This is a genomic window from Salinivibrio sp. EAGSL, from assembly GCF_013366455.1.
In the GTDB taxonomy this organism is placed as follows: domain Bacteria; phylum Pseudomonadota; class Gammaproteobacteria; order Enterobacterales; family Vibrionaceae; genus Salinivibrio; species Salinivibrio costicola.
The window spans coordinates 57672-115342 of record NZ_JABWMG010000006.1; the positions used below are offsets into that span (position 1 = coordinate 57672).

At 47.5% G+C, this 57671-nt stretch carries 49 protein-coding genes, 1 tRNA gene and 2 pseudogenes (2 of these 52 cut by a window edge); 25 read left to right on the forward strand and 27 right to left on the reverse strand.

Annotated features, from left to right (window positions below):
- Positions 1 to 1023: the 3' portion of a transporter substrate-binding domain-containing protein gene (locus HLG76_RS05080; RefSeq protein WP_175993213.1), read on the forward strand. Its footprint begins 402 nt before the window's first position; the window shows 1023 of its 1425 coding nt (coding positions 403-1425); its start codon lies off the left edge, out of view; its stop codon occupies positions 1021 to 1023.
- Between the two features lie 4 nt (positions 1024 to 1027).
- On the opposite strand, the gene HLG76_RS05085 is transcribed toward HLG76_RS05080, so the two are convergent.
- The 5 genes from HLG76_RS05085 to HLG76_RS05105 all read right to left on the reverse strand — a co-directional run bounded on the left by HLG76_RS05085 (position 1028) and on the right by HLG76_RS05105 (position 5347).
- Positions 1028 to 1255 (reverse strand): DUF2798 domain-containing protein, encoded by a 228-nt coding sequence (locus tag HLG76_RS05085; protein ID WP_021022980.1) that lies wholly within the window; start codon positions 1253 to 1255, stop codon positions 1028 to 1030.
- 179 nt (positions 1256 to 1434) lie between these two features.
- Entirely contained in the window at positions 1435 to 2571 is a 1137-nt protein-coding gene (locus HLG76_RS05090) for a M20 family metallopeptidase (protein WP_077677504.1), read from the reverse strand.
- 8 nt (positions 2572 to 2579) lie between these two features.
- On the reverse strand, positions 2580 to 3047 hold the full coding sequence (locus HLG76_RS05095) for a YjiG family protein (RefSeq protein WP_021022978.1): 468 nt from the start codon (positions 3045 to 3047) through the stop codon (positions 2580 to 2582).
- The gene (locus HLG76_RS05100) at positions 3044 to 3781 is read right to left on the reverse strand and encodes a nucleoside recognition domain-containing protein (protein ID WP_021022977.1); all 738 of its coding nucleotides are present in this window, start codon (positions 3779 to 3781) and stop codon (positions 3044 to 3046) included. Before HLG76_RS05100 ends, HLG76_RS05095 begins: the two co-directional genes overlap by 4 nt.
- A gap of 318 nt (positions 3782 to 4099) precedes the next feature.
- Complete coding sequence (locus HLG76_RS05105) at positions 4100 to 5347, reverse strand: aromatic amino acid transport family protein (RefSeq protein ID WP_021022976.1); 1248 nt, start codon at positions 5345 to 5347, stop codon at positions 4100 to 4102.
- Positions 5348 to 5790: 443 nt separating this feature from the next.
- Between HLG76_RS05105 and rihA the strand changes: the two genes are divergently transcribed.
- Positions 5791 to 6726: a pyrimidine-specific ribonucleoside hydrolase RihA gene (gene rihA, locus HLG76_RS05110; RefSeq protein WP_021022974.1), complete on the forward strand. Its 936-nt coding sequence runs from the start codon at positions 5791 to 5793 to the stop codon at positions 6724 to 6726.
- A gap of 135 nt (positions 6727 to 6861) precedes the next feature.
- Here rihA and HLG76_RS05115 read toward each other — a convergent pair whose 3' ends face one another.
- The 5 genes from HLG76_RS05115 to HLG76_RS05135 form a co-directional block, all read right to left on the reverse strand.
- The gene (locus HLG76_RS05115) at positions 6862 to 8445 is read right to left on the reverse strand and encodes a S8 family peptidase (protein WP_175993214.1); all 1584 of its coding nucleotides are present in this window, start codon (positions 8443 to 8445) and stop codon (positions 6862 to 6864) included.
- Between the two features lie 369 nt (positions 8446 to 8814).
- Positions 8815 to 9318, reverse strand: coding sequence for a hypothetical protein (locus HLG76_RS05120; RefSeq protein ID WP_077457301.1), 504 nt, complete (start codon positions 9316 to 9318; stop codon positions 8815 to 8817).
- A gap of 125 nt (positions 9319 to 9443) precedes the next feature.
- Positions 9444 to 9785: a hypothetical protein gene (locus tag HLG76_RS05125; RefSeq protein WP_077677521.1), complete on the reverse strand. Its 342-nt coding sequence runs from the start codon at positions 9783 to 9785 to the stop codon at positions 9444 to 9446.
- Between the two features lie 11 nt (positions 9786 to 9796).
- Positions 9797 to 11116 carry an NAD(P)/FAD-dependent oxidoreductase gene (locus HLG76_RS05130; RefSeq protein ID WP_175993215.1) on the reverse strand — a complete coding sequence of 440 codons (1320 nt, stop codon included), beginning with the start codon at positions 11114 to 11116 and terminating at the stop codon, positions 9797 to 9799.
- 112 nt (positions 11117 to 11228) lie between these two features.
- Positions 11229 to 12665, reverse strand: a complete 1437-nt coding sequence (locus tag HLG76_RS05135; RefSeq protein WP_175993216.1) for a coniferyl aldehyde dehydrogenase — start codon at positions 12663 to 12665, stop codon at positions 11229 to 11231.
- A 341-nt stretch (positions 12666 to 13006) separates the two neighbouring features.
- Between HLG76_RS05135 and HLG76_RS05140 the strand changes: the two genes are divergently transcribed.
- The 4 genes from HLG76_RS05140 to HLG76_RS05155 all read left to right on the forward strand — a co-directional run bounded on the left by HLG76_RS05140 (position 13007) and on the right by HLG76_RS05155 (position 17192).
- Entirely contained in the window at positions 13007 to 13348 is a 342-nt protein-coding gene (locus HLG76_RS05140; protein WP_077460894.1) for a (2Fe-2S)-binding protein, read from the forward strand.
- Positions 13341 to 14720, forward strand: coding sequence for an NAD(P)/FAD-dependent oxidoreductase (locus HLG76_RS05145; RefSeq protein ID WP_175993217.1), 1380 nt, complete (start codon positions 13341 to 13343; stop codon positions 14718 to 14720). Before HLG76_RS05140 ends, HLG76_RS05145 begins: the two co-directional genes overlap by 8 nt.
- Positions 14717 to 15973, forward strand: a complete 1257-nt coding sequence (locus HLG76_RS05150) for an FAD-binding oxidoreductase (protein WP_077660890.1) — start codon at positions 14717 to 14719, stop codon at positions 15971 to 15973. The genes HLG76_RS05145 and HLG76_RS05150 overlap by 4 nt, the downstream gene beginning before the upstream one ends.
- A gap of 223 nt (positions 15974 to 16196) precedes the next feature.
- The gene (locus HLG76_RS05155) at positions 16197 to 17192 is read left to right on the forward strand and encodes a chemotaxis protein (protein ID WP_021022971.1); all 996 of its coding nucleotides are present in this window, start codon (positions 16197 to 16199) and stop codon (positions 17190 to 17192) included.
- A 120-nt stretch (positions 17193 to 17312) separates the two neighbouring features.
- On the opposite strand, the gene HLG76_RS05160 is transcribed toward HLG76_RS05155, so the two are convergent.
- Positions 17313 to 18701, reverse strand: coding sequence for a sodium:alanine symporter family protein (locus tag HLG76_RS05160; RefSeq protein WP_198533656.1), 1389 nt, complete (start codon positions 18699 to 18701; stop codon positions 17313 to 17315).
- 405 nt (positions 18702 to 19106) lie between these two features.
- Between HLG76_RS05160 and HLG76_RS05165 the strand changes: the two genes are divergently transcribed.
- Positions 19107 to 20093, forward strand: coding sequence for a rhodanese-related sulfurtransferase (locus HLG76_RS05165; protein WP_077457313.1), 987 nt, complete (start codon positions 19107 to 19109; stop codon positions 20091 to 20093).
- Between the two features lie 113 nt (positions 20094 to 20206).
- Here the strand turns inward: HLG76_RS05165 and HLG76_RS05170 are convergent, their stop codons facing one another.
- Positions 20207 to 21538, reverse strand: a complete 1332-nt coding sequence (locus tag HLG76_RS05170) for a sigma-54-dependent Fis family transcriptional regulator (protein WP_175993218.1) — start codon at positions 21536 to 21538, stop codon at positions 20207 to 20209.
- Between the two features lie 234 nt (positions 21539 to 21772).
- On the opposite strand from HLG76_RS05170, the gene HLG76_RS05175 reads away from it, so the two are divergent.
- The 3 genes from HLG76_RS05175 to HLG76_RS05185 all read left to right on the forward strand — a co-directional run bounded on the left by HLG76_RS05175 (position 21773) and on the right by HLG76_RS05185 (position 23663).
- A complete protein-coding gene (locus HLG76_RS05175) occupies positions 21773 to 22351 on the forward strand; it encodes a BON domain-containing protein (RefSeq protein WP_077679582.1) in 579 nt (192 codons plus the stop codon).
- 32 nt (positions 22352 to 22383) lie between these two features.
- Positions 22384 to 22665 (forward strand): hypothetical protein, encoded by a 282-nt coding sequence (locus tag HLG76_RS05180; protein WP_077457317.1) that lies wholly within the window; start codon positions 22384 to 22386, stop codon positions 22663 to 22665.
- 146 nt (positions 22666 to 22811) lie between these two features.
- On the forward strand, positions 22812 to 23663 hold the full coding sequence (locus tag HLG76_RS05185; RefSeq protein ID WP_175993219.1) for a DMT family transporter: 852 nt from the start codon (positions 22812 to 22814) through the stop codon (positions 23661 to 23663).
- 100 nt (positions 23664 to 23763) lie between these two features.
- Here the strand turns inward: HLG76_RS05185 and glpD are convergent, their stop codons facing one another.
- The 4 genes from glpD to HLG76_RS05205 form a co-directional block, all read right to left on the reverse strand.
- Positions 23764 to 25305: a glycerol-3-phosphate dehydrogenase gene (glpD, locus tag HLG76_RS05190; RefSeq protein WP_077679584.1), complete on the reverse strand. Its 1542-nt coding sequence runs from the start codon at positions 25303 to 25305 to the stop codon at positions 23764 to 23766.
- Positions 25306 to 25600: 295 nt separating this feature from the next.
- Positions 25601 to 27124, reverse strand: a complete 1524-nt coding sequence (glpK, locus tag HLG76_RS05195) for a glycerol kinase GlpK (protein WP_077460889.1) — start codon at positions 27122 to 27124, stop codon at positions 25601 to 25603.
- Between the two features lie 63 nt (positions 27125 to 27187).
- Positions 27188 to 28057, reverse strand: coding sequence for an MIP/aquaporin family protein (locus tag HLG76_RS05200; protein WP_025744339.1), 870 nt, complete (start codon positions 28055 to 28057; stop codon positions 27188 to 27190).
- Positions 28058 to 28343: 286 nt separating this feature from the next.
- Positions 28344 to 29048 (reverse strand): riboflavin synthase, encoded by a 705-nt coding sequence (locus tag HLG76_RS05205; protein ID WP_025744340.1) that lies wholly within the window; start codon positions 29046 to 29048, stop codon positions 28344 to 28346.
- Between the two features lie 153 nt (positions 29049 to 29201).
- On the opposite strand from HLG76_RS05205, the gene HLG76_RS05210 reads away from it, so the two are divergent.
- Together HLG76_RS05210 and HLG76_RS05215 are read left to right on the forward strand one after the other, a co-directional pair.
- Complete coding sequence (locus tag HLG76_RS05210; RefSeq protein ID WP_175993220.1) at positions 29202 to 31376, forward strand: TonB-dependent receptor; 2175 nt, start codon at positions 29202 to 29204, stop codon at positions 31374 to 31376.
- 168 nt (positions 31377 to 31544) lie between these two features.
- Entirely contained in the window at positions 31545 to 32558 is a 1014-nt protein-coding gene (locus HLG76_RS05215; protein ID WP_077774100.1) for a 2-hydroxyacid dehydrogenase, read from the forward strand.
- Between the two features lie 63 nt (positions 32559 to 32621).
- Here the strand turns inward: HLG76_RS05215 and yiaY are convergent, their stop codons facing one another.
- On the reverse strand, positions 32622 to 33770 hold the full coding sequence (yiaY, locus tag HLG76_RS05220; protein WP_077668979.1) for an L-threonine dehydrogenase: 1149 nt from the start codon (positions 33768 to 33770) through the stop codon (positions 32622 to 32624).
- Between the two features lie 283 nt (positions 33771 to 34053).
- Between yiaY and HLG76_RS05225 the strand changes: the two genes are divergently transcribed.
- The gene (locus tag HLG76_RS05225) at positions 34054 to 34692 is read left to right on the forward strand and encodes an OmpA family protein (RefSeq protein ID WP_025744343.1); all 639 of its coding nucleotides are present in this window, start codon (positions 34054 to 34056) and stop codon (positions 34690 to 34692) included.
- 82 nt (positions 34693 to 34774) lie between these two features.
- Here HLG76_RS05225 and HLG76_RS05230 read toward each other — a convergent pair whose 3' ends face one another.
- The gene (locus HLG76_RS05230) at positions 34775 to 36331 is read right to left on the reverse strand and encodes a cryptochrome/photolyase family protein (RefSeq protein WP_368656344.1); all 1557 of its coding nucleotides are present in this window, start codon (positions 36329 to 36331) and stop codon (positions 34775 to 34777) included.
- Positions 36332 to 36527: 196 nt separating this feature from the next.
- Here HLG76_RS05230 and HLG76_RS05235 point away from each other — a divergent pair, with 196 nt between their 5' ends.
- Both HLG76_RS05235 and HLG76_RS05240 read left to right on the forward strand, forming a co-directional pair.
- The gene (locus tag HLG76_RS05235) at positions 36528 to 37064 is read left to right on the forward strand and encodes a hypothetical protein (protein ID WP_077460883.1); all 537 of its coding nucleotides are present in this window, start codon (positions 36528 to 36530) and stop codon (positions 37062 to 37064) included.
- A gap of 87 nt (positions 37065 to 37151) precedes the next feature.
- Entirely contained in the window at positions 37152 to 37814 is a 663-nt protein-coding gene (locus HLG76_RS05240) for a glutathione S-transferase (RefSeq protein WP_077460882.1), read from the forward strand.
- 23 nt (positions 37815 to 37837) lie between these two features.
- Here the strand turns inward: HLG76_RS05240 and HLG76_RS05245 are convergent, their stop codons facing one another.
- Entirely contained in the window at positions 37838 to 38518 is a 681-nt protein-coding gene (locus HLG76_RS05245; RefSeq protein ID WP_175993222.1) for a glutathione S-transferase family protein, read from the reverse strand.
- Between the two features lie 338 nt (positions 38519 to 38856).
- Here HLG76_RS05245 and HLG76_RS05250 point away from each other — a divergent pair, with 338 nt between their 5' ends.
- Positions 38857 to 40464: an ABC transporter substrate-binding protein gene (locus tag HLG76_RS05250; RefSeq protein ID WP_077605502.1), complete on the forward strand. Its 1608-nt coding sequence runs from the start codon at positions 38857 to 38859 to the stop codon at positions 40462 to 40464.
- 103 nt (positions 40465 to 40567) lie between these two features.
- Here the strand turns inward: HLG76_RS05250 and HLG76_RS05255 are convergent.
- Positions 40568 to 40643: transfer RNA gene (locus tag HLG76_RS05255), tRNA-Asn, on the reverse strand.
- A 356-nt stretch (positions 40644 to 40999) separates the two neighbouring features.
- Between HLG76_RS05255 and HLG76_RS14920 the strand changes: the two are divergent.
- The 3 genes and pseudogenes from HLG76_RS14920 to HLG76_RS05275 all read left to right on the forward strand — a co-directional run.
- Positions 41000 to 42068: pseudogene (locus tag HLG76_RS14920) on the forward strand (alkaline phosphatase family protein); the annotation flags it as partial.
- 103 nt (positions 42069 to 42171) lie between these two features.
- Positions 42172 to 42411, forward strand: coding sequence for a YdcH family protein (locus HLG76_RS05270; protein ID WP_025744348.1), 240 nt, complete (start codon positions 42172 to 42174; stop codon positions 42409 to 42411).
- 13 nt (positions 42412 to 42424) lie between these two features.
- Entirely contained in the window at positions 42425 to 43546 is a 1122-nt protein-coding gene (locus HLG76_RS05275) for a PQQ-dependent sugar dehydrogenase (protein WP_175993225.1), read from the forward strand.
- Between the two features lie 103 nt (positions 43547 to 43649).
- Here HLG76_RS05275 and HLG76_RS05280 read toward each other — a convergent pair whose 3' ends face one another.
- Complete coding sequence (locus tag HLG76_RS05280) at positions 43650 to 44489, reverse strand: 2OG-Fe(II) oxygenase family protein (protein WP_077460876.1); 840 nt, start codon at positions 44487 to 44489, stop codon at positions 43650 to 43652.
- Positions 44490 to 44680: 191 nt separating this feature from the next.
- On the opposite strand from HLG76_RS05280, the gene HLG76_RS05285 reads away from it, so the two are divergent.
- On the forward strand, positions 44681 to 45061 hold the full coding sequence (locus HLG76_RS05285; protein WP_077460875.1) for a glutathione S-transferase N-terminal domain-containing protein: 381 nt from the start codon (positions 44681 to 44683) through the stop codon (positions 45059 to 45061).
- 123 nt (positions 45062 to 45184) lie between these two features.
- Here HLG76_RS05285 and HLG76_RS14925 read toward each other — a convergent pair whose 3' ends face one another.
- The 3 genes from HLG76_RS14925 to HLG76_RS05295 are packed head-to-tail and all read right to left on the reverse strand — an operon-like array spanning position 45185 to position 47756.
- Complete coding sequence (locus HLG76_RS14925; protein ID WP_254877632.1) at positions 45185 to 45712, reverse strand: Na+/H+ antiporter NhaC family protein; 528 nt, start codon at positions 45710 to 45712, stop codon at positions 45185 to 45187.
- Entirely contained in the window at positions 45712 to 46599 is an 888-nt protein-coding gene (locus tag HLG76_RS14930; protein ID WP_254877633.1) for a hypothetical protein, read from the reverse strand. The genes HLG76_RS14925 and HLG76_RS14930 overlap by 1 nt, the downstream gene beginning before the upstream one ends.
- Positions 46596 to 47756 carry a PLP-dependent aspartate aminotransferase family protein gene (locus tag HLG76_RS05295; RefSeq protein WP_077668985.1) on the reverse strand — a complete coding sequence of 387 codons (1161 nt, stop codon included), beginning with the start codon at positions 47754 to 47756 and terminating at the stop codon, positions 46596 to 46598. The genes HLG76_RS14930 and HLG76_RS05295 overlap by 4 nt, the downstream gene beginning before the upstream one ends.
- A gap of 234 nt (positions 47757 to 47990) precedes the next feature.
- Here HLG76_RS05295 and HLG76_RS05300 point away from each other — a divergent pair, with 234 nt between their 5' ends.
- Together HLG76_RS05300 and HLG76_RS05305 are read left to right on the forward strand one after the other, a co-directional pair.
- A complete protein-coding gene (locus HLG76_RS05300) occupies positions 47991 to 48503 on the forward strand; it encodes a hypothetical protein (protein ID WP_077677508.1) in 513 nt (170 codons plus the stop codon).
- An 89-nt stretch (positions 48504 to 48592) separates the two neighbouring features.
- The gene (locus tag HLG76_RS05305; protein ID WP_175993226.1) at positions 48593 to 50512 is read left to right on the forward strand and encodes a bifunctional diguanylate cyclase/phosphodiesterase; all 1920 of its coding nucleotides are present in this window, start codon (positions 48593 to 48595) and stop codon (positions 50510 to 50512) included.
- Here HLG76_RS05305 and HLG76_RS05310 read toward each other — a convergent pair whose 3' ends face one another.
- Entirely contained in the window at positions 50513 to 51871 is a 1359-nt protein-coding gene (locus HLG76_RS05310) for a hypothetical protein (RefSeq protein ID WP_077576138.1), read from the reverse strand. It abuts the gene before it with no gap.
- 493 nt (positions 51872 to 52364) lie between these two features.
- Positions 52365 to 53309: a chemotaxis protein CheV gene (locus HLG76_RS05315; protein WP_077460871.1), complete on the reverse strand. Its 945-nt coding sequence runs from the start codon at positions 53307 to 53309 to the stop codon at positions 52365 to 52367.
- Positions 53310 to 53724: 415 nt separating this feature from the next.
- On the opposite strand from HLG76_RS05315, the pseudogene HLG76_RS05320 reads away from it, so the two are divergent.
- Positions 53725 to 54652, forward strand: a pseudogene (locus HLG76_RS05320) (chemotaxis protein).
- A 282-nt stretch (positions 54653 to 54934) separates the two neighbouring features.
- On the forward strand, positions 54935 to 55240 hold the full coding sequence (locus HLG76_RS05325) for a DUF496 family protein (protein ID WP_077460870.1): 306 nt from the start codon (positions 54935 to 54937) through the stop codon (positions 55238 to 55240).
- Between the two features lie 48 nt (positions 55241 to 55288).
- On the opposite strand, the gene HLG76_RS05330 is transcribed toward HLG76_RS05325, so the two are convergent.
- The gene (locus tag HLG76_RS05330; RefSeq protein WP_175993227.1) at positions 55289 to 57004 is read right to left on the reverse strand and encodes an IucA/IucC family siderophore biosynthesis protein; all 1716 of its coding nucleotides are present in this window, start codon (positions 57002 to 57004) and stop codon (positions 55289 to 55291) included.
- Between the two features lie 204 nt (positions 57005 to 57208).
- Here HLG76_RS05330 and HLG76_RS05335 point away from each other — a divergent pair, with 204 nt between their 5' ends.
- On the forward strand, positions 57209 to 57671 hold the 5' portion of the coding sequence (locus tag HLG76_RS05335; RefSeq protein ID WP_175993228.1) for a TonB-dependent receptor. The gene runs 1766 nt beyond the window's last position; the window shows 463 of its 2229 coding nt (coding positions 1-463); it begins with the start codon at positions 57209 to 57211; the stop codon falls past the right edge of the window.

The window sequence follows — 57671 nt, forward strand, 5'->3', positions numbered from 1 at the left end:
AGTCAATCCATGATGGGCACGTCTGCTGACTTTGTCCTTTCTGGTGAGACCGAACATAAGATTGGCGTGGTACAAGGCGGGTACGAAGAAGAGTTTATGAGCGCTAACTTTCCAGACGTAGCATTGCAGCTTTTCCCGAATAACCAAGCCATGCTTGATGCGGCATTATCTGAAAAAATTCAAGCATTTGTGGCCGACCTGCAAGTGGCAAATTATCACCTTTATACCACCACGAACCACAACCTTTTTATCCCTGTCAGGCACCTTTATACAGAGATGCTGCACGCTGGATTTGCGAAAGGCAACGCGGCATTACTTAATCGCATAGACAATAAATTTGCTTGGTTAGATGACGATACTAAACGCCAGCTACTCAATCGCTGGGTCTATTATGACGTTGAAACGGTTTACCCTACCCATTTATTTCCTGCTTTAGTCGCTATCAGTATTTTTATCGTTACCAGTTACATTGTCTTACTTAAGCGAACGGTCAAACAAAAAACGCGCGCGCTACAAACAGCCAACGATATGCTTCAAGATCAAGCCATTACCGACTCATTAACGCTGTTGCGCAATCGCCGGTATTTTTATCAACACCTCTATGACTTGGATAAAACGAGAGGCGACATCGCGCTAATGGTTTTTGATATTGATGATTTTAAAGCATTTAACGATGGTTTTGGTCACGCTCATGGGGATGAGGTGCTCTGTTTTGTGGCTAAAACGGCGACAATTCTATTGCCGAAAGATGCCATTATCGCCCGTATTGGCGGCGAGGAATTTGCAATACTCCAATATTTCTCAAGTGCAGAGGGCGCCTTGGCACAAGCAAGGGTTTTATGTGAAGAGATTGCGCGACAGAGTTTAGCGTTATTTAATCACGCGTCTAAGCCTGTCACGATCAGTTTAGGCGTTGCTTATTATCCTAGCGGCATGCCTCACAGTGAAATTATCGATGCTGACAAAGCCATGTACCAAGCCAAAAAACAGGGTAAAAACTGCGCGGTTCTACACGTGCTGTAACCCTTTACTCGCGGCTACACAACCACTGAGCTAATCGTTGAACATGTCTTGACGAAACAAAAATAATAGTAAACGCAATGGGCCAAGCAACGATAAAGGCCTCTAACCAACGCCAAACAAACCCACTGCTCAGCCCGGTATTCACAGCGGTGATTACCGCTGTCATCAACGTCACCATTAACACTGACATCAGAAACGGCGCAACAATAGGGAAAAATCGTTTTGGTAACATACACACCCAATAATTTAGCAAGTACTAATGCTTATAGTAAATGAGCAAGCAGAAATAACAAGTGGTGTTACTGCGTCGATCAACTATAGCAGATCAACTTCCCCCCTAATTTGTAATATGACATGGTCACTTGATGGGAAACGCCATCGCGGCTACCGCTTATTGTAGCCGCGCAATGTTTAGACTGTTTTTTGCTCTGCTAAACGTGATAACACTCGAGTGAGCAAGCGGATCCTTGGTTCAATGGAGTCGAGTTGCAAATACTCACCATCACTATGGAAGTTGGCTCCTACTGGGCCAAATCCATCTAAACTAGGGATCCCCAATGCTGCGGTATTATTGGCATCGGAGCCGCCGCCCACCGCTTTCCAATGGATAGGCACGGTTTCCTCAAAGGCTGCCGCTTCAACAAGACCCATCAAGTGTTCCGTTTCAGGGGTCGGCACCATCGCTGGTTTATAGGCTTCGCGAACCAATTCAATGGTGACATCGGGGGTGTAAGGGTGAGAGGCGCGCGCTTGAATGGCTTGATCAAGCGCGCAATAAGCATTGTTGTCCCAGAACCTGACGTCAACCAGTGCTGATGCATAAGCAGCGACAATATTCGCCCCCGCTCCACCTTCAATCAAACCAGCATTAATACTGGTACCGGCCTCTAGATCTTTCATACTATCGAGGGTCACCAGCCAATGAGCTAACTCTGTAATCGCGCTACGTCCTTTTTCTGGCTCGTTACCAGCATGAGCGGCACGACCTGAAACGGCAATTTTATAACGCGCCATGCCTTTACGCGCTTTTACTAAGCCACCATCTGCGCGGGCCGCCTCTGCCACCAGCACATAGCGTGCATTACGAGCAACGGACTCAAGCCAGGTACTGGAATGTATCGAACCCACCTCTTCATCCGGGTTCATGCAGACACAAATGCTCAATGCATCACGTTCTGCTTGCGGCAATGCGCGCAGTGCATACACGATATTAAGCAAGCCTGATTTCATGTCTGATACACCGGGACCGTATGCGAAGCCGTCCTCCACATGCATGGGACGCTCTGCCGCCGTCCCCTGAGGAAAGACCGTATCCATGTGACCAATCAGCATCACATCGATATGTGGATGGGTTGGCTGGTTGCGAATTTCCAATCCAATCCCTGCCTCTCCACATTCCACTCGCTTAATATGCCATCCTGCCATTTGCTCATATTTATCGGCCATTAGGGCCGCAATCACCTCAATACCTTCTCGTTGAAAGGTGCCACAGTCGATATTGACTAGAGGCGCCAACTCATCTAGGTAGCGTTGCAAAGAAAACGTCATCATGCCTCCTAAAGTAAAAGATTCATCACCCACATGGCGCCAAAAGCATTCAGAATAGAAATGCCGACCATAATAGGGATGTAGCGGCCTTCAGTGCCAATCGGGCCCATTACTCGGCCAATGTATTGCACTTGCGAACCCATTAAATAAATAGCAGGAACCAAGATAGCGATATGGGTACCGGTGAGAATGCCTTGGTCAAACAAAGTGATCACGACACCAACAGCGCCTCCCATCGACATCCATGCCCCCATTAGCACTGCGGCGGCTTCACCGGGTAATCCGAATACAGCCATCACAGGTGCAAACACATCGCCCATCAAGGCCAGTAGGCCGGTAATTTGAAGTGCTTTGATAATCACAAACGCCATGACAACATTAGGCACGGTTGATGTTGTTGCAATATGCCAACCTTTCTTAGCGCCTTCGACAAAGATGTCAGTGATCATCGGTTTACTGGTAGAAGACTGGGTCATGATGCGTGCTCCTCTTGATAGGATTGTGTCTTTTCTCGCTGCGGTCCTTTGCCCTCAGTTATATTGAGGTACAAACGAAAGACATTCGCACCAATGAACTTAAATAAGAAGATCACGCCAATAGCAAGACCAATTGACGATGTCACCGCTAACGAACCGTCTGACATGGTTAAAGTAAAAAGTACCGCGCCCGAGGAAAAAAAGTTGACGATGGTTGCGCCTGCCGTGAACTGAAACATGGTGAATACATCGGTTTCACGCTTGGTCAGGTAACCCTCATCTTTCAATTGACGAGTCATCGCTGCGCCAGCATCTGTGCTTTGCATGGAGGCAATCAGTGCTAGTCCTGAATTTCCAGGAATGCCTAATACAGGTTTAAGAAGAGGCGTTAAGAGTTTGCGCGCGGCATCAAGCGCTCCATAGTGCTCAAGTACACCAATCATACCCAGCGCAAACATCACGGTAGGAATTAAGGTCAACGCAAAAATGAAACCATCACGCGCACCGCTCCCGCCCTTACCGCGAAGTGATGTTGTTGCCACCTCTACCGTGCCGTCTGTCGCAGTCGTGGCCTGATACGCAACTTGTCCGAACGAACCATTCAAGGTGGTAAAGTCGAACACGCCGTACCATTGATTGGATTGTAACAATCCCGAGAAAAACACCACAGCGAATACCAGTGCCAAGTAACATCCCCATGTCACTTGCCGATCTGTATCGGTTGGATGTGTCATAAACAGCCCTCATGATCAATGAACATTGACCTCATCATCGGCGCTGACACACAAACAAAGATTGATAATTATCAATTTATCCCACAAGTAATAGGCTAGCAGTTACATAATATGAGCTCATTCATAAGCTGACAAACAAAGTCAAAGAAAACAGAAATGAATGTGACTTTAAAGGCTGATTTAAATGCATTTATATGTCACAACTGAGAGATATGCGCAGAGAACATCGGATAAGAAAACCGCTTATAATAGATTAGAAAATATAACCCAAAAAGCGCCCAGTGGGCGCTTTTTTAATGGATGATTACGAATACTTAATTAGCCCATCAGGTTATAAAGCAATGCTGATATCGCAAGCATCCCTGTGATGAAGATAAAGTAAGTACCTACTTGCCCACGATACTGCGCCAGGGCTTTGACCTTGTAAGCGGCAACCGTTGGCATAATGAACAAGATCATCGCAATCACAGGCCCAGACAATGCACCCATCATGTCAAGGATACTGGGGTTGATCACGGCACAGCCCCAAATAGCAAAAAACATCACGATGACGCCCAGTTTGTCGGCGCTTTTGTAAGTGAGTTTACTGTGCTTCGTCACCAAGCCGTTCAAACTTTCACGCGCGCCAAGGAAGTGTCCCAAAAACGATGAAGTAATCGCAATGAAAGCAACCAAAGGCCCCAAGGTACCAATAAACGGGTTATGGGTGACATTAGCAAGATAAGACAATACAGACACATTTTGTGCTTTTGCTTCTGCCATTTGTGCTGGGGTGAGTGTCAACACACACGAGAACACAAACAGCAACACAAAAGCCACCAGCATAATACCGGCACGTTTAAGAATTTGCTCTGACTTACCTTGAGCCTCGTCGCCGTAATGCCGGCGCTGAATGTTGGCAAAGCTAGAAATCGCCGCTGCATGGCTAAACGAGAAAATCACCACAGGCACCGCCAACCAAAGACTCATACCCAGCTCACCCATCGGCGGTAAACTGAGATTAGGCGTTTGCCACGATGGAACAAGATAAAAAGACAGAAACGCCAGAATGGCAACCAACGGATAAACCATCGCCGCGAACGCACGCAGCATCAGGCGTTCACCACCCAACATGATCGCAATCATACCAGCGACTAGTACACCCGACAGCAACACGCGATTTGGTGATACCCATCCCAGTTGGTTGACTAAAAAGCTATCAACCGTGTTGGTCAGCCCAACGCCGTATATCAATAAAATGGGGAAAATAGAGAGGAAATACAGCATCGAAATCATACGTCCGACATTGGCGCCGAAATGTTCTGCGACGACATCGGTGAAATCGGCATCGTTGTGACGCGACGATAATACAAAGCGCGCTAGACCCCGGTGCGCCATATACGTCATCGGAAACGCTAGTACCGCCATAATAATCAGCGGCCAAAAGCCCCCCATTCCTAGGTTAATGGGTAGAAACAAAATTCCGGCACCGACCGCGGTTCCAAACAAGCTAAGCGCCCAATGGGTGTCATGCTGGGTCCAACGGTGCGATACACTTTTTGAGGAGATATCTATAGTCTGGTTCACGTCAAACTCTCTTAGTTATAATATTTTGTGCGGTTGCATAGTACCGAGTTCGACCTAAACTATCACATATATGTAATAGATATATGTCCTAATTGTATCACCAAAAACACGCAAATCCAGCTGGGCTATTCTTCAAATAGCAGCATAAATAACCAATAAATTGACAAATAATCAGAACAACATTCCAAATTATTTATATTAATTAGATTGATTGAATTGTTTGCAAAACAATGCAACAACCACATTTTCGTTTGCTTGTTGTTGACAAATTGTAACTGTTTACATCTCATTTTTTGATGATAAATCACGCACATGTTACATCTCGCGCGACTACATCTCGCGCGACATGGCTGTTTAGCGAAAGGGATCACAAGCACAGTGCAGAAACACATTTATCCTAAGCATGATTCAACGGATATTTACCTCAACGGGATAGGTTGTTTATGAATGAACCCATTATTATTGACTGTGATCCGGGACATGACGATGCCATTGCACTGGTAATGGCTTGTGCATTACCGCAACTCGATATCAAAGCCGTGACGACCAGTGCGGGCAACCAAACCCCTGATAAAACGCTTTACAACGCACGGCGCATTCTCACCTTACTGCAACAATCGCATATTCCCATTGCGGGTGGGGCACATAAACCGCTCACCCGTGATTTGATTATTGCCGATAATGTTCACGGCGAGTCGGGCTTGGATGGTCCTGAGCTGCCAGAGCCTATGATGGATCCTGATCCTAATAATGCTGTTAATCTGATGGCCAGTGTCTTAAAAAAAAGCGATCAGCCGGTCACCTTGGTTGCAACAGGTCCATTGACGAATGTGGCGTTACTTATCGCTGCCTACCCTGATCTGACCAACCGAATTAAGCGGATTGTATTGATGGGGGGAGGCGTGACTTTTGGCAATTGGACACCCGCCGCTGAATTTAATATTTATGTTGACCCTGAGGCGGCAGACTGTGTTTTCCGTGCAGGGATCCCCATAACCATGTTTGGGTTAGATGTGACCCATCAAGCCCTAGTCAAAGATGAAGACGTGGCGTCTATCCGAGCCATTAATAATCCTGTCGCGCAAACTGTCGCGGGGTGGCTTGATTTCTTTATGCGCTACCATCGCGATCCTAAATGGCGACTTGATGGCTCACCGTTACATGATCCATGCACGATTGCGTGGTTAGTCAAGCCTGAGCTTTTTGACTGTGAATCCGTTTGGGTGGGTATAGAAACTCAGGGAGCACTGACAACAGGTATGACAGTGGTCGATCGTTATCAAGTTACAGGTAATCCAGCCAATGCCGAGGTTGCAATGGCAATCAACCGAGAAGGGTTTATCGATTTACTGTGTAAGTGTATACGCCACTACAATTGACTGCTCTCCTACCTAAACGAAGAGGTTTTCGGCAAGTCTGATAAATAACGCGCGGATCATATCCGCGCGTTTAACTCGGTATCTTACTATTCATCACTTGTCGTGCAGCGAATGCTATTTATTGCCAACAAACGCCTAGTAACGGGCGGTCACGCTGACACCACTAAATGCTGCGTAGCCGTTCAACATCACATGATAGCGACCTTTCTGGGTGTTCTGCACGGTACACACTTCGCTATTACCGTAATTGTACGGTCGACAATCCCAGTTATTAAAGGTTGGCTTTGAGCCATAGCGCAGGTACAAATCAGCATCGCCTGAGCCGCCGCTAATATTCACCGTGAGGCGTTGCCCAGCGTCTACATCAACATAGAAGAAGCGCTGGGCGCCTTGCCCACCCGAAATATCTGTTAGCGCCTGACCATTTTTAAGCTCACCCTTAGGATCAGGCTCTGTACCGCAATTTGGCTCACAACTACTATCGGCTTGACTATACAACAGTTTGTTGACGGAGCCACGAGGGTCGTTAATTTTATCGACACTCGCGCGGTTGCTAATTAAATTCGCTAATTGTACAGGCGAAAGGCTGCTGTTTTCTTGTAGGTACAAGGCAGCAACCCCAGCAACATGAGGGGTCGCCATCGAGGTGCCGCTGATGGTGCGATAACTCCCATCATACCAAGCGGACTTTATGTCCGATCCTGGGGCGAACACATCCAAGCAGCTTCCCCAGTTTGAGAAGCTAGAGCGGGTATCGCGAATCGTGCTAGATCCTACAGTGACACCGCTTGGCTCTCGTGCAGGCGAACTATTACAGGCATCAGCATTGGAGTTACCCGCTGCTAGCATAAAACTCACGCCAGATTGTACCGCACTGGCAACGGCACGATCGAGCGCTGTTGATACGCCTCCACCTAGGCTCATGTTTGCCACTGACGGGCCATTCGCATTGGCTGCTACCCAATCGACACCACCAATCACACCGGACGTCGACCCCGAACCGCTACAGCTGAGCACCCTCACCCCGACAATATCGACATTTTTAGCGACTCCGTATTGACTACCGCCAATGGTGCCAGCCACATGCGTACCGTGGCCGTTACAGTCAGTCGCATCTTGATCGTTATCAACAAAGTCATATCCGGAGCGTGCACGACCACCAAACTCAACATGTGACGTTGTCACACCAGTATCAATAACATAAGCAGTGACACCTGTGCCATCAAAGTTAGTGCTGTAGTTGTTGTCTAGAGGAAGATTGCGCTGATCAATACGATCTAACCCCCAAACAGGGTTATTTTGGTTCGCGTCAGGGGTAATCACCGGGTCCAATGAAATGGTCTTATCTTGTTCAATAAAATCAACTTGCGAATCCATGCGTAATGCACGTAATTGTGCCGGTGTGAGCTTAGCTACAAACCCACTTAACGAGCGATCAAACACTTTTTCTACCTTAACCGCATGTTGGTTAACCATGCTAGACACGGCTTGTTGAGTAAAGGTTTTCAACGCTTGCGGATCATCACTCAGAGTCATTGGCTGCTTGAGTACCACGATGTACTGATCCTCAATCCCCCGGTTTTCCGCCGCAACCATCAATGGCGCTAGCGTTTGCTGCAGAGAGACGCCTTGTTTACCTTCATTTTGTTCAGATAGTGCTGTGGGTGATGCCGCCATCAGCGCCGACGCGACGCAACAGCTAAGAGCATGCTTTAACATATTGTATTCCTTACAATGGTTAAATGTATTAGCAATTATTGCCTACAAAAATCAACAATAACGCTTTAAAGCTATACAACTAAGGCTGTTTTTTCCGTAGTGAAAATCACTTTATTAAGGAGATTCATTAGTATTATTGACCTTTTTGTCAGCCAAACATTTTTTAACTAATTGTTTACAATACGTTAATTGACTCAGCTCACTCACATCTAACACTTTTTAACTAGGCATTGTTAGTCCTTTATTTTAGACACCCACCACACTCTATATGAAAACTAAATTGGGACTCACAGCCTATTAGTGATCTCTGTGAACAGAAAAAAGCCAGCGATTTCGCTGGCCCATTACATATTTCTTAATGCTTTTTTGTTAGGCAGATTCTTCGTGAATCAACACGCCGCCATCAAGCGCGCCCACTAACACATTAGGTACTTCAGTATCTGAAGACGTGACAGCGATACGCGTACCCGGCCCAATGGCAGAGATAGGCGCTGCAATCATTAAAGGGCCAAGTTCTCCTTGATAAGCGAGCTTCCATGAGGGCGCAGCCGCAGCGTGATCGTTGGCATAAAGTCGACACTTGTTTCTGTCCGGCTCAATTAAACAATCCAGGCCATATTCAATATCGTCATAAAAAAACGACCACTGATAATAGCCCGCATTAACGCTGCATGGGGTTTTGATAAAACTCAACGCCTCTGCGTTATCTTGGGTTAAGGTAATAAAGCGCTGCGCATCGGGCACCATCGCCAAATACCCCAGTGATTTGCCATTAGCATCGGTGACGGCGAGCTTTACCTCTTGCTCGACCATTGCTCGTTCATGATTGCTAATATCTGGCAGCATAGAATCGGGTTGTATTGAAAAAGCCATTGGGTTGCTCCCTTGGTTGCCCGCATCGATTTTAACACTTATGTAACAACCAAAGGTATAGATCAATTCCCCTAAAAAATTTAGTGATGTGATCGAATACTGTGTTGATGAATCGTCCTATGTGATCATAAAGCCCGGTTATTAAGCACAGATGAAGATATCGGCTGCAAAACTATTGCGGCCACTAACAAGCAGTACAGTGTCGCACCTATCGCCACCATCATCAGCATAACCCAATCGGCTGCACCATTGAGCATCGCAAGAGACGAACCAGTGAGGGTTGGCGTTAAGAGTGCACAGACAATCCCTACTACGATACTGAACACAATAGCGCGCTTGGCACTGCGTAAAGAGAAGCGACGCAAAATAGTTAACGACACGACAGGCACACATACTAAAAACAATAACCAACCCCAATAGGGAGCGGCTGAATACAGTAACACGGTAAAAATCGCGTCAATGGTCATATCTGCCTCCGTTAAATTTTTCCATCCAGCATCGCTTGATAGGCTGGTAGCAACATTTGCTCTTTCATGACCCAAGCCATCCAAGTTTCTTCTGTTGGACTAATAAAGGGAAAAGAAGGTAGCAATTTACCGCCGTAACCAAACTCAGCCAACATGGCTTTACCGAACCCAGTAATCAATGGGCAAGACGTATAGCCATTAAAATTGGCTTCTAGAGGTTTATCATTAAGAAAGCTCAAAATATTGGCTTCGATGACTGGCACTTGCTTTTTCACGCTCGCAGCCGTTTTCGATAGCGGAATACCTGTTACATCACCGATACCAAATACATTAGGGAATTTTGGATGCTGTAGTGTATATTGATCCGCCGCCATCCATTCATCCTTATGAGGACCTTGTCCCCAAACAAGATCACTCCTTTTAACTACATCAGGCGCACTCATAGGCGGCACGACATGAATATAGTCATACTCTTCTTCAATGGTTGTCTCTTTTGCTCCTATTGCAAAGCGTGCTTTTTTACTGGCCACATCAATACCGATCAATGTTTTCTCATCACTGATGTCAACCCCTTGTTCACCAAAGCGTTTCATCACAAAATCGTTATAGACAGGGATTGAAAACAATCGATCTTTAAACGGCGTGGTAAAGTTCACATCAAATGCCTGCCGGCGCCCAGTTTGCTCAAGACGTGCGAGAGAAGTAAAGGTCATTTTAAGTGGCGCGCCTGCGCACTTGATTGGTGTGTTAGAAAGGGTAAATATCGCTTTACCCTCACCTTTATTCATAAAGTGTTTAAATGCCGTATCCGTTGCTAGTGCGCCCTCTGGCCCTGGATAAACGCTACCGATACCATGCTGACCAATCAGACGTTCATCCATTCCCTCAATGAGGGTGTAATTAAGTTGGGCGCCCATGGCAACGACCAATACGTCATAGCTGAGCTTAGTGCCATCCTCGAGTACAACTTGTTGTTGTTCAGGTAAAAACGCATTGGCATTTTGTTGGTGCCATTTTATCCCAGCAGGTAACCATTGTTCTGTTGTTGATAGGACTTGGGATGCTTTCCATAATCCAGATGCAACCAAAGTTTGTCCAGGTTGATATAGATGGCGCTGCCGTGCGCCCACTAACGATATTTGATCAGCCGAAAGGTGTTGAATAAGGCGATTCGCCAACGATATACCAGCAGCACCATTACCGACAATAACGACTTTGGCACGAGTCTGGGCGCGTGAAGGTAAGCTTGTCGGCATCAAGCTTATCGCTCCCGCTCCTGCTAGGAGTTTTAAAAACCGACGTCGCTCTTGATTCGAATTTTGATATCGCATAATCAACACCAACAATACTTAAGATAATACTTAATTAGTAGTATCGAATCAAAAAACACGCAATGTTATTGGACAGCTTTTGTGGTTTTATTCACAAATAAATCACGAGTAACTATCGCATCAACCACCAGCGCATTAAGCGTTTATACCAGCGGTTGTATGGCGGTTTAACTAAAAAGCTGGTGTCCCATCTATCACGGGTGAGCACGGTTTTACTGTGGCTAAAGGTATAAAAGCCTTCAATGCCGTGGTAATGCCCCATGCCGGAATCACCAATGCCCCCAAAAGGCGCATCTTCTGCCGCAACATGAAACAAGGTTTCATTAATCCCCATGCCGCCGGCGTGAAGCTGTGTGGTGACCTGCGCGCGTATCTCCGCATCATTACTCATCAAATACAAAGCGAGCGGTCGTGGACGTGCCTGAATATAATGCAGTGCCTCGGTAAAATCTTGATAACTGACAATGGGCAAAAGCGGACCAAAAATCTCTTCTTGCATCACCCGCATATCGTCAGTGACATGAGTCAGTAACTGAGTTGGCCAGCATCGTTTTTCGGCCGTCGGTATGGTTTTTTGATCGAGCGCACACCAGCGCCTCGCACCTTTATCTAACGCATCTTGCAGTGTTTCTGCTAGCCGCGTTGCTTGAGTTTGGTTAACGATCTGGCTGTAGTCTTGGTTGGCCTCAAAATCAGGATACATGGCACGAAACGCTTGTTGGTAGGCGTGGATAAACGCTTCTTGCCGATGTTCAGGGCAAAGCACATAGTCGGGGGCAACACATATCTGCCCAGCGTTTAAGCACTTTCCGTAAATAAGCCGCGAGACGGCGACATCCATATCAATCTTATCATCAATGATCACAGGAGATTTCCCCCCCAACTCAAGGGTCACCGGCGTCAAATTATCAGCTGCAGCCAGCATGACCTGGCGTCCAACTTGGGTCGAGCCGGTAAAAAATAGATGATCGAACTCTAATTCAGTAAAGCGACGCGACACTTCCACTTCCCCTTCAATCACGGCCACTTCCTTAGGGCTAAACACATCCGCGATGAGCTCGCGTAATACCCGATTGGTGTTCGGCGTGAACTCCGAAAGCTTGAGCATTACCCGATTGCCGGCCGCTAACGCGCAAATCAATGGACTGACTGCCAGCATGATTGGAAAATTCCACGGCACGACAATCCCAACTACCCCTTTTGGCTGTTGGTGTACCGCCAATTTGGTTCCGAGTAAGGTAATCCCAGGACGCCGTTTTTGCGGCTTCATCCATCGTTTTAATCGGCGACGGGTATAATCAATTTGGTGTATCAGTGGCAAAATATCAGCGATTTCGGTATCACCAAAAGCACGGTGGCCGTAATCGTCGCTAAGGGCTCGTTGTAGTACAGGCGATTTTTGCTTGATAGCCTGACGTAAGCGCAGCAGCGAGTCACGGCGATGGCTGTACTCTAAAAAAGGTCGCTGAGATACCTGTTCTTTTTGCGCGTCGAATGTCTCTCGCATCTCTTTAACCGTTTCCAACCACTGTGAGCCTGACTCTGTCATCCTTGCCTCCTCTACCGATACAAGATCGCGATAAACCACTTCTTCATTGATGACATAGCCACCTTGTTTACGCAACAGCGATTGACCGATATAGCGTTACTGTTCACAGGCCCCTCTCCGCGCAAACCTGATCGTTATCATGATAAAGCTCACAACATCATCATTATTTCCATATATTTTGTGAGGGATAACAAATGCGAAACAAAAAGTAACTACATATTCACAAAGCAAGTTTATTATACGCATCGCCTAACAAATAAGACAATAAGGTCCGCTCACTTAAACAGACTGAGTGGGAGTCATCACTGTCCCGACAACATACGAATGAGCAAATTAAAACGATGAAACGATCCCAAGACATTACCGATGCAGTTGGTCAAACCTTCTCAATCCGTGTCAATGGCGAGACTGTTCCTGCCATCGCTGGAGAAAGCGTGCTAAGCACCTTGCTTGCGAGCAATATCCGTGCGCTATCTAAAAATGATTATGGCCGATTAGCCAGTGCCTATTGCGGCATGGGCGTATGCCATTGCTGTACGCTGGAAATCAACGGCCGCCATAAACAACGCGCATGTCAAGTCGCCGTGCAACCGGATATGGATGTCCGCACTGAAGCCAACATTGTGGTTGAGAGCAAGGATCTTGAAAGCAGTACCGTCGAGCAAGGAGAAACCCATGTCTAAACCTGTTGTTATTGTTGGTGCTGGACCTGCCGGTCTGTCTGCAGCGGTCACACTGGCCAAGCACAAGGTCGCTAGTATTATTGTTGATGAAGCGCCCAAACCCGGTGGCGTCGTCTACCGTGGTCCATGGCGAGATACTGACGCGCTGCCTCATTTGGATGATAAATGGAAGGCCACGTCACAATCCCTGCGCGAACAATATCGCCAGCATCAGGATTTGATTGACCTACGTAGTTTGACGCGGGTACTGGGGCCAATGGCGGGTCAACACCTCCTCACTGCTCATGAAGACACGCTATCAACGATTGACTACGAGCAGTTGATCCTCGCCACCGGTTGCCAAGAGCGCAGCATTCCCTTTCCCGGCTGGGATATGCCTGGGGTGATGCTTCTCGGGGGTATCCAGCTTCAAATAAAAAGTGGCTTAGTCCGTCCCGGTCACCGCTGCGTGATCACCGGCACAGGTCCTTTGCTTGTACTGGTTGCTTGTCAACTTCACAAAGCTGGTTGTGATATCGCGGGTATCTATGAAGCGACGCCATTCAAAGACTTGGCACGTGAAACGCTCGCCCTCCTCAACCGTCCACAGCTCGCGCTAGATGGTCTGTCCATGATGATGTATCTCAAACGCAACCATATCCCGATGCATTACGGTTGGGGCGTAGTCAAAGCCTCAGGTGATCCTCAAGTCGAGCAAGTTACGGTAGCCCCCTACAGTAAAGACTGGCACCCAGATGTTAGCCGTGCCGAAATCATAAATGCTGATGTACTTGGTGTGGGTTACGGCTTTGCGGCACGCTCTCAGCTCGCACAACTGATGGGACTAGATATGCAGTACGATCACATGAGCGGGGCGATCCCCGTGGTGGACGAGTGGCAACGAGCCAGTCTCGACAATGTTTACTGCGCCGGTGATACCGTGAAATTTGCCGGCGCAGAAGCCGCCATGTTGGAAGGAAAGATTGCAGCGTGCTCCGCACTGAAGGCACGCAATATTTCAATGCCTAATCTTGACAATGAATTTAAGGCTCTACGTCATCAGCTCGAAAAGAGCTACCGTTTCCGTAAAGGCTTTGATACGGCAGGCTACCGTCGCCCAGGCCTGCTCAGTTTGCCGGAAAAAGACACAGTGATCTGTCGCTGCGAGCAAGTGAAAAAGGCGGACATTGATAACGCCATCAATCAAGGCGTCAAGGATGTGATTACGTTGAAAATGCGTACCCGCGTTACCATGGGTGACTGCCAAGGAAAAACCTGTGCGCACTATTGCTACGACCGACTCAATGAGAGCACGACGTCGCCTCAGCCTTTGATTCGCCCTCGATTCCCACTCGACCCTATTCCTTTTGCTGCGTTGGAGGATGACGCATGAAACAGTACGACATCGTAATTTGTGGCGGCGGTGTGATCGGCGCATCGGTGGCTTATCATTTAAGCCGCGAGCGCGACTTATCCATCGCCGTTGTGGACTATAAATACCCCGGAAATGCCTCACGTGCGTCAGCCGGTGGCCTATGGGCGATGGGCGAGTCAACCGGCCTTGGCTGCGGCGTTATCCTGTTTAAAACCCTTTCTAAGCAGATGCAAGAAAGCGGCGAAGGGGGATCACCAGAGATCAAACCGCACATTATGCCCAAGCCGTTCTTCGATATGGCGATGCTGTCTAACCAGCTCTATCCGGCATTGTATGATGACCTGATGACGCATCACGGTGTGGACTTTAAGTTTGAGCGTACCGGTTTGAAGTTTGTCATGTTTGATAAATACGACAAACTCTATGCCGAACATATTGCGGCCGCCATTCCTGATCGCCAAGAGCATGTACGCTGGGTGTCTCAAGACGATCTTCACGCACAAGAGCCTAACGTGTCGCGCGCTGCAATTGGTGCGATGGAGTTTGAGGGGGATCACCAAATCAACCCCTATCGCCTCAACGAGGCCTATTTGGAAGCAGCACGGCAGAACGGTGTCGAGCTATATCTTAATACCAAAGTCACGGGCGTGGTGAGACAAGGTAACCGGGTTGTCGCGGTTGAGACAGAAAACGGTAAGCTAGGTTGTGGCACCATGATCAACGCCGGTGGCGCATGGGCGGAAAAACTCAGCTTGTGGGCAACGGGGATGCCAATGCCTGTCTTCCCAGTCAAAGGCCAAGTGATCGTTTCCGAGAAGCTACCTAAGCTTTTAAATGGCTGTTTGACCACCAGTGATTGTTACATCGCCCAAAAAGATAACGGCGAAGTCCTGATTGGCTCAACCACCGAAGAGCGCGGTTTTGATACCACCACAGACATGAAATACATCAAACAGCTGGCACAAGGCGCCATGAAGTCTATCCCTGAGCTGAAAAAGATGAACATCAAGCGCTGCTGGGCAGGCTTACGTCCAGGTTCACCAGATGAACTCCCGATCCTAGGTACAGTACCGGGTATTGATGGTTACCTGAATGCATGTGGGCATTTTCGTACCGGAATGTTGACCTCTGCCATCACAGGGAAAGTCATCAATGAAGTCGTGCGTGGTATGCCAACCACCATCGATCTTGAGCCGTTCTCCTACACGCGCTTTTTAGACGACCAAGGAAAGATGATTGGTCACTATCATTTGGACGTAGCATTGCCTTAACCTTTCATCTATCCGCAGGTAAAATCTGCATTATGCTAGCGTCTCTTATGTTAAAAGCCTGTGATTGGATGACGTATTTGATACATCAATTAGCGCGATAGGCCACAGATCATCGTTTGATTGATGCGCAAATATTGTCGCTTTAACGATCTCGGGCTTATACTGACCAAACGTAAGCTCACATCAGCGTTGTTCGCTGTTATCGAAAGGAAATGTGGTAGGCATGAATCACGAGCCATCAAAAAACGAAATACTAACGGAAAGTGGGACGAATGAGCTCGAAATCATCGAGTTCCACTTGATAAAACAACTTCCTGACGGTAGCACCAAAACTTGCTACTACGGTATCAATGTGGCCAAGGTTCGTGAAGTCATTCAAGTCCCTGAAACAACGGATTATCCCAATGCACAATCACACATGATTGGTGTGTTCTCATCGCGCGACAAGCTAACCCCATTGATTGATCTCGCTGGCTGGTTGGGGGTGCCTACACGACCAGAAAAAGATAACAAATTTGTCATCGTTACCGATTTCAACAATATGACCAATGGCTTTTTGATCGATAGTATCAGCCGCATTCATCGGATTTCATGGGAAGCCGTTGAGTCTCCTAGCCAGTTTTTAGAAGCTGGCGAGCAAGATTGTGTGGTTGCTGTGGTACGTAAAGACAAAAATCTGATCATGATCTTAGACTTCGAAAAAATCATCGCTGACATCAATCCTGAATTGAGCATGGAAAAATACGATGTCACTCAGGATAGAAGCGTCAATATATCCGAGTCTAGCGCTAAAAAACGCGAAGCTAAAACCGCGTTGGTCGTCGATGATTCCGCCTTTATTCGTAGTTTGATCGAAAACACCCTCCGCTCAGCCGGCTTTAATATTATTTCCGCCAAAGACGGTGGTGAAGCGTTCGAAAAACTGATCGAGTTTGAGCGTATATCAAAAGAAGAAGGCGTCGCCATCACTGAATTTGTCGATGCCATTGTCTCAGATGTTGAAATGCCTCGGATGGACGGTATGCACTTGGTCAAGCGCCTACGTGAAACAGACGCCTACAAAACCATGCCAATTATTATGTTCTCATCCATTATGAGTGAAGATAACCGCGCGAAAGCCTTGCAGCTCGGTGCAAACGACACCATTACAAAACCTGAGATTGGGCGTATGGTTAGCTTGGTTGACAAGTATGTGTTTGGTGCGCCGCTGGATGACTAACACATATACGCACGAAAGCATTGCCTTCTTCGATAGAAAACAGTCTACTTTGATAAAAAAGGCTGCCGAACATAGGCAGCCTTTTGATTTTGCTCTTTCGGCTATAACAAAAACAGCGGTTTAATGATGAGGCGCGCGAGACTGAACCTGGGCTGCCCCTTTATATGCCTGACTTGAAAAATAGGCTTTCGCCGCCTGATTGACTTTTGGTGCCAATAACAGCCCAGAGACCATCGTAGGAACCGCCATCAGGCCATAAGCGCCGATCAAGAATAAGAAGACGACATCCAATGATACAACCGCCCCTAACACCACCAATGAGAGATATAAGTACTTGTAGTACTGTCCTGCCGTTTCGCCAAACAGATAAACAAAACACTTATACCCGTAATACCAGAACGTAAATACAGTGGTAAAAGACAGCACCAAAACTTGTGCGGCTAATAGCCATGCACCAGGCGCACCAAATGCGGCTTTAAAAGCAGCCATCGTCAAACTGACACCTTGCATGCCGTCAGCCTGGTCCAATACCCCCGTAACTAAGATAACTAAAGCGGTACAACTGCATACAATTAACGTATCGATAATTGGCCCGAGACTTGCGACTAAGCCTTCGCGCACCGGTTCATTGGTTTTAGCCGCGCTATGAGCCATCACTTCAGTGCCAATCCCTGCTTCATTCGAGAAAGCGCCTCGACTGACACCAACAATAATCACACTGATCAAGCCACCAAACATAGCATCAGGCGAAAAGGCGCTAGCAAAAATGGATTGAAAAACAGCCGGCACACGCTCTGCGTTGAGCAGCAAAGCTACAATCGCCATCACCATATAACTTCCAGCCATCAGGGGAACCAGTGCGCCAGCAACGTCCGCAACCCGCTTCAAGCCGCCCCAAATCACCAACCCGACAAAAATAGCCAAGACAATACCCAGCCCCCACGAAAAGGCCGTACTTTCTAGCCACTCAATCCCTGGAAACAGTTGTGTTTGGACTACCGCGCCGAGCTGATTAATCTGAAAAGAGGGAACAAAGCCCATTAATCCCGCGATAGCAAATAACACCGCGAGCCATTTAAACTTGTTACCCAAGCCATTACGCACCGTGTACATGGGTCCGCCATGTACACGACCTTCGCTGTCTTTGTGGCGATACATCACGCCAAGTGTGCAGGTATAGAATTTCGTCGACACACCCAGTAACGCAGTTAACCACATCCAAAATACCGCGCCAGGACCACCCGCACTGAGCGCCAAAGCGACGCCAGCAATGTTGCCCAGCCCAAGCGTCCCCGACAAGGCAGCCGCTAAGGCCTTCCGGTGCGATAAATCACCATGCCCCGAGCCATCATCAACCTGCCCTGTAAGGAGTTTTAAACTGTGCCCCATATAGCGAAATGGCGTAAACTTGCCGTATAGAGTAAAAAAGATCCCTCCCCCGACAAGTAAGATGAGCATGGGCTTTCCCCAAATAAAGCCGACGAAGGCATTAATCCATTCTTCAAGCATCTGCGAATTCCTTCCTTTGATTGTGCAGCCATCGCTCAGCGCCTACCACAAGCCAGCGAGTCACGCCCAGCTACAAATAGTTAGAGTACAAAATAAAAACAAACATGGCGTGACTAAAAACGCATTCAAATTACGACTATAATCTTACATGAGCGATATCTTTGCCGCGAATTCATGATTTTTATCACATAAATATTGGCTTTGATGTCGCCGTTACAGGCTTTATTTGATTTGAGAGCGAAACAGTTGGAGCGCACCAAGCCGTGCATGGTACGTTTTTTGTTTAGTAACCATACTTTATGTCGGTGTTTAGAGGGTTGTCATTTCGATATACTCCGCGCCCTGCTTTATTCCCCTAATAACCCATGCACTGGATTTACGCTCCAGCCAGCAAGAGGAAAAAACATGTCTACTTATGTCATTTGTGCTTTGTACAAATTTGTCACCCTTGAAGACTATCAGTCTTTGCAAGCGCCATTGCTTGAGGTAATGGAAGCCAATCAGATAGGCGGTACACTCCTTCTCGCTCACGAGGGCATCAATGGTACAGTCGCTGCGACACGAGAAAATATGGATGCGCTATTTGCGTGGTTTAAAAACGACCCACGCCTGGCCGATATTGACTATAAAGAATCGTTTGAAGACAGCCAGCCGTTTAGTCGTACCAAGGTAAAACTGAAAAAAGAAATCGTCACCATGGGCGTGGAAGGCATTGACCCACGCCAAAGTGTCGGCACCTATGTCAAACCGACCGAATGGAACGCATTAATCAGCGATCCGGATGTGTTGGTGATTGATACGCGCAACGATTACGAAATTGAGATCGGTACCTTTGAACGCGCCGTTAACCCGCATACGGATAGCTTTCGCGAATTCCCGGACTATGTCGAGCAGCAACTTGACCCCAGTACCCACAAAAAGGTGGCGATGTTCTGTACTGGCGGGATCCGCTGTGAAAAGTCGACGGCATTTTTGAAAGAAAAAGGCTTCGATGAGGTATATCACCTCGAGGGCGGGATCCTAAAGTATCTTGAAGAGGTGCCTGAAAGTGAGAGCTTATGGAACGGTGAATGTTATGTTTTTGATAGCAGAGTTGCCGTTAATCATGAATTAGAAAAAGGCTCTTACGCAATGTGTAACGCTTGTCGTCTGCCAATAACCCAAGCAGACATGGAAAGCGAGCACTATGAACAAGGCGTCTCCTGTCCAAAATGTATCGATAAACACACCGACGCGCAAAAAGCTGCGTTTCGTGAACGAGAATATCAAGTTCGCCTCGCACGTGAACGGGGTGAACAACACGTCGGCGGTGAAGCGAGAAAAGTCATTGAGCAACGTCGCGAATTAAAGAAACAGCGCCAACGGCAACAAAGTAAAAAAAATAAAGCTTAATCAGACTAGAACACGCCCAAACTGCTTCTGCGAAACGGTGCGCGATCCCTTGCGCGCCGTTACTTGTCTACTGTATGCGCGATATCACCCGCTTTATTTCACTCGATATCGATTCAATGCTGTAATTTGTTGTAAAGTGTTTTCGGGCTTATCCCCAATGCAGCCGCTGTGCGTTGACGATTACCATTGTACCGAGCCAGAGATTGTTTGATTGCCATCTGCTCTAGTTCTGAGAGTGTCATTCCTTCAGGGATAAAGCAGGAAGCGGTCATCTTATCATCCTTGCGAACAACCGTTGTAGGTAAGTCCGACACCTCAATGTGTCCACTACTTAATAGAAAACCATGCTCAACTGCATGTTTCAGCTCTCGCACATTACCCGGCCAACGATGCTGAGTCAGTACGCTTAAAGCTTCTGCACTTAGGCTAGTTTGCGCATTATAGTGATGATTAAGTTCAGCGAGAAAATGCGTGATAAGTGCATGAATATCATCACCTCGTTCGCATAAAGGCGGGACGGTGACAATAAATTGCGCAAGGCGATAATAGATATCTTCACGAAGTTTTTCCTGAATGATTGCCTGATCTGTATCTCGGTTCGTGGCCGCTACTAAACGCACATTGGCCGTTTGATTCTTTGTCGCACCAACAGGGCGATATTCACCAGATTCCAGCACCCTCAGCAACTTTACCTGAAGTGTTTGAGGCATCTCGGTTATTTCATCAAGGAATACTGTTCCCCCCTCGGCTTGATAAAAAATACCTTGGTGATCTTGGTGCGCCCCAGTAAACGCCCCTTTTACATGACCAAACAATTCACTCTCTATCAATTCCGGACTCAGCGCACCGCAATTGATGGCCATAAAAGGGGCGGCAGCTTGTTGACTCAAACTATGCAGTGTTTTCGCTACATGCTCTTTCCCCACGCCGCTCGCACCAACAATCAATACATTTGCATCCGTTGGTCCAAGCCGTTGAAGTCGGTGATATAGCAATCGCATTGGCTCAGACGAGCCCAACAGATAACCATATTGATTTGCTTGGCTTTTGAGCACTGGGATTGCGGTCTGATGTGAAACAAAGCGCGTGTCTAAGCGATCAATAAGCAACGTCTGAACCGATTTACCATCTAGCGGTCGCCGAAAAACAGTTGCCGCACAGTCCTGTACTCGCGCATTCCAAGCGGGATTTGGTGCACCATTGCTTATTAACGCCCAATGGGTATGTCGATATTCTCCCATCACACGAATAATCGCTTCGGTACACATAGTGTCTAAATCAATATCAAGCACTACCCAGTCCGGCGGCTGTAACTCAAAAGCGCGAAGAAGATCCGTAGGCGTATCAAATGTAGAAAGATCAACATGCTCTAGCCTTTGTGCGGGTTGAAGCAGCTCAATATCCGAGGGTTGGTTTACACAGGTAAACAGGCGAGATTTACACATTACTCTTCCTTCCATATTGCGAATGTACGCATGACCTTGCCACATCGCTTACAACTAATTAAGTAATAATTACACCCATACAAGTAATTATTACTTAATTAGTAGTTAAACAAGCAAAAGAAAAAATCATAACTGACTGATTATTAATTAAATTTAAAACTGGCACAGTATTCGCAGGCTTCAAGGTAGCAACGCCACCATGTTGCTCACATTCATAGGAAAAAGGAGGAGTTAATGAAGACGACTCATCAAGGTCGATTTCATCCTTTGTTCGTATCATTGGGGTTAGCACTGACACTGGGTGCTTCGTCGGCATATGCAGACAGCAGCAAAAACCAGTGGCAAGACCAAGCTAAAGATGCGTGGATTGATGGCAAAGCCGAATCCATGCTGATGGTTAATACTGACCTAAACAACTTTGATATCAACACAGATGTAGAGCAAGGTGTGGTTATCTTAACGGGAAACGTAGACACTGAGTTGGATAAGAGCTTAGCTGGTGGTCTTGTGCGCCAAATTGACGGGGTCAGTCAGGTGGAAAATGATCTCACCGTTTCTCAACCCGCCAGCAAAGCCGCAGACTTAGGGCAAGCCGTTGTCGACACAAAAGTAAGTGCGGCATTAAAAACGAGCTTGCTACTTAATCCAGATATTAGCGGAACCAATATTAATGTCTCCGTTGAAGACGGCGTGGCAACCTTATCCGGAAAAGTCAAAAGTGATGGCGCTCGTGATCTAGCCGTCTTAATGGCGGAAAACGCCCAAGATGTCGAGCGTGTCATTGATGAACTTAAAGTAGAAGAAAATGCCTAAGGGTAATGACAAACCCCTAATAAGGAGATGCTATGCAACGCCAAGAAATGATTGAAAAATTACACGGCCGCTTACATGACTGGAATCAAGAAATTGATAAGCTTGAAGCCAAAGCGAACGTCGCATCAGCAAATGCAAAAGCCGAATACCGTGAGTCTATCGAGCACTTAAGAGCGCGAAAAGAGCAAGCAAAAACGCGCATTGATGAGCTTCAAAATGCCAGTGACGAGGCGTGGGATGATATTAAACAAGGCGCCGAACAAGCATTAACATCACTTAAAGAAGCTTACGACTCGGCCAAACAGAAATTCTAGTCGACGAAAGACGCATCGAGACGTGCGCGCTACATGCAATACGCGTCAAAAGCAATGCGCGTCAAAAACACTGCCGCTCTCATCGGAGCGGCTTTTTTTTGTCTTTATGTTAAGGTAAGACTTTAATATCACCAAGGAGAGGAAACATGCAGGCTCGCGCGCTTTTTATCGCTATATTGAGTGTTTTTGGCGCCATGTGCGCGATTCAATTCGGTGCATCGTTTGCCAAGCAGCTGTTTCCTCTGGTGGGGCCTGTCGGGACAAGTGCTCTGCGAGTCGGGTTTTCCGCCCTGATACTATGGCTGGTTTTTCGGCCTTGGCGCCAATGGCCTCGTGGACGTCACTGGCGCGCTATTAGCGTTTATGGCAGTTGCCTGGGTGGCATGATGCTGCTGCTTTATTTAGCGATTGAAACCATTCCTCTCGGGATTGCCGTTGCACTCGAATTTACGGGTCCTCTTCTGGTTGCATTGCTTTCAATACGGCGCGCGCGGGACAGCCTTTGGATTGTGCTCGCCGTCGGCGGTGTGATCACATTGCTCCCGGATCTATCAGGCGTGAATGCCCTCGACCCACGAGGGGTTGCATACGCCCTAGCCGCCGGGGGCTGCTGGGCTGGCTATATTTTATTTGGTCAAAAAGCGGGTAATCTAGCGCCAGGCGGCGGCACTGTTGCACTGGGGATGACGGTTGCTGCGCTCTATCTTGTACCCGCGGGCTACATTGCCACCGATGGCGCTCTGCTCCAGTGGCAACTGCTGCCATTGGGCATTGCGGTGGCACTCATTTCTAGCGCTATTCCCTACTCGTTAGAGATGATCGCGCTGCGAAATATGCCTAAGCAAACCTTCAGTGTGATGATGAGTTTAGAGCCCGCCGTTGCCGCAATGGCAGGGCTATTGGTTCTCGACGAGCAACTTGCACTGCGCCAATGGCTCGCCATCGGTATGGTAATCACTGCCTCGTTAGGCAGTACGTTATCGGCTAAAAGGCATTAACGAAAAGGCACTAACACCAACCAATAGAAAAGAGCGCCGATGGTCGGCGCTCTTTTTAGTCATCGAATCTTGTTCTCTGAACCGCTCACTTTACCAAGTGTTAGCTCGCTTCACTCAATGGCAGTGCATGCACCTTGACGCGCTGTTGCTCGATGTACTGGCTAATCGCATCAGCCTGCTCTTCAGTCAAATAGAGACCAAGCTTCGTACGGCGCCATAGCGCGTCTTCAACATGCTGCACAAACTCGTGTTGAATGAGATAATTTAGCTCAGCTTGATAAACACCATCTGCAAACTGACGTCCCATATCTGCCTCGCTGGTGCAGCCTTTCATCAACTGATGGGTGCAAGTACCGTATGTGTCCACAAATCGCTGCGCCGTCTCGTGACTTAACCACGGGTAACGTTGCTTGATTGACATGGCCAGATCATCGCGACCACAGCTGAAGTCACCACCAGGTAACGTTCCGTTTGCGGTCCAAGGCTGACCCATTTTATCGAAAAATGGCTCAAGTTTATGTATGGCTGATTCGGCCAGTTTACGATACGTCGTGAGCTTACCGCCGAAGATAGATACGAGCGGCGCTTGACTGCCCTGCTGCTCTAACTCAATGGTATAGTCACGTGTCATTGCCTGCGGTGAATCCGATTCGTCATCACATAGAGGACGCACACCACTGTAGGTCCAAATAACATCCTCGCGTTTGATTTGGTGCGTAAAATGCTGATTGACCACATCAACCAGATAATCAACTTCAGCATCATCAATTTTAGCTTCACGCGGATCCGCTTTGTGTTCAACATCCGTGGTGCCAATCAGTGAAAACTTATCCAGGTAAGGGATCACAAATACAATACGACCATCATTATTTTGCAGAATATAGGCTTGTGGATCTTGATGGATACGTGGCACCACCATATGAGAGCCTTTGATCATTTTGATCCCACGTGGCGATTTTTCATGAAGACTATCGTCGTAGAATTGTTTGACCCAAGGCCCTGTTGCATTCACCAAGGCTTTCGACTTGCGCTCAAAACGCTCGCCGGTATGTGCATCTTCTAAGGTAACACGCCAGATATTGTTTTCACGCTCTGCCGTCACCACTTTACAATAGTTACGCACTTCACCGCCTTTCTCTTTGGTAAACTGAGCGTTAAGCAGTGTGAGACGCGCATCATCTACCCACGCATCAGAGTACTCAAAACCGATCTTCATCTCTTTTTTCATATAGCCGGTTTTACTGAGATCCACTTTGTGGCTACTTGGTAACGTCGAACGTTTACCTAAATTGTCATATAAAAAGAGGCCACAACGAATCATCCACGCGGGGCGCAGATAAGAGCGATGCGGCAAACGAAAGCGCATAGGAAAGGCAATATGCGGCGCTTTATTGATTAGCACTTCACGCTCTGCTAGCGCTTCGGAAACCAAACGAAATTCATAATGCTCTAAATAGCGAAGCCCGCCATGAATCAACTTTGAGCTTGCTGACGATGTGGCCGATGCGAAATCTTTTGCATCGTACAATCCAACATTAAGCCCGCGACCTGCTGCATCTGCAGCGATGCCCGCACCATTGATACCGCCTCCCACGACGATAATATCGAGTAATGCTTCTTGATGAGTATTATGCGTAGTCATTATTAGCCGACCTTGTCCAGATATGAGCGAACGAACATTAATTGATGGGTATAACTGTATATCAACTTTCGTTTTCGGTCACTATTAATGTTCGAAAAATTATTATCGAGTGTGACAAGTGTAGAATAAGTGTTATAAAAATGCGTGAATTGTGAACCGTAAAGCCAAGATTAACGTAGCAGAAGCAGGTCGTTGTCACTCTGTTATTCAATAAAGCAGAATTCACCCGTCTGCGTTCAGGCATAAAAAAAGGCGCGAAAACGCGCCTTTTGAAGATAACTCGGTTTAGACGTAATTAAATGTCTTCTTCCTCATCATGAAGCTGTGCCCATGCCTGAGCACATTTTACCGCACGCTTCCAACCACGGTAACGACGGTTCCGCTTTTCTTCATCCTGATGAGGCTCAAAGCTACGATTGAGTTTCGCTTTGTCTTTTAACTCATCCAGGCTACCCCAGAAACCAACAGCCATCCCCGCAAGATAACCTGCGCCCAGCGCCGTGACTTCCGTCACTTCGGGACGGTGAACTTCCGTATTAAGCACATCGGCTTGGAATTGCATCAAGAAGTCATTGGCAACGGCACCACCATCCACGCGTAACGCCGCGAGCTTGATACCTGAATCGGCTTGCATTGCATCCAATACGTCACGAGTTTGGTAAGCAATCCCTTCCAATGTTGCTCGAATAATATGGTTTGAATTCACACCGCGCGTTAAGCCTACAATAGTACCGCGGGCATATGCATCCCAGTAGGGGGCGCCTAATCCCGTGAAAGCCGGGACCACATAAACACCATTTGACGTATCGACTTTAGTGGCAAAATACTCAGAATCGTGCGCGTCTTCGAGCACTTTAAGCTCATCACGTAACCACTGGATAGAGGCTCCGCCCATAAAGACCGCGCCCTCAAGCGCATAAGAAGGTTCACCCTGTGGACCACAACCAATCGTCGTCAGCAGGCCATGAGAAGACGTAACTTTCTCTTGCCCGGTATTCATCAGCAAGAAGCACCCTGTGCCGTAGGTATTTTTCGCTTGTCCGGCTTCTACACACATTTGACCAAATAGCGCAGCCTGTTGGTCACCCGCGATCCCAGCAATTGGAATACGTGTCCCGCCTTTACCGCCGATATTCGTTTGCCCATATACCTCAGAAGAGCGACGCACTTCAGGTAACATTGAAGCGGGGATACCGAGCTCATCGAGCATTTTTTGATCCCAGCACATATCATTGATATTAAACAACATAGTTCGTGACGCATTGGTATAATCCGTCACATGCACACGCCCTTGGGTCATTTTCCAGACCAGCCAGGTATCCACGGTACCAAACAATAGCTTACCCGCTTCTGCGTCCTCTCGCGCGCCTTCGACGTTGTCCAAAATCCACTTCACTTTTGTACCTGAGAAATACGGATCAAGTACAAGCCCAGTGTTATCGCGAACATATGAAGTTAAACCACGCTCGCGCAAGTCATCACAAATGTCGGCGGTACGACGGCATTGCCACACAATCGCGTTGTACACAGGTTTTCCGGTTTCTTTATTCCAGACTACCGTGGTTTCACGCTGGTTTGTAATACCGATACCCGCAATCTCATCACTACGGATACCCGTTTTGCCCAACACCTCAACTAAGGTGGAGCTTTGTGTCGCGTAAATTTCCATTGGATCATGCTCGACCCAACCGGCTTGAGGATAAATCTGGGTAAATTCGCGCTGAGACACACCCACAATATTCGCGTCATGATCCATGACGACGGCGCGTGAGCTGGTAGTACCTTGGTCTAGAGCAACGATATATTTGTGCGCAGACATAATCGGGTTTCCTTCTATCTCTTATATTTTAGTCGTTATGGCGCACTAACGCGCCCATGCTACTTATGCGTTTACTTTTTGCGTCTCGGTTTCAGCCAGCTCCAGCTCCTCATCATCACACTGGTTAGGAATGGTGCAACCATGGCCCTCTTGAGGCAGGTATGGGGCAATCACTTTTGGATACAGCCAACCACCGAAACAGGCCCCTAAAATTGGTGCGACAATGGGCACAATAAAGTACGGAATATCGCGTGCGCCTGTCAGGGCATAATCCCATCCGGCAAAGAAGGCAAATAGTTTAGGACCGAAATCACGCGCAGGGTTCATTGCAAAACCGGTCAATGGACCTAACGAGCCACCGATAACCGCAATCAAAATACCGATGAGTAATGGATTCATTGGGCCACGTGCAGCGCCATTATTTTCATCGCCTAGCGCTAAGATGCCAAACATCAACACCGCTGTGATCACAAATTCAACCGCCATGGCGCCCATGAAAGACAGAGCTTGATGCGGATACGTTGAGAAGATACCTGCGGTTGCTAAGGCCTCGGGGCTACTCCGAACAACATTATTGGCTAACTCCCACTCGACGAAAAGATTGCTATATAGACTGTAAACAAGTGCGGCGGACGCAAACGCACCAAGCATTTGCGAAATAATGTAGGGAACAACTTTACTTTTATCAAAGCCATGGAAGGCCGCGAGAGCGATGGTAACGGCAGGATTAATATGCGCGCCTGAGACACCTGCTGTGCAGTAAATGGCAATCGCCACACCAAAGCCCCAGACGATACTGATTTCCCACTGACCAAAATCGGCGCCAGTCAGTACCAGCGCTGCCACACAACCCACGCCAAAGAAAATGAGCAAGCCCGTGCCGATAAACTCGGACACGCACTCGCCTAATAGAGTCGACGATGCTTTTTTCATGATGATTATCCTTGTCACTATTAGTAGGGGTACACGTTCAAAACCACACTACCATTTTGCATAATCACAGCATCTCGAAAACAAACTCACAACAAAAATGAGCGTTCGAGCATAATTTTATGACTTAATACTGACATTTTTGTTAACTACATCATTATTTGAGCATGTTCGCGCACAAAATGCGCACACACAGTGGGATGGCTAGAAAGCTAGGGATGGCAAGGCTTGGCGCCCCTCATATCCATGCAGTGATCGTTGAGGAGCGCGCTTTGTTGTTATCTTTTTGTTATCGAGAGGTTGGCATTGAGACCCCAAGTGTATCAAGATCGATCCCTTTCTCCTTTGCTAACGATTCGAGCACAGGAAGTAAGGGGCCAAGCTTTTCGCTCAACGTATCACGCACGGTATCCACCATCACTTGGGTTTGTCGCTCGATTTCTATATTAACGGAATCACCGACAGTCTTTCGCTCGAACGTTGTCATTCGCCGCGTCTCTGGGATCAACCAAACGTCAAACCACCCTTCATCCTTGTTTACGTCGGCAATGGTCAAGCTTGCACCATTAATAGCGATATAGCCTTTGGCAAAGATGTAGCGCATCCATGACGTTGCTAAGGAAAATCGCAATCGACAATTTTCCTCTTGAAACAGCACGTCATGCACTAAAGCACAGCAATCCACATGCCCCGATAACGGATGTCCGCCGATTTCTGCGCCATCTTTCGCTGCTCGCTCCGCATTCACGCTATCGCCAGTATTAAACGAACGTAACGTCGTTATCGCTAAGCTTTGTAGCATCACATCAAAACGCACAAGATTCGCTTCTAATCGCTCAGTGACCGTCAAACATACGCCATCAATGGCGACACTGGCACCAATTTCTAATCCATCACAAAAGCCATCTGGGAAGCGAATATCGAACGTTCGAATACCTTGGTGATCGCGACAAACGTCAATATTTGCCACCGCTTGAATAATTCCGGTAAACATGGGGGATATCCTATTAAGAATTTCCCATCATCATACTGCTTGGCAACAAAAATAACCAACTCGCACAAGTGATAATCAATCTCATTAGCATTGATAGTTGTGATTAGCCGGCGTATAGTGCGCATTTTTATACGTCAGTAAAGTATTATGAGTATGCCGTATCCTTCTTTATGCTTTGCCATTTTGGCAGCCTTCGCTATTGGCATTCATACCGCCAGTGCTAACACGAATCGCTCTCCCGACAGCATTGAAACCATTAAGGTGCAAGGTGAGCAACTAAACCATCCTATTACCCTTATTTCACCGGGAAAATCGACTTTAGAGCTGGACGATATTCAACGCGAACAGGCTCATAACATCGGAGAGTTGGTCATGAAAATGCCCGGCGTCTCACTTGATGCCGGTGCGCGCCCAGGCAGTGAACGTATCAATGTGTGGGGGTTTTCTCACCCCTCAGCACTATCTGTCCGTATAGATGGTGCTCCAGTCGGATTTCAACAGTATCGATATGGCAGTTTTTTCCTCGATCCTCAGTTGCTAAGATCTGTCCGCGTGGTAAAAGGCGATCATAACGTTCGTGCCAGTGTGGGCGCCTTTGGCGGCAGTTTTATTATGGAAACAAAAGAAGCTGCAGACTTTCTTGATGCGGATGAGTCAATCGGTGCGACGGCTCAGGCTGGCTTTAATAGCGTGAACCAACAATGGAAACGCAGTATTACTGCCTTTGGCAAATCCGACTCTGGCTGGTCGGTATTGCTCCATGGGTCAAAACGTGATGCAGATGATATTGAGCTAGGAAACGGAGAGACATTTGATTTCTCGGGCTACGCCCAACATAGCTTGCTCGGTAAAATTCATTATCAATCTGGTGCGCATGATTTTATGTTAAGCCACACACGGTATGACGACCAGGGAAGAAAACCGTGGGCAAATCGACGCGGCGCCATGCCTTCGATTAGTAATTACAAAATAGATAAGTATGGTAGCTACGAAGCGGCATTATTTGCCACATCGGTGGATAATCATTATCGCGAGTATACCAGTACCCTGAATTACCACTATCAACCGTTTAATAACTTTATAGACACTAGTGTCGTGATCGCACATTCACAAAACCATCGTTATTGGGAAAGACCCGACAGCACCTATCAATCTTATATTTCTTCGGGTCAATACGGTCATCAGGTATGGTTATCATATGAGCGTTGGTTTGCAGAATTGACGAATACTAGCCACTTCGGTGATCACGAAATTATGATCGGCGCTCAATACCAAGACCAAAACCGAGACTCTCGCGTTTACAATCATACTTATCGAAAAAAACCAGCGAAAAACTACGGGTACTATACACCAAACTTTGAACCATCTGGTGAACAGCGAACTCAAAGTGCGTTTGTCCAAGATAGATACTTCATTACTCCAGATCTCGAACTAACCGCCTCGCTGCGCTATAACCATATTCGATCAGAGGGCGTGCCAAACTTAGCACCTGATTATAACGACCCATCTGTAGGTCATGACTATAGTGCTGTTACTCACCAGGGTTGGGAGCCGCGTATTGCATTGGTCTACGATGTCAGTCCATCTACGCAAATCAAAGCCGCCTATGCTTATGGCTTGAAAGCACCAACAATTGACGAATTGTATACGGTGCAGTATGCAAGAGCCTCTAAACGGGCCTCGACAAGTCGGGATCTTTCCGTGACTCGAGTCAATGCGTATCTATTAGGTATGACTAATGAGCATCAACGTGTGTTGACTGAAAGCGATCACCTTGCTACTGAGGTCACGCTGTTCTGGAATGACATCATTCATGACGTTGCTCAGCGTCGTGGCATAAATGCGACAAAACAAAAAGAAGGCTACTATACCAACCTAGAAGGGCTATATACCTACGGCCTCGACGCACAGTTACAATATCGTCTCTACGATTGGTTCACCGATGCGTCTGTTTCTATTGTTAGGGGGAAACATAAAGGATCATTGCGCGATAGCACAGGCGCAGACGAATACTGGTACGAAACCCCACCACTAAGTGCAATGTTCGGTATCGGACACCAACTGACAGATACCATTCAAATCGCATGGCAAGGGCAGTATTGGGACGAGCAAGATCGTGTTCCTAACGAGCCTTCTTTGCACACTGCAAACGTGGCAAGTGACGCCTACTTTTTCCAAAACTTGTATGGTGAATGGAAGCCCAGTGATGATTTTGTACTACGTGCCACTATCATCAATCTTACCGATCAATATTACTCACCCTACCTTTCTGCCGGCGTGCCAGCAGCTGGCCGAGATATACGCATTAATGCCACTATTAGGTTCTAGGCAAGCGAGGGAGACACAACATTATCAAAGCCGAACACAAGTTCGGCTTTGCAATTTCGTACCATAACCGACACGATTATCCTGATAAATTTAATGGTTTATTTCTGATCAAAATCACGTTATTGATAGAGACCATTCACCTCCCCCGATTAAACCGGAGGCTATTTAATGACGACCATTGCCGTATTTAGCGCGAAATCTTATGACAAGGCCGCCTTTACTCATGTCAACGACGCATTTGCGTACACGTTTGAGTTTCATGATTTCCAACTCACTGACAAAACAGCCAAAATGGCGCAAGGTGCCGAGGTGGTTTGTGCGTTTGTAAACGATGATTTGTCTCGCCCCGTACTTGAAATTCTCGCAAAGGCAGGGACTTCTCTCGTAGCCTTGCGTTGCGCTGGCTACGACCGTGTCGATCTCGACGCAGCTAAATCACTGGGGATCACGGTTGTGCGCGTGCCCGCGTACTCGCCTGAATCGGTCGCCGAGCACACGGTTGGCATGATGATGTGTCTTAATCGTCGTTTCCATAAAGCGTATCAACGTACCCGCGACGCCAACTTTGAGCTCGAGGGTTTAGTCGGCTTCAACTTTCATGGCAAAACAGCGGGGATTATTGGTACAGGAAAAATTGGTATTGCGACCATGCGCATTCTCAACGGCCTAGGGATGCGTCTACTCTGCCACGATCCCTATCAAAACCCACAGGCCCTTGAACTGGGGGCGGAATATGTTTCAAAAGAAACGCTTTATGCGCAAAGTGATGTGGTTTCTTTACATTGCCCCATGTCTAAAGAGAACTACCATTTACTCAGTGCCAACGCATTCAATCAAATGAAAGACGGTGTGATGGTGATAAACACCAGTCGGGGCGAGCTTCTTGATTCTGTCGCGGCCATCGAAGCACTCAAACAAGGCCGAATTGGCTCATTAGGCTTAGATGTCTACGACAATGAGCGCGATCTCTTTTTCCAAGATAAATCGAATGATGTGATTGTGGATGACGTATTTCGTCGGCTTTCAGCCTGCCACAACGTATTGATTACCGGCCACCAGGCTTTCTTAACCAAAGAAGCACTGCACAACATTGCCGAGACCACATTGGCGAACATTCAGATCGTACTAAGTGGTCAGACTTGCCAAAACCAAATCGTCGAAGTGGAAGACAGAAGCGATTAACGCCGATTAAAAAAGGCCTGATCGCTCAGGCCTTTTGTTCTTCAATATCGATTTAGCGGCTGATTACATGGCTTCCATGAAAATTTTAGCAATTTCTTCATGGGTTGCTTGCTTCGGATTGGTAAACCCGCAAGCATCTTTGAGCGCATTTTCCGTCAACACATCAATATCGTATTGTTTAACGCCCAATTCATTCAGACCTGCAGGAATACCTACATCCGTTGACAACGACTGAATCGCTTGGATTGCGGCTTTCGCACCTTCATCCTCAGTCATGTTTTCGGTATCAACGCCCATCGCAGTTGCCACATCGCGTAAACGACTTGCACAGACTTGCGCGTTATAGCGCTGAACATGGGGGAGCAATACCGCGTTACACACACCATGAGGGAGGTCATAAAACCCGCCGAGCTGATGTGCCATGGCATGCACATAGCCGAGCGACGCATTATTGAATGCCATACCGGCCATAAACTGCGCATAAGCCATTTGTTCACGTGCCTCAATATTCTGTCCGTCAGCCACGGCGGTACGAAGGTGCTCTTGAATCAAGGTCATTGCTTTGAGCGCGACGGCATCCGTGATCGGTGTCGCGGCGGTTGATACATACGCTTCAACGGCGTGAGTTAATGCGTCCATTCCGGTCGCCGCGGTTAGTGAAGCTGGCTTCGCGAGCATAAGCTCAGGATCATTCACCGAGATAATTGGCGTGGTATGCTTATCGACAATCGCCATCTTAATATGACGTTCTTCTTCAGTAATAATACAAAAACGCGTCATCTCAGATGCCGTGCCGGCTGTTGTATTGATCGCAATCAGTGGCAGTTGAGGTTTCGCCGATTGATCGACACCTTCATAATCACTGATATGGCCGCCGTTCGTGGCAACTAAAGCGATACCCTTCGCACAATCATGCGGCGATCCGCCACCCAAAGAGATCACGCAGTCACATTGATTCGCTTGCAAAAGCTCAAGGCCTTGCGCCACATTGCCGGTTGTTGGGTTAGGCTGAGTACCGTCATACACCACACTGTCAACCTGGCGACTATCCAGTAACGCCGCGATTTGTTTGACGACACCAATTTCGTTCAGCACCTTATCGGTGACAATGAGGGCTTTTTTAAATCCATGCGATTGAATAGCGTCTGCGGCTTCTGAAAGGCATCCGGCACCCATAAGGTTAACCGCTGGGATAAAGAAAGTGCTCGACATGATCCTTGACTCCTTTTGTAGGGATAACAGAGGTTTTAGCAGAAAGTGCTTTCCCCTTTTGATGCCATTTTGTAACACGCCATTAGTTCGTCACATTTTGATCCAGCGCAATTTGCTAGGCAAGATAAACAAAATAAAAGACAAAACTGAGAGTTGTGTCTGCGACGGAGTCCATTGTGTTTAAAACATCAGCAGAAAATCATTTTTTTGACACTTTCTTGAAGAATAATGTCTAACATGCAATAGAGTAGAGTCATCGCTAACTTGTGATAGAGAGAACACAATGGGAACAAAATATAAACTGACTGCGGTTGCGGTTTTGACTGCCTCACTGGCATTAACAGGCTGTGAATCCATGTCGAATGCCCAAAAAGGTGCGGCCATTGGCGCGATCACCGGTGCGATTGCGGGTAAGTCCACCTCCAACCACAAAGATAAACGCGCATTCATCGGGGCGGCCATTGGCGCGATCGGTGGTGCCGCGGTGGGCAACTATATGGATAAGCAAGAGCAGGCTTTCCGTGAAGAATTGGCAGGTTCCGGCATTCAAGTAGTGCGAGAAGGGGATAACATTCGTTTGATCATGCCATCGAATATTACCTTTGGATTGGATCAAGATGCTATCGCCGCCGACTTCTATCCCACCCTCAATGCGGTTTCCAACGTCATGCGCAAATACGACAAAACCTTTTTAAGCATTGAGGGCCATACCGACAACACAGGGGCAGCCTCATACAACCAAGGCTTGTCTGAGCGACGTGCGATGAGCGTTAAACGCTATCTTGCCAGCCAGTCTATCGACAATGCGCGCCTTTATACCTCTGGATTTGGCGAAACACGTCCACTCGTTGCCAATAACAGTGCATCCAATCGCGCATTGAATCGTCGGGTTGAGATTCAAGTGGTGCCAAACACCCAATAGCGGCGGTGATTAGTCAAGAGTGACGCAACACAGTGCGCTTATTGGCAGTAAGCGCACCATAAAGAGGTATTGACCACCAACACTAGAGATTATCGAGGTGAGCAAGCAAATAGTCTGCACGCTCAATCATGGCCTCGCGCTGGGCAGCGTCCATTTTATCCCAGTTTCTGTAAGGCATGGCCATTCTTGGATTTTGACTAAAGCGATCGCGATGACGCTGCATAAAATGCCAATAAAGTGCATTCAGTGGACACGCGTTATCCCCCACTTTCTCTTTCACTGAGTAATGACAATCGCCGCAATAATCACTCATGCGATTAATATAAGCGCCACTGGCCGCATAGGGTTTCGTGCCAACCAACCCGTTATCAGCAAATTGCGTCATCCCCCTGGTGTTAGGCATCTCAACCCATTCTATCGCATCAATATAAATTGATAAGTACCAGTCATCGACGGCATCCGGGTTAATACCGGCTAGCAAGCAAAAGTTCCCCGTTACCATGAGTCGTTGAATATGGTGTGCGTAGGCCGTTTGCAATGACTGGGTCACCGCTTGAGACACACAGCGCATTTTGGTTTGCCCATCCCAGAAATAACGCGGGAGTGGTCGATTTGCCTCGAGGACATTTTTCTCTGCATAAGCAGGCATATTTGCCCAATATACGCCACGGATGTACTCCCGCCAGCCTAAAATTTGACGCACAAAGCCTTCGATCTGCGCCAGATTGATGGCATCACTATGTCGGAAATACTCAATCGCGACGGTAATAACCTGCATGGGATGAAGTAACTTTGCATTCAGTGCAAACGACAAACGGCTGTGATAGAGGCTCCATTGGTGATCGCTACGACCCGTCATGGCATCTTGAAACTGACCAAACAGAGGCAAGCAATGACGGCAAAAGTGATCCAACAAGGCTTTCGCCTGTGAACGTGTCACAGGCCAGAGTAGGTCTGGTGCAGGTTCACCGATCGTCGCAACGTCATGCCGTTTGATACGAGCTAAAATATCGCGAACATCGTTACTGAATACTAAGGGAGACGGAATAGCAGCTAAATCGCTTTTTTTGAGCTTGTTACGATTATCTTGATCGTAATTCCAGCGTCCTCCTTCTGGCGCATCACCGTCCATCAGGACACCAAACTGGCGACGCATATCCCGATAAAAATATTCCATTTTACGATGTTTATTCGCCGTAAACTGAGTCGCTATATGCTCGTAAGGCAATAAAAAGTGCTCTGTATCAACACATTGGATTGCCACTTTATCGGGGAGATTGAGCGCGATGAGTTGCTGCGAAAGCCGATACTCGTCCGGCCGCTGATACGCAAAGGTGTTTACCTGATAATGTTCACACAAAGCACTTATTAGCGCGGGTAAATCTTGATAGCGTTGAGTGTCATCTAAAGTGAGGTAACAGACATGGTGACCCGCCTGCTCAAGTGCATGGGAAAAGGCCGCCATCGCCGCGAAGAATGCGCTTACCTTTTGGACATGATGCCTGACATAGGTGGCTTCTTGGTTAAGCTCCGCAACCAAATAAAGCACAGAGTCATCGGTCTGTTTAAACCATGAATGGCTCGCATTGAGCTGATCGCCCAGCACCAAGCGCAAAGTTTTATAGTGCGTGCTCTTCACTGGCACCTCGTTGTCATAATAAGTGTTGCAAGATAAATGTTGCAAAATCATACGCAGCAAACCACATTTTCGATGATTGCCTAGCTCAACCAGCTTGAATATCTGCCAAAACGCTCTACATTGGTCCAAACACTAGCCATTATGCCCTACTCTTATGCGAGCACTTCTTGTCAGATTTTGCCTGTTGATCACTCCAATGATAGTTGTCTATCCGACATTGGCAATGAATGAGCCCGCTAGCCAGTTTGTACAAGACCTTCGCTTCCACGGCTACATAGATAATTACGGTAACGTAAAACTGCGGTTTGCGCCGATTACAGCACTCCCTGCAGGGTTCAAAACAAAAGGGTACCTGGATATTGAAGCCAGTGATATTGTACGGCTACCTCGCGGATTAGAGGTGGGCGGGTATTTTAACGCGGCCAATACCGCTTTGAAGCAGCTACCGAGGATGAAAGTCGGTGGCTATATTAACCTGACCAATACACAAATAACGCGTCTGCCCCCTAACCTCGTGGTGCGAGGCGATTTAAGCCTGGTCAATACGCCATTGACAGCGCTCCCTCAGCGTCTATTTGTTGAAGGCAATTTATACCTCACGAACTCACCGATAAACGCTATTCCTGACGATATCTATATCGGCGGCAATCTGTATATTCGCGGTACAAATATTCAAGAAATCAGTCCGGATCTTCGTATCGAAGGACAAGTCCTTCCCGCTCTTACCCAATGATCTGCCAACCATTATTGATCGAATCAGCATTAGAGTCGTACGTTATCCCGAGCCTAGTTTTTAAATTACAGTCTAAAACGGTCCGATATGATTACTTTACATCATTTAGAGCAATCGCGGTCTCAGCGTATTGTTTGGTTATTGGAGTCTTTGGCGGTTCCATATCAGTTGGTTCGCCACCAGCGTGACCCAAAAACCAAACTCGCACCGCGTGAGTTGAAACAAATACACAGCTTGGGGAAAGCGCCCGTGATCGAAGACGGGGACATTGTGATTGCGGAATCTGGCGCAATCATTGAATATTTGTTAGATACATACGGGGATGGCAGCTTAATACCTGAAACAAAAACAGAGAAGAGCCTCTATCGATACTGGATGCATTATGCCGAAGGCTCTCTGATGCCACCATTGGTGATGTCTCTGATATTCAGTAAAATTCCAGAATCTCCCATGCCATTTTTTATTCGGCCCCTAGCCCGGAAGCTGATGGATGGTGTGAAGCAGCAGTTCCTGACGCCGCAGTTACACGACCATTTCGCTATGATAGATAATCATTTAGCGCATCATAAATGGCTCTGTGGGGACCAAATCACAGCGGCCGATATTCAAATGAGTTTTCCATTATTGGCAGCGCGCCCACAGCTTCATACCGAACATCACGCCAACATTTTTCGCTATCTGGAGCAAGTTGAGCAGCAACCCGGCTACCAGAATGCGTTATGCGTGGTCGGCCCCCTAAAAACACTGTAACAAAGACAGTGTTAAGGCTTGTATTATGCAGGCAGAGTCGACTCTGCTTGCATGATCCAACGCTGATAGCCTGGCAAATCAGCTAACTGCTGATACCAGCGAGAGATATTAGGTGGCAAGGTTAAAGACGCCTCATTATGCAAGCTATGGATCAAACTTCCTATCGCAATATCAGCCAATGTTATGCGATCTGATGCGAGATATTTTTGCTCCGCCAGTACCTCATCGATTCGTTCCAGATGATAACGACACTGCTCTAGCGCCTTTTCTCGTGATGACATATCTCGTGATGACATAGCTTGTGAAGACATAGCTTGTGAAGACATAGCTTGTGAAGACATAGCATGTGGGTGGTCAGAGGCTGAAGAGAATAACGCCCTTTTAATAACGGGTTGGAATGAGGAGAGACACCAGTCCATCCAGCGTTCATAACATGATCGTTGAAACGCACAATCCGGATACCACATTTTGTTACCATAACAAGCAACGAGGTAGCGCAATATGGTATGTGACTCCCACACGCTATTCGGGCCGTCTTCTAAAACGGGGGTTTGTTGCATCGGACAACGCTCAGCGATGGCTTGTGCGTCACGATGGCTATGACGAATATCGACTTCTTCTAGCGCAATACTTAAATCCAGCTCCTCAATCAACCACATCACTTTCTGAACATTTATTGACAGCGGATGTCCGTACACTTTCATTTTACTCTCCTTGTAACAGTCAGAAGCAGTTCCTTGCCTTGATTTTATTTGATTTAAGATGAATGTTTGAGGCTCGCATAATCCAACGAGCTTAGCAAGTCATCGTGTTTCTATGCTAAAAGCATGACAACTTAGCCATACAAACACCAGGAAGACCAACGATCATGCTGCTTTAATCGCTTAAACCCCTGTTTAATGCTGCTCGCGAGGTGTCACCTTTTATTGCTGTCACCAACGCGCATCATATTTCTTTCATCTAGGTTTTATTTCATCAGCAATTAGGGTTAATCTATTGATTGTTAAGATTTATTAACAAAACACTCAACCAAGGAAGGCTTATGAAAATCAAGATACTCGCCAGTGCCATGGCGTTAACATTATGCAGTTCAGCGTTTGCCGCCCAAGTGCCAGAGAATGTCACCCTCGCTAATGAACAGACCCTCATTTGGGGCGTCGCCGGTGAAGTACCAACACTAGACCCGACCAAATCCAGCGATACCGCCAGCAATAAAATTATCTCCGATTTATTTGAAGGGTTAATGATTCGTAATCCAGAAGGCGAGGTTGTGCCCGGCCTGGCGAAAGACTGGGAAATCAGTGACGATGGACTTAAATATACGTTTCATCTACGTGATGCGAAATGGTCAGACGGTGAGCCTATAACGGCCGACGACGTTATCTTTACCTTACGACGCGTCGTCGATCCTGTTACAGGTGCGCCTTACGCTTGGTATTTAGGGACCGCCAATATTCAGAACGCAAAAGCGATCACTGACGGCGAAAAGCCAGCAGAGCAACTCGGGGTTAAAGCCATTGACGATCACACGGTTGAGTTTACCCTGGAACGTCGTACGCCTTACTTCCCCAATATGCTGACTCACTCATCAACGTATCCAGTACCACAGCATGCGCTTGAAGCGTTTGGTGACAGCTGGACTCGCCCCAACAATATGGTGAACTCGGGTGCCTACAATCTCACTAACTGGGTCATTAATGAGCGCATTGATCTTGAGCGAAATCCGCTTTATTGGAACGACAAAGAAACAGTGATTAATAAGACTTCGTATGTTGCATCAAGTAATGTCAATGCTGAATATAACCGTTATCGTACCGGCGAGATCGATATCACCTCGAGCTTCCCTTTGGAAGCGTATGATCAAATCAAAAAAGAACGCCCTAATGAATTGATCACCATGCCGTCTTTGGCAACCTATTATTACTTATTTAATACCGAAAAGGCCCCTTTTGACGATGTCAGAGTGCGCAAAGCCTTATCTTATGCCATTGATAGAAACATCATCACCGATATTATTCTCGGCCAAGGCCAAATTCCTGCGTATGGCGCTACCCCACCAGCGATTAACCACTTTGAGGCACCCAAGCTTGAATGGGCGGAAATGAGTCAGGATGCGCGCTATCAAAAAGCCAAATCCTTATTGGCGGAAGCCGGGTTTACGCAAGACAATCCACTGGAGTTTGAACTGGTTTACAACACTATGGAGTCACACAAAAAACTGGCACTGGCAGTAACCTCGATGTGGAAACGCCACCTCCCGGTTGATGTCAACTTAGCCAACCAAGAGTGGAAAACCTTTTTACAAAAAGTGCTGCAAAAAGATTTTGATGTCGCCCGAGACGGTTGGATTGGTGACTATAACGAAGCATCGACGTTCTTGAGCTATTTCAGTAGTGACGGTATGAATAAAACCAGTTGGGGGAATAAAGATTATGATCACGCGCTGGATCAAGCTCTAACGGTCGTCGACCCAGAAAAACGCAACGATTACTATCAAGAAGCTGAGCGTATTTTTGCTCGCGACATGCCAGCCATTCCGCTGTACTTCTACACACGTAGTGTGATTAAAAGCCCTAAAGTAGGCGGTTATAACGTTGAGAACCCGAATAAATTGCGGTACACCCGTAATCTATACATAACGCAAAATTAATGGCAGAAAGTGCAAACGCCACGCTACCTAGCGTGGCGTTTGACAATACGTGACAAAAGCCAAAAAAAAACGCCAGTCTTTCGACTAGCGCTTTCTCTAAATTTGGCTCCCCCAACTGGACTCGAACCAGTGACATACGGATTAACAGTCCGCCGTTCTACCAACTGAACTATGGGGGAATTGTCTTTTTCGACAACGAGCGAGATGATAGGCAATCCATTATCTCGGTGCAACCCTTTTTTCAATAAATCCCCACATACTCGGCTCGAATGGCTAAAAAGGCAACAAATCAGACGATTAAACTATCTTCTTTGCACTCACGTAGGTAAAAGTACAAATATACAACCCAGTAGCCCAGTAGCCCAGTAGCCCAGTAGCCCAGTAGCCCAGTAGCTGATTTCGAGGACCCAGAGACATTGGATAAAGACGCATCGCTCCCACTCTTTATTGCCGGCCCCATGCTACGGCGTACGACACAGCATGAAGAACAGACGGACCTCATCTTCATCTCCCCAGTCAACTTACCGACAGTCAACGCGAACGCTATCAACAAGAAACACTCGCACTCAATGCCTTTCGTTCCGGTTTAACCGGTGTGCAGCGACTATTAGCACATCTATCAACCTATATGATCTTTGATGACCATGACATCACGGATGATTGGAATATCACCGTCGGTTGGGAGCAGGCCGCGTATCTCAATCCCTTTTCTCGTCGCATTATCGGCAATGGTCTGATGGCTTACTGGTTGTGCCAAGGTTGGGGCAATGCGCCCGATAACTTTGGCCAAGACTTTCTCACTACCGCCCGCCAAAGCGCCTATCAGCCCATTAGTGTTTGCGACCTGGACACACAAACAGAGACGCACCAGGCTATGGTGGAGCAATGTCTGCGCTTTGAGCACTGGCATTACACGGTACCAACCACGCCACATCTTGTTGTGTTAGATACACGCACTCGTCGCTGGCGATCCGAGTCACAAATGAATAAACCGTCGGGCCTGATGGACTGGGAAAGCACTGATGGATTTTCAACATGATCTGTTAAGGCATGATAGCGCGGTGATCGTCTCTGCCGCTCCCATGTTTGGCGTTAAATTTATCGAGGTATTACAGCGAATTGCGACCTGGCTAGGCGCGCCGACTGTCGTCGATGCCGAAAACTGGATGGCCCACCCAGGGAGTGCCAATACGCTACTCAGTATTTTTCGTCATCAACGTACGCCCACCAATTATGTGATTTTATCTGGGGATGTGCATTACTCGTTTGCTTATGATATTCGAATCCGATTTCGCACCCATAGTCCGCGTTTGTGGCAAATAACTGCCAGTGGTTTCAAAAACCGCTTCCCCGAGCCACTTCTGAGCTTTTGCGAGTGGTGCGATCGCGTTTTATTCAGCCCACTGTCTCCACTGAATTGGCTCACTAAACGCAAGCGTATGCGCATTGATCGGCGCGACCCTGATACGCCAGGCCCGAAGCGTCTCGTCAATGCCAGCGCCGTAGGATTGGTCACCTTGAATGAAGATGGCTCTCCACGCACCATTAGCCTTCTGAAGACCGATGGTCAACGCGTCTCTTTTCCCGAAAAGACAAAGACCTAGACAGCTCGCCTACTACATCACCGTGATTATCATCGATGAAATTTGGATAATCGCGGTAAGCAGGCCTAACCTTATAAAAGGCAGGCCGATAACAGGAGGCTGTATGCAAGGAGAAAACCACGCACTCGTTTTTGATTTCCCGGAGCATCGCGATCGTATCCACCACCTTAAGCAATATGACCCCGCGTTTCAGCTCGATGCGCAACGCTATCATCAACTCGATCACCATATTCGTGGTTTAGAGATGAACCAAATCCCCACCAGCGACGACATCTTTACTGCCATGAAACGACAGCGCGCGCACCTCAAAGACCGCTTGTACGAAAAACTACGCACACATTAATGGGAGGTGAGCAATGCGTTTGTCGCATTCATTGTGCTTGGTCGTTCTGTTTCTTGGGACAATAGGGGCTGCAGAGGCAAAAACCATCAACACGGAGGCGGTGAGCCTTCGTGTTGAAACACTGAAATCCGGCTTTTCTCATCCATGGGGGATCACTGAGCTTCCGGATGGCGATCTACTGATTACCGAGCGTGACGGCAAGCTTAAACGGCTGACACCCAATGGGCTGGTCGTCTCCATTTTAGGCACCCCAAAAAACGTGTTTCAAGAGGGGCAAGGGGGCCTATTAGATATCGCCTTGGCACCTGATTTTGCGACCAACCAGCGTTTATATCTTTCCTATGCCGCCATCGACGAGCGAGGACAAGCCGGTACTGAGGTTATAATGGCCACACTGTCTAAAGATGTACTCATTGACAGTCGTGTTATTTTTAAAGCCTCTCCCAAACGCAGTGGCGGGCGCCATTTTGGCAGTCGTTTATTGGTCACTTCTGAGCACCTATATATCACGCTCGGCGATCGTGGCCACCGCGATCGCGCGCAATTTGCCGACGATCATCTGGGCACGCTCGTGCGTCTTAATCTTGATGGTACAGTGCCGAAGAGTAATCCCTTCCTACAGGCGGATGACAAACGTGCGGAGGTGTTTAGCTTCGGGCACCGAAATATCCAAGGCATCGCCCTCGATAACACAGGCACACGTATTTGGGCACATGAGCACGGTCCCCAAGGTGGCGATGAACTCAACGTTATTCTCACCGGTGAAAACTATGGCTGGCCGACTATAACATATGGCGTTAACTATGGACTGGGCACACAAATCGGAGAGGGGACATCAAAACCAGGGATGCGCCAACCGGTTTATTATTGGGATCCGTCAATTGCACCGTCAGGCATGATCATGGTTGACAGTGATCGCTTCCCAATGTGGCAAGGCAACCTGCTGCTTGGCTCTTTAAAATTTGGGCTATTAGTCAGGCTAGTATTGGAAGATGGCAAAGTGATTCATGAGGAGCGGATGCTTGATGGTCAGTTTGGTCGTATACGTGATGTTATCCAAGCAAACGATGGCAGTATATTGTTACTGACAGACAGAAGTAACGGGAGTTTATTGAAACTGACGCCTTCCCCTTAAAACTATGCTCGTACTTGTTTTAGGTGACCGTATCAGGGCGAACGATAGGGTTTTAACGCTGCCGAGGCAATATCTTATCTCGGCAGCTATTGGAGGCCTAAGGTTAAATCACGCCCAGCTCACGTAGACGTTCCATTAAGTAGCTTTTCGCAGTGTGGCGAGAAGACAACACCACTTCTGGTTTGGGATGCAAAAACAGTGGTAAGGAAATACGTGCTTTAGTTTTATCCGCCCCCTCAGGGTTTATCACGCGATGGGTGGTTGATGGGAAATAGCCGCCCGATGCCTCTTGCAGCATATCACCAATATTGACAATCAAATTGCCAAAATCACACGGTACATCCAACCAACTACCATCTTTGGCTTTCACCTGCAGGCCCGGCTCATTCGCCGCCGGAAGGATAGTGAGCAAGTTAATATCCTCGTGCGCGGCGGCCCGGATTGCACCTAGCTCTTCATCACCGTTTAACGGCGGATAATGTAATACGCGCAGTAACGTCTGTTCACTCCCCGCAATCATACTCGACAGTGATTGTGAGTAGTGCTCACTGACGCTGACAGGCGATTGACGCTCAACCCAAGACAACAAGGTTTCAGCTAAACTGGTCGCTTGTTGATAATAAGATTGCAGGTTATCTCGTCGTGCTTCAGGACACTGCCCCCAAGGGTAATAATGAAAGAACTCCTTTAGATCACGCTTGGTATGGCCTTTCGCCGTTTCCGCAATTTTAGCGGGGAAAAAGCCATCTTGCGTGTCTGACTTAAAGGTGAAATCGTGCTTTTCCTCGGTGTTAAAAAAGCCTTCCCACTCTTGGTAAATATCAGCGACTCGCTGCTGTTGTAGCGGGTGGTTTTTAAGAACGCCAAAGCCTGTTTCACGTAAAGATTCAACAAATGCTTGCTCCGCATTCGGTGCTTGGAAGTCAATAGCTTGCAGTATCATAGGGTACTCGTAATCGTTTGCTTTTTATCGTGAGGTTGTCGCATGCATAGTCTAACAGCGCGATCGAGAGGCACAACGCGATTCTGTACTCAGGTGGAAACACTTTATTTCCATACAGGAACAATATGTTAACGATGAGCAAACGTGTTTGGCGTGTTACACTCTGGCTTTATTGAACGCATGGAGGTTATATGGGCGTTATTCGTTGGATCCTTGGAAAAATTATTCTCGTTGTCGAGGCCTTAACCAAACCTAAGTCTCCCAAGTTAAGTGCAGAACAAACACAAGCACTTGAGCGGTTGTCAGAACAATTCACGCTCTATCAATTTGCTGCATGCCCGTTTTGTGTCAAAGTTCGTCAGGCGAGTCGCAAACTGGGGCTACCTTTGGCGGTTAAAGATGCCAAACGTGATCTGGCCGCACGGCAAGCGCTTGAGCAAGGTGGTGGCCGTATTAAAGTGCCCTGTTTGCGTATCGAAGATGATGCTGGAGACACACGTTGGATGTACGAATCGGATGACATTATCGCGTATTTAAATCAGCAAACAGCACCAATCATCAACAAGATCTAGCCAATCGTTTAGAGGGGGCTTTTTTGGTAACAACGCCCCTGCTTGCCTTTACGCCTCAATGCAGTAACAACGCTTGCATTGAGGTTATTCAACCGCCCGCGCCATCGCTTGGGGAGTCTCTCTTTAAATACTCCCTAAGACCGCAAATGCCACTGTGCTGACAGCTCCCACGACCATAACGTAAGGAAATTGCGTACAGATATGATCAACGTGATCATTGCCTGTTGCCATCGACGCAACAATGCCGGTATCACTGATTGGTGACGTCATATCGCCAAAAATCGCCCCAGATATCGATGCGCCAATCATCAAGTGCGGGTCAATGCCTGCCGCAGCGCCAACCTGAATACCTATCGGGATCATGATTGCAAACGTGCCCCACGAGGTCCCGGTCGCCAGTGACATGATAGCGGCAATCACAAAGACAAAAGCGGCTGATAATCCCGCAGGCAAAATGCCATCAATCACCTGAGTGATGTAGTGTCCCGTATGTAAGTCTGCCGATAAATCCCCCATTAAAAATGCCAGCGACATAATTGCCCCCAGAGGCATCATATTGGCGTATCCGGCTAACAGGTGGCGGAAAAAGGCATCTAACGACAAGACACGCGTGCCGATAAAGAAAGCCATCGCGACCGCAGTCCCTCCCATCACCGCCCAAAAACAGCAGTCGAGCCAGACCCAGAGGCAATATCGCCATTACCGGTGATAAACAGGCCCACCGGCACCATTAAAATGGTGCTCAGTAACGGCAGAACAAAATAGCTCACTTTGCCTAGCGGCTCATCATCGCGCTGATGATCGCCAGCAATAGGAAAGGCGCCCTCACGCAGTACTTGCCCGGCTGCTGCACGTTGGTCAGCTTTCGCCATTGGCCCCCAACTCGCCCCAGTGAGCACATAAAACAGCACTGCTAGCAAGGAGAGCCACGCCATTAAGTTGTAAGGAATAGCGTGCAATAGAATGTTGAAGGGCTCCCCTTCAACATAACCTTTGCTGACTTGCACGCCGATAATCGCCATCATCGCGGCACCCCAACCATTGATCATCACACTAGAGCAGGTCGCGACGCAGGATGACTGGATCACATAGGCGAGCTTCTCGCGAGAGACGCGATAGTGATCGGCTAAATCACGACTCACCGTCCCCGCTGACATAATGGAAATGGAGCTTTCAATAAAAATCAGCATGGTGGTGACCATCGCGAGCAACTGCACCGCAATCGGATTTTTCACCAATTGAGCACGCTCGGTGAGCGCATGAATCACGGCCCGCGTGCCACCAGTGACTTGGATAAGACGAATTAATCCACCCACCATAAAACAAAACAAGATGGTGCGCGTGTTTCCCGCACTGGCAAACACACCAATATAACTATCCAGTGCCTTGGCGACGCCAGCGAATGGATTGAAATTGGCGATCACGGTATAACCCACCATCGCCCCTGTCAGTAGCGACAGAATGACCTGACGCGTGACCACCGCAAGCACAATCGTGACCAGGGGCGTCACCACCGTCCAGACGCCATAATCGGTCATGATGCCTCCTGATCGAGCGCATACAGGAGATCATCAATCAAGTCACGACTGTCTTCAATGCCGACCGAGAGCCGGAAGGTGGTATCGAAAACCCCCATCGCCTCGCGTTCCTCTTCACTCATGGAGCCGTGAGACATGGACGCTGAATGGTTAATCATACTTTCCACACCACCCAGCGATTCCGCCAAGATAAAGTAACGTAAGCGGCTTAAAAATCGCTCGCTTTCGACCCGCGTGCCTTTTAACTGAATGGTGACGACTGCTCCCCCTGAGCGCATTTGCGTCTGACAAAGCGCATGTTGCGGGTGTGACGGTAAGCCCGGATAGAAAACCGCTTCAATGGCAGGGTGGTTTTCCAGCGCGGTCGCAACGTTTAGCGCATTATCGCATTGACGCTGCATACGCAGATCGAGCGTTTTTAATCCGCGTAACGCGAGATAAGCATCAAATGGCGAGGCAATTGCGCCGACCGTGGTTTTGGCAAAATCAATTTTTTTCGCCAAGGTTTCATCTGCGGTGACCAGCGCGCCGCCAATCATGTCAGAATGCCCACCAATGTATTTGCTGGTCGACAACATCACAATATCCGCCCCCAAGCTCAGTGGCGTTTGGTTCCAGGCGGTCGCAAAGGTGTTATCCACACAGGTTAATAAGGCATGCTCGCGGGCAAACTGGCAAATCGCAGCAATATCAACCAGTTCTAACAAGGGATTCGTCGGAGTTTCAATCCAAACCATGGCAGTACTTGGTTTGACGGCTGCCGCCACGGCGTCCAAGTCATTGAGATCAACATAATCGATACTGAGTCCGTTATTGCGGGCGCGGAGTTTGTCGAACAAGCGATGTGTACCCCCATACACACCACGCATCGCAATAATGTGCGCACCTGCGGGTAGCAGTTCTAAGGCCAAGGCTGTCGCAGCCATCCCCGAGGCCGTCGCGGTCGCATAACAGCCTTGCTCGAGCGCCGCCAACGCACTCTCGTAAGCATATCGTGTTGGATTGCCAACACGGGAGTAGCCAAAGTCTGCTTGATGGCTCAGATCGGGCTGAATAAAGCTACTGGCGGTATAAATCGGAGTAAAAGCCGCATGGTGACCTTTGTCGGTTTGATCACCACCATGAACAGCAAGGGTAGAAAAATGAGGATTTCTCATGTCAGAGCTCTTTATTGGTATAAAAAATCGTTAAAATGGCAAATATAAGTCATTATCACGACTATAAAACATAATGACATGATAATACCCGCACAAATAAAAACTTTAACAGAATTATATTCTATTACGTTCTATATAATAACTGAGGGCATGTTAGCGATTTATCCGTACTTTCTTGAGGAAGTTACCCGCTCAAGCTAGGTTTAAAAAATAACAGCACGAGGAAGGAACAACATGGTAACCATCGAGAGTGCAACGACACAGTCGCATAAAAAGCGCAGCACACACTTTCTTTTGATAGCGACAGTATTCTTGGCATTGCTAGCATCACGTGTTGAAGCTACGCCAATGCTGACGATATCCGGTGACGTAGCAAAACAAACGCTAACCCGTGAACAACTCATTCAGCTGGCGGATCGCACGATCAAAACACAAACGCCATGGACCGAAGGAGAACAGGTTTTTCTTGGTGTCTCTGCCCAAAAACTGTTAGAAACGGTGAATAAGCCCGCACATAGCCTCAAAGCCTATGCGCTGAATGATTATTGGGCGACAATTCCGAGAGACGATATCAAAAAATATAATCCCATCTTCGCGATTAAAAAGAATGGCGACTGGATGCGGGTTCGAGACAAAGGTCCCATTTGGGTTATCTATCCACTCTCGGCCTTTAGCCAACTTGAAAATGAAGTACTACACAGCCGAATGGCATGGCAAGTCAATCGTGTTGAAGTGTTAAAAGAGTAGCGTCCAGCGCCTATATTAAAAAGCACAATGCGGCGAAAAACAGCCGATAACACCACTTGAGATAGAGAGTTGATGAGGTACAAAGTCGAATGGTAAAGCGCCCTCTTATTGCTTTTGTTATGTTTGTCTTCACGGCTCTACTCTTGACCGCGACGGCGCTTTATCAATTTCATCAAGCTTATACGAAACAAACACTTCATACCCAGCTGTCTGCCTGGGCACTTGCCCAAATGGAATTAGAGACCCTCGAGTTTCGAAATGACTTGGCACTCTATCTTGTCGAGGATTCAAGCCCAAGACGATCACTGCTTCTTACCTATGACATCTTATGGAGTCGGTACGATACATTTTTAAGTAGTCGAGAAACAGCGGCAATGCGACGCGCTTTCAATGCCCAACCTATTGTGGAGCGCGCTTTTCGACTCATTCAACGGCATGAGCAGGCTGTGTTAAACGGTGATCGAGAACGGCTTCAAAATTTGCTCAATGAAATAGACATTGTGCTTCCCCAAATTCGTAACTTGATGGTGAATAACTTTACGGGTCCAGCCTCCATCGAACAGCGCGCATTTCTCGATGAAAAAATCAAAGTGATGTACGCTGCAATGTTCATACTCACATTAGTATTGATTTTTTTCGCGTTTCGCCTGTATCGCAATAGCAGCAAGCAACAAGAATTGGCGTGGCAGGATCGCCTCACCGGCTTACCCAACCGAAACTATCTTCTGGACTGCCTGTATAAAGCGGTCCAGCAAAACCGTATACATACCTTACTGTTGATAGATATCCGTCGTTTTAAAGACATCAACGATTTGATGGGGTATGAGCAAGGGGATAAGGCATTAACAAAACTTGCCAGTCAGTTAAACAGCATTTGTTTGCCTTATGGGTATCCATGTGCGCGTGTCAGTAGCAATGAGTTTGCAGTGCTTGCTTACTCGGATGGTCGTCATCTCAGCTTTTTCACCCAACCATTATGTGACTCACTACGTCGTGCTATTGACAGTATTTATCCAGGCCATCGATTGTCCTTGGCAATAGGTATCGCAAAAAGTCTTGATGTTGATACCCACTCAGGAAACAGTCACTGGCAGTTTGCCAATGAGTTGCTTAATAACGCTGACCTTGCCTTAATGAGAGCCAAACAAGCGCCTGTCACGAAAGACAGTATTGACACCTTTAAAACGGAGTATGAACAAGAAGCGCAACAACGTCGTAGGCTCCGCGATGAATTAAAGGCCCACTTGATAGACCCATACCAAGATGCACTTTATGTCGCTTTTCAGCCTATTGTATCGGCGGATCCAAATCGATTAGGTTGCGAGGCTTTAGTTCGCTGGCATCATCCTGAGTACGGGCCAATTAACCCGGAACTTATCGTAAATGTCGCCGAAGAGTCAGGGCTCGGGCAGCGCTTAGGTACGTGGATACTGCAACAAGTTCATCTCGCGCTCAATACAGAATGGCAAAGTATCAATACGCATATTGATATCGCCGTTAACCTTTCCGATTCATTTTTCAATGAGTCTTTAATTGCTGATGTAATAACGATTTTCGCCAAACACCCAGAACAACGCAAACAACTCATTTTTGAAGTCACAGAAACAATGACCATTGATGATATCGGTCGATTCAGTCTTTTGATGAACCAGCTTCGTGATGTCGGGATCCGTATCGCGCTTGACGACTTTGGAACCGGCTGGTCGTCCATGGCAGTGCTCAATCATTTAAGCTTCGACAAAGTCAAAGTCGATCGCTCATTTGTCACTGGCATGGCAGATATAACACGACAGCAAGTGCTCGTTGATACCATTTGCCACATGGCCCACCAACTTGGTATTCATGTGGTCGCCGAGGGAGTTGAAACTAGGGAGCAGTTAACCAGCCTTCAGCAAATGGGGGTCGATGAGTTTCAGGGTTATTTTTTCGCCAAACCCCTATCAGCAATAGACTTTTATGCATTTTGTATTGACTACCTGAACCAGAAGAACGTATTACTTTCCAAGTAATCAATCAAAAACCTCTTCAATATCAACAACTTTTGACCTATTTACTGTGATTTTCCAGCGCTGATAAACGGTTGACTGACCTTTAATCCGTTGGCAGCTGATCAGATTAAATTGATGCCGTTTTTCCACCGAATCTTTTAGCACTTGTCCTTCATTAAGGCGATACAAGCGTTGGCTACCGCGGTCCATTAACCGAGAAAAAGAGCGAAAGTCAAATTTCCATACATCTCTGGTGGTGTCGTATCCCGATAAAAAACGGGTCGTTTCTAGTTGTGTTTTTACCTTAAGTCGTACAACCGCTTCTTCTCGCTGACGCAATTTACCACGGCGTAGCTTTTTCACCTCATCAGGTAAGGTGTTATAGTCAAGGTAATCAAGCCATTCAAGCTGTCGTCCAATTTGCCTATTCGACGTCGGATCAATAAAGCGCTTACGCCATTTGGGGCGACCTCTACGGATCCACCGCCAAAGCGCTTCACGCAAATCATCTTTAAAGATCTCACGTAATGCATAGATCCCTGCCATTGCAAGCACAAAAGACAACGTGATTTCTCCCAGATACTGACGAGCATGAATAATCACCGTGGTCACAAAGAGCATCACAAACGCGGTCGCTGAAGCCTTAGCAAGCTTATTCAGATTTTTGCCCAAAGCCTGTGGAATTTGTCGAATCGTGACAGGAAATTCAATCAATCGGCGTGCTAAACGCATCTTATTGACCATACGCGTTGGATCGCGCACCGCTTTATCCGAGTTATAGCGATTAACCAGTCGATGCGCCTCTTCAGCCTGACATAGCTCAATCAATTGTTGACGGACCGTTTTATACACGTTCCCACGTGGCATATGCGCAAGTAGCGAGAGGAAACGCTGTTCCGTCAACCATGACAAGTAATTATCAATGTTATGATAGTACTTGAGCAGTTTGGTATCTTGCGGTTTATAGCGGCGTAAACGACGCAAAATTTCAACCGCCATTTCAATGGTATCTTCTAACTGCTCAAGAGCATCAGCGTCATCAAGCCCTGATACGGACTCAAAAAAGTCATGCGTCGCTTTTTCCAGTGACAAGGCGTATTGATAGGCATAAAGACTCAAGCTGACGCGATATTGCTCAGTAGGAAGTTTATCGCGACTGGCTAGACGGGCATGAACGAGCGGTAAGTGATAGCGGGACGTGAAATAAGTACGACTATTAGCAAGCACGCGGTAGTAAAAATCGTCTTCAGACAGCACATGTTTACCAAACTTCAGTTCGCCAGGCACGAAAAGGTAGAATGCCACCTCTTGCGCACTCACTTCTTCATTAAGCACCGCTATCCTGACTGACAGCCCTTCATGTTTGTCTACCGTGATCACGACTACTCTCCTGTGAACGCCACCCTGTTTATGCCGCGCCAACCCTGTTACGCGACCGCGCTATGTTTCAACCAAGCAAGATCTTTCAACGAAACAGGCGCTTCGCCTCGCGAGTATCGCATATTTGCTAAGATTCTGTTTGAAAACTTAGGCTCTATTTAAAAACTTAGGCTCTGTTTAAAAACGCAGATCCTGTTTAGAAACGTTATCACCGCTCAAAACAATATGGTTAAATTTTAGCCAAACCGTATAAATTAGGTTTCCTTCCCGCTCTTACCTGACGTGTTACCATTACTTACAAAGAAATTAACGAGGTTATCCACAGATACGGTAGATAACTTTATGCCCCGAACGCTAAATGTAGTTCAACCAACACCATATCTAGTATGCGTTTTAGCGACCCACGAATAATGGTCGTGGCCAGATCCTCACAATGTCATACAAAAAAAAGCGAGCCACTGCCCGCTTATGTATTCTCAGACGCCAAGGCTATTTAACTTGCCACAACCTGACGTAAGCGCTCCTGTACCACATTCACTAGAAGATCAGGTTGGAATTTGGAGATAAACCGATTACACCCTACCTTCTCAACCATTGCTTCGTTAAAACTGCCACTCAACGAGGTATTTAGTGCAATGTACAAGTCACTCATTCGGCTATCAGAACGCACTTCGTGCGTCAGTTTGTAGCCATCCATTTCTGGCATTTCTGCATCGGTGATCATCAGCAAAATCTCGTCACTGACATTTTTGCCTTCATCGCACCAGCTCTTCAGCAAATTCAATGCTTCAGCACCGTTTTTCTTGATGATGCACTCGACGCCAAACTGCGACAGTGTTTCACTAACCTGCGCTCGTGCCGTCGATGAGTCATCCACGACCAATACACGCTGTCCAGCCATGTAAGGCGTAATTTGCGGATCAAGCACATCTTCCGACACACCAACTTCATAGGCGACAATTTCTGCCAAGACTTTTTCTACATCGACAATCTCAACCAAACGAGTTTGTCCATCAAAGTCTTGGCGAGTAATCGCGGTCAGGTAGTTATTACGGCCTGAGCTTGCCGGCGGCTCCATGATTTCATCCCAGCCCATATTCTTGATATTAATCACTTGACCCACCAAGAAGGCTTGAATAGTGCGATTGTATTCCGTCACGATGACGTTGCACTCATCAGACATCCCGATGGTTCCCATACCAATCGACTGGCGTAAGTCAATCACTGGGATCGATTTACCTCGGATCATCGCCACGCCACGAATATTAGGATGCGAGCCCGGCATTTGGTTGAGCTTAGGCACCTTGATAACTTCGCGGACTTTAAAAACGTTGATGGCAAAAGGTTGGCTAGAACCTAGATAAAACATTAACAGCTCAAGGCGGTTCTCACCCACCAGCCGTGTCCGCGAATCTACCGAATCTAAAATATTGGTCATAGTTCACTCAACCGTCGTGTTACTGCTCATTCGCATGTATCCGGACACGTATATTTGCTTATCGACGTGCCGCTGTTCACGACTTTTCTATTGTGCTCTGGGCACCGAGACAAAAAAAAGTCTAGTCTTATTTTAGGTAAGATATGGCGACAGGCAACCTATTTGCTCATATTAGGCATACCTTTCGCCTTACAGCTTACCCGTTTTAGTCCCACATTTTAACAAAAGGTGCGAGGAAAAAGCGTGGCTGACACCACGTTTAAATGAGACTATCAATAAGTTTCAAATATGAGACAATACGGATGGATTAGGTATCTTTTCCCGAATCAGCCCCTATCCTTGTATAAGAATAGGTGAACAATGCTAAGGCTGTTACCATAACTAAACGATTGACGATTACACGCAGAGTGATGCTATGAAGAGCAAAGCTAATCAAGCACAAGGCATGTTGATGTTCCGCCTCACCGCCACCCAATCTTTCGCGATTGGTACGCTAAAAGTGCGGGAGATCATTCCTTTTCAGCCGCTCACGGATTTGCCCGGCTCCCATCCAACGGTGATAGGGACCACCAGTTTCCGTGGCATCGCCACCCCCGTGATTGATATGGCGAAAGCTATTGGCTACAAGCCTGTTGCCAAGTCCGAGTGGGCGTCTTGTTATATCATCGTCACGGATTGCCAACGCCGCGTGATGGGTTTTTTGGTACGTGGAATCGATAAAATCAGCGAATGTGATTGGCGCTCTATTTCTGAGCCGCCCGAAACCTTAGGAACGCGCGCGTTCTTAACCGGTGTTATGCACATCGACGATAAACTCGTGCAGCTCCTTGATGTGGAATACATCATGGAGCATATTTCCCATCCGATCCCGACAAGCTCCATCCTATCTTAGCCGATGTGGATCGTGAAAAACTCAAGCCGATGAATATCCTGCTAGTCGATGACTCCTTAACCGCCAGAAGACAGCTTTCTGAGGCATTGGATAGTATTAACATCCCCTATTTTGTGACGAATAACGGCCTAGAAGCGCTGCAAATGATGAAAAACGCCGCATCAGCCGGCAAGCCGTTTGACATCATTGTCAGTGATATTGAAATGCCAGGCATCGATGGCTACGAGCTGGCGTTTGAAATCCGTAATGATGATAAATTGGCAGAAGCATACTTAATCCTGCATACCTCATTGTCCAGTGACATTAGCGTTGATCGTGCCAAACAAGTGGGCGCCATGAAGCACTCACAAAGTTTGACGCCACCGAGCTGGTACAAGCGATGTTGCGCGGCGCCATGATGAAAACATCGGGTTCATCGGTCAAGTTAGAAGGTAGCCCAACCGACTATTGACGGTCATCGGACGGGCCATGGCTGGGATTGATATGTGTCATAACACTGTCAATGTCAGCCTGTTATCTTTGCCACCATCAAACAAATTCATCGAGATGTAGGATGGTCGAAAAGGTGTTCGCCTCAGGGTATCTTAGTATCAAGGTTCATACTGACTCTTCTATCGCCCTCTCGGCGACTCAAGTGACCAAAAACTCTCCACCTCAAGCGGAAAAAGGCTGGGTTTGCTGCCGCGCTTGTGGTTTAATTTTTTCATACTTCAAAAAATAGAAGGCGACTATGATGACCAGCGTATACGAGATCGTTAAGCACTCACGACAAAAGAACAAGCTAAAACGCGAAATCCAAGACAACGACAAAAAAATCCGAGACAACCAAAAACGTGTTGTCTTACTCGAAAACTTGTTGGATTACATCCAACCAGAAATGTCGTACGAAGATATCGTCGAAATCATCAAGAACATGAAAGGTGATTATGAAGACCGCGTCGATGACCACATCATCAAAAACGCGGAGATTTCTAAGCAACGCCGTGAAATCAGCCGCACCATCAAAGAGCTCACCAAGCAAAGCAAGAGTGGGAAGTAATCCCGTTGCTTAACCGACTAAAAGAAACCCGCCAAAAGGCGGGTTTTTTTAAATGGCGAGAGGGTTAGCGATAGGCTCACCAAACATGGGCAACGGCCGTTCATTGCTATCATCGTAACCAATGTTGAATCTGACCCGATTGATACACACTTTCTCTTTGGTCTCACTCAACACATCAAACAGCGCAAAACGGGCGCTAAGCGCCGGATGCGCGTGTTGATAAGCCCGAAGCGTATCACCTAACTGGCGATAAAACTGAGTTTCACTAACGCCAAGTGAGACAAACCATGGCGAGATAAAGCGTAACGTCGTCACGAAATGTCCGGTGTACAGGTCGTGAACTAGATAGTGTGGTGGCAAGTGTTTAATATTACCTCGCACATCTTTATCCAAGCTATTTAGCTCCGGAAATGGCTGATCGACAAAGCGTAGGTCACCATGAAAATCTTTGATCATACAACCTACAGGGACGTCACCCTCAAGCACTACCGTTATGTTTTGCCCATGGGCGACGAGACCAATCCCGTATTGACACAGCAAGTGATAAAGGGGCACAACAACGTGATCAAACAAACGCTGCAACCATTCGTTAGGCGTTAACGCGGTGTGCGCAATCAGCGCTTCCACACAACTTATCCCATCGCCTCCGGCTTGCATCAACGTCGCCAAACTCATAGGTCGCTGATTCGATAGCAGCAAGCTTTCCGCACGTTCACGCCAAACACATCCCAACATCTCATGGTATTTGTAGCAACTGTCTATCTGCGCCTGATAAGGCTGTGGGCAATATATCCCTGCCACTTCTTGTTGCACGTGCATGCCAAGACGGGACAGTAGATCGTCCTGACTCACACACTCTGAGAGCCATTTTGACAGCACGAGGCCGTGCGCAATAAAGCTGCCGGGCACGCCGCGATAACAAGACGTATTAAGGATCGTCAGCGCGGTTTTAACATCGTATTTTCCTTGGTTATCCGCACGACTCAAGGTACGAATAGACTGTTGCGCTAGCCACTGCTCAGGACGCGTACCTAAATCAATTATCTTTCCAGAAGAAATTGAAGAAGCGTATTGGCTGTAGATATAACGCTGCATCTGCCAAGGATGAACCATCATGATAAGGTAATCATGCTTATCCGCCGGCAAGCGCGACATAAGCGCGTCATAAGCAGCTGGCGATAGTGTATCGATGAGCAAACTTGCCTGATCCAGCCCCTCACAAAAACCATGTTGTGCGCAGTCTCGATGTACAGCGATATAATGCAAGGCAAAAACGTTACCGTATTCAGGTGCATACTGCTGGCTCTCTTGCTGTCCCCAGCCTAACCGGCCTTTGTTGGCAAGAAACTTAGGGTGTGCATCCAAATAGGCCTGGCGAGCCGATTCAGATAACGCGACCAGCTCATCGGCTGGCATAACATCTAACATTGCAAGATGTTGCTGTTCGGCGCTGAGGGTTTCTTGTAACTCTTCAATCAGCCCACCGAGGTGGAGTGGCGTCATCTTAATCTCTGGCTGTAAATCTATTATTAGCGCGATGAGCTCGGGCTGATGATTATCCCCACGTGACACACTGCCGATATCCACAATCACCATGCCCCATAGGCTCATGGTGGCTGAAAACGACCAGTTCGCATTAGGGAGAGTGAGTTGATAGTCGCGCCCTTCGGTATGAGAGACGGTAATCGCGTTTTCAAAATGAAGCTCTCTGATGGTTTTTGCGAGCAACTTCTGATTGGCTGCTTGCCAATAATTCCCCTGCATTTCCTATGTCCTTTATGCGTTATTTTTCACCAATTTAAGTGAAATGTGGCAATTCGGTTATCAATGTATTGACATAAGGAACAAAGATCAATAATCATAATGATATCCATTATCATTTGATGATGGGAAAAAGGTAGTGATTCAGTAGTACTGCAGGGATGCAGCCTCACCAACCCTGCAGTGTTGTGACGAATAAGGATAATTATGAACACCATAAAAGCAGTCGGCTTTTCACTCTCGCCGCTGGCGTTAGTGATCAGCGCCCATCTCGCCCATGCCGCCCCTTCTGCGGCCAATACCGAAACCATCATTGTGACCGGTAGTAAGATTCAAACGACCATCGCCGATTCCGCCAGCACCAACTGGGTAATCACCAATGAAGAATTAACCCGTGAAATTCAAGGCGGTGAGTCATTAAAAGGCGCGCTCGGGAAGCTGATCCCAAGCTTTGACTTTGGCAGCACCAACGCACGTACCAACGCCTCACAGAATTTACGTGGCCGCAGCGCGCAAATCATGATTGATGGTGTCGCATTGAATGCTGCACGTACCATCAGCCGCCAATTGGATAGTATCGACCCCTTTAATGTCGCGCGTGTTGAGGTACTATCAGGCGCGACCTCCATTTATGGCGCGGGCGCAACCGGCGGTATTATCAATATCATCA

Coding starts and splice junctions, on each gene's coding strand:
- HLG76_RS05085 (WP_021022980.1), bottom strand. CDS start 1,255: ATGTTACCAAAACGATTTTTCCCTATTGTTGCGCCGTTTCTGATGTCA.
- HLG76_RS05090 (WP_077677504.1), bottom strand. CDS start 2,571: ATGACGTTTTCTTTGCAACGCTACCTAGATGAGTTGGCGCCTCTAGTC.
- HLG76_RS05095 (WP_021022978.1), bottom strand. CDS start 3,047: ATGACCCAGTCTTCTACCAGTAAACCGATGATCACTGACATCTTTGTC.
- HLG76_RS05100 (WP_021022977.1), bottom strand. CDS start 3,781: ATGACACATCCAACCGATACAGATCGGCAAGTGACATGGGGATGTTAC.
- rihA (WP_021022974.1), top strand. CDS start 5,791: ATGAATGAACCCATTATTATTGACTGTGATCCGGGACATGACGATGCC.
- HLG76_RS05115 (WP_175993214.1), bottom strand. CDS start 8,445: ATGTTAAAGCATGCTCTTAGCTGTTGCGTCGCGTCGGCGCTGATGGCG.
- HLG76_RS05120 (WP_077457301.1), bottom strand. CDS start 9,318: ATGGCTTTTTCAATACAACCCGATTCTATGCTGCCAGATATTAGCAAT.
- HLG76_RS05125 (WP_077677521.1), bottom strand. CDS start 9,785: ATGACCATTGACGCGATTTTTACCGTGTTACTGTATTCAGCCGCTCCC.
- HLG76_RS05130 (WP_175993215.1), bottom strand. CDS start 11,116: ATGCGATATCAAAATTCGAATCAAGAGCGACGTCGGTTTTTAAAACTC.
- HLG76_RS05135 (WP_175993216.1), bottom strand. CDS start 12,665: ATGACAGAGTCAGGCTCACAGTGGTTGGAAACGGTTAAAGAGATGCGA.
- HLG76_RS05140 (WP_077460894.1), top strand. CDS start 13,007: ATGAAACGATCCCAAGACATTACCGATGCAGTTGGTCAAACCTTCTCA.
- HLG76_RS05145 (WP_175993217.1), top strand. CDS start 13,341: ATGTCTAAACCTGTTGTTATTGTTGGTGCTGGACCTGCCGGTCTGTCT.
- HLG76_RS05150 (WP_077660890.1), top strand. CDS start 14,717: ATGAAACAGTACGACATCGTAATTTGTGGCGGCGGTGTGATCGGCGCA.
- HLG76_RS05155 (WP_021022971.1), top strand. CDS start 16,197: ATGAATCACGAGCCATCAAAAAACGAAATACTAACGGAAAGTGGGACG.
- HLG76_RS05160 (WP_198533656.1), bottom strand. CDS start 18,701: ATGCTTGAAGAATGGATTAATGCCTTCGTCGGCTTTATTTGGGGAAAG.
- HLG76_RS05165 (WP_077457313.1), top strand. CDS start 19,107: ATGTCTACTTATGTCATTTGTGCTTTGTACAAATTTGTCACCCTTGAA.
- HLG76_RS05170 (WP_175993218.1), bottom strand. CDS start 21,538: ATGTGTAAATCTCGCCTGTTTACCTGTGTAAACCAACCCTCGGATATT.
- HLG76_RS05175 (WP_077679582.1), top strand. CDS start 21,773: ATGAAGACGACTCATCAAGGTCGATTTCATCCTTTGTTCGTATCATTG.
- HLG76_RS05180 (WP_077457317.1), top strand. CDS start 22,384: ATGCAACGCCAAGAAATGATTGAAAAATTACACGGCCGCTTACATGAC.
- HLG76_RS05185 (WP_175993219.1), top strand. CDS start 22,812: ATGCAGGCTCGCGCGCTTTTTATCGCTATATTGAGTGTTTTTGGCGCC.
- glpD (WP_077679584.1), bottom strand. CDS start 25,305: ATGACTACGCATAATACTCATCAAGAAGCATTACTCGATATTATCGTC.
- glpK (WP_077460889.1), bottom strand. CDS start 27,124: ATGTCTGCGCACAAATATATCGTTGCTCTAGACCAAGGTACTACCAGC.
- HLG76_RS05200 (WP_025744339.1), bottom strand. CDS start 28,057: ATGAAAAAAGCATCGTCGACTCTATTAGGCGAGTGCGTGTCCGAGTTT.
- HLG76_RS05205 (WP_025744340.1), bottom strand. CDS start 29,048: ATGTTTACCGGAATTATTCAAGCGGTGGCAAATATTGACGTTTGTCGC.
- HLG76_RS05210 (WP_175993220.1), top strand. CDS start 29,202: ATGCCGTATCCTTCTTTATGCTTTGCCATTTTGGCAGCCTTCGCTATT.
- HLG76_RS05215 (WP_077774100.1), top strand. CDS start 31,545: ATGACGACCATTGCCGTATTTAGCGCGAAATCTTATGACAAGGCCGCC.
- yiaY (WP_077668979.1), bottom strand. CDS start 33,770: ATGTCGAGCACTTTCTTTATCCCAGCGGTTAACCTTATGGGTGCCGGA.
- HLG76_RS05225 (WP_025744343.1), top strand. CDS start 34,054: ATGGGAACAAAATATAAACTGACTGCGGTTGCGGTTTTGACTGCCTCA.
- HLG76_RS05235 (WP_077460883.1), top strand. CDS start 36,528: ATGATAGTTGTCTATCCGACATTGGCAATGAATGAGCCCGCTAGCCAG.
- HLG76_RS05240 (WP_077460882.1), top strand. CDS start 37,152: ATGATTACTTTACATCATTTAGAGCAATCGCGGTCTCAGCGTATTGTT.
- HLG76_RS05245 (WP_175993222.1), bottom strand. CDS start 38,518: ATGAAAGTGTACGGACATCCGCTGTCAATAAATGTTCAGAAAGTGATG.
- HLG76_RS05250 (WP_077605502.1), top strand. CDS start 38,857: ATGAAAATCAAGATACTCGCCAGTGCCATGGCGTTAACATTATGCAGT.
- HLG76_RS05270 (WP_025744348.1), top strand. CDS start 42,172: ATGCAAGGAGAAAACCACGCACTCGTTTTTGATTTCCCGGAGCATCGC.
- HLG76_RS05275 (WP_175993225.1), top strand. CDS start 42,425: ATGCGTTTGTCGCATTCATTGTGCTTGGTCGTTCTGTTTCTTGGGACA.
- HLG76_RS05280 (WP_077460876.1), bottom strand. CDS start 44,489: ATGATACTGCAAGCTATTGACTTCCAAGCACCGAATGCGGAGCAAGCA.
- HLG76_RS05285 (WP_077460875.1), top strand. CDS start 44,681: ATGGGCGTTATTCGTTGGATCCTTGGAAAAATTATTCTCGTTGTCGAG.
- HLG76_RS14925 (WP_254877632.1), bottom strand. CDS start 45,712: ATGGGAGGGACTGCGGTCGCGATGGCTTTCTTTATCGGCACGCGTGTC.
- HLG76_RS14930 (WP_254877633.1), bottom strand. CDS start 46,599: ATGACCGATTATGGCGTCTGGACGGTGGTGACGCCCCTGGTCACGATT.
- HLG76_RS05295 (WP_077668985.1), bottom strand. CDS start 47,756: ATGAGAAATCCTCATTTTTCTACCCTTGCTGTTCATGGTGGTGATCAA.
- HLG76_RS05300 (WP_077677508.1), top strand. CDS start 47,991: ATGGTAACCATCGAGAGTGCAACGACACAGTCGCATAAAAAGCGCAGC.
- HLG76_RS05305 (WP_175993226.1), top strand. CDS start 48,593: ATGGTAAAGCGCCCTCTTATTGCTTTTGTTATGTTTGTCTTCACGGCT.
- HLG76_RS05315 (WP_077460871.1), bottom strand. CDS start 53,309: ATGACCAATATTTTAGATTCGGTAGATTCGCGGACACGGCTGGTGGGT.
- HLG76_RS05325 (WP_077460870.1), top strand. CDS start 54,935: ATGACCAGCGTATACGAGATCGTTAAGCACTCACGACAAAAGAACAAG.
- HLG76_RS05330 (WP_175993227.1), bottom strand. CDS start 57,004: ATGCAGGGGAATTATTGGCAAGCAGCCAATCAGAAGTTGCTCGCAAAA.